The following is a 57,671-nucleotide window of genomic DNA, read 5'->3' as shown; positions in this document are numbered from 1 at the left end:
AATCCGAGAGAACAGATGGAGCAAATGCATTAGCAAGCTGCATGCCATCCTTAAGCCCCTGTAGATATAAAAGTTCATAAACAACAGATTACTTTAAAGAAACTTTATCCTCCCAATTTTCAAACTCTGGCTTACGTGCAATATCCATGGAGACAAATAACGCTTGGAAGGCCTTGCTCTTCTTCAAAAGAATGTCTATATAGAAAAACATTCAAATTTATAACGGCCAATATATTTTTCTTAACGGTATTAATGTCCGTGTCTCTGAATCAAATTGATCATAGTATTGTGTTACTAACTCCGCGAGCAGATCCAAGTCTATTAACGATAAAGGAATATTCGATCTTTCCGCTTCATATTTTGCTTCCTTTGTGAATCCACCACTAGATACATAAATCCCCCGATCTCCTACTCTTAATCCTCCGGTAAAACTACGTATTTGATTAGATCCCATACTGCCTGAACGGTGCTTTACTTCCACTATAATTCTGGGTTCTTCAAGCCCTAGACCATCTGGGGATGCAAAAATATCTCTTCCCCGGTCCGGCCCTTTGGGTGATATTCGTGTCTTGTAGCCCATTCCTCTAAGGATGCCCGCAACAAGTTCCTGCATTTGCTCCCAGTCTAACTTAGCAATCTTATCTTTGATAAATTCATTGGACTTCTCAATGACGTCTTCCTTAATTAGCTCTAATTCTTCGGCTTCTTCCTCCGTCTCAGCTTGCACAGACTCTATGGGTTGACTTGGTTGATTACCATCGGTCTGTCCGATTACCATTTGTTTGAGCAATTCCTTCTGAACATCATTCGGGATAGATATAATAGTCATTATGGAACCAAGAGTATTCCGGGCGCTTGCCGTCAAAACATCTCTAGATACAGTCCCCTCCCAATCTATTCTGCGAATATGAGGCTTATCCGTAATATAATTTGGCTTAAATTCATAATTCGACTTGATTCTTCCTATGTAATAGAGTCGCTCTTCAGGATTATATGTGATTACTTGGTCGTCTATTTTAAATTCACTTACAAAACGAAAAATCTGACCAGCAGTAATATTGATCTTACCCTCTTTATATCCAGGATACCGTACCTTCAAAAGCCTCTTCATCTCTTGCAGTGTATTTACCCCACCGATATCTCCCAATGGAGCCCAACCAATCGCTACAGCTTGCTTATCTTTAAATTCATTAATAAGATATGCCCTTTCTCCTGCTCGAACAAGCCACATACTTTTCATAGTGGACCTCCCTTTATTCTCTGTACATGAAGTTTGCGAATCTCGGAATCGGTAACATTAGCCTGAGCCAAACGATCATATATGGTTTGGACCTGCGCCGCAGATATAGGAGGTTCAGGGGTTCCCATTTTTAAACTAATCAGCTTCCTAGAGATAAACTCACTTAGTTCCACATCATAGACAACCAGTTCGTCCGAGTGGATTTTCCGAAGATCCGGATCAATACTGAACCGACATCTCATAGTGAATGAAATCATAGAGATAAATTTCACTGCAGCTATACCTTGTATCAGGTTCTCAATGGCCTTTATATGTCCATAGTTTTGCTTCAGCGGATTATACATCTTGTAACGGTTGCTCACTGACCATTGTTGATCCGTTCGCCCACCTTTAATTTCCCCATTGTAGTTTTTTGTCTCAATGACAAATAAGCAATACGGGGAAATAACGATATGGTCAATCTGGGTGTAACCTGTTCGAGACTTGGGATTAGGGAGCATTAGATCGCTTAACGATTTACACTCCTTAGGTAGCTGGTCAAGTTGGATATTGATTTTATGCTCACCTAACTCTCCAATTCGTGTGGAAACAACTTTCGGTTTCGACTTGGGAGTTTGTGTCTTACGCACTGCCTGTGGTGGCTTAGTTTCGGATTTTTTAAAGAAGGACTTTACCGCTTTAAGCATAGCAAAACCTCGTCTGATATAGATTTACAATATGTATGGTTATTCGACAATATGGGAAGATATCCCTTTATTCAAATCATGAATGGAGGTCTGCCCTCTTTTGGATGAACAGCATCTAAAAAAACAAAAATTCCAAATATATACGCAATAAAAAAGACTGTCGCATTGACAGTCTGAAGATAAGATATACATATATCCCCTTTGGTTCCGATACCTATGTGCTACTCCGCTACCCACAGGGCATGTCTTAGTCCGAGAGAACTGAAAGGGCAGTAAGGGCATTTGCAAGCTGCATGCCATCCTTTAGTCCTTGAAGATATAGACGTTCATAAAGAACGGCTTGCTTCGATTGAAGCTTATCCTCCCAGTGCTCAAACTCTGGCATACGTGCAATGTCCATGGAGTCAAACAACGCTTGAAAAGCTTTGCGCTCTTCTTCAAAAACATATCTAGGTTCGGATTGATGTTCAATCTGTGCGGTCACCTCATCCAATCGACCTTGAATCGTCTGTAAAAACCATGCCGGAAAGTCCACCATATCCCCTCCAAGATAGAAACTCAAACGAAACGACACTGTATGTCCGTTTTTTTCTTGGTACATCCGATTAATCAGTTCGTCAACCTTACGACTCTGGGCCTGAACCGCTTCATTGCTGCTTAACGGAATTCCCTGCTCCAGTGATTGCTGTCCGAGTTCATTCAGCTTGCGCTTTTCCTCCTCATATTTGTACATCAGATGTTGCATTGCACCCCCACCTTCCGGGAAAAGCTATATCTGTAGACGATGTATGGAAATTTTAATGCGTTTATCGGTTTATTTCATTTTAATTCGATATCCGCATTAAAACAATACTTACCTCGCATACAATTTGGTTAAATTGTGAGGTGACACCAAAATGAGGCATCGCAAAGAGCCCCCGGGTGACAAAAACATTATCGGGACCCGAGTTATAGCTATTCGAAAAGCTAAGCGAATGAAGCAAAAGGATTTCCTTGCCAAATTGCAAACCTTTGGCTTGGACATTAGCCCGACCAGTTTATCGCGATTGGAAGGTCAATATAGACTTGTGCAGGATTATGAGGTGGTTGCAATTGCGAAAGCATTGGAGGTTTCTGTTGGGGAGTTGTTGGGGGAGGGTTAGTGAAGTGATAGTGGGAGATAACTCTCTGTTCTTGGAAGAGATCGTTATTTCATTTAAATAGATACTACATAAATCTGCAAATTTTTATGCAGAATCCCTGAGGGGATTTATTATTCAGACTTAGGCACGTACCTACGACGTCCAATAAAATGGAGGACTGAGGCAATATCTGACCCTTAGCTTTTTATCCTTCGGTCCGCTTTCAGGTAACATTCATCGTGCTATGTATGTAGACATCAAATAATACATAGCTATAACAACGATATACCAACCTATCGCGTGGAATTCATACAAAAACCGAGAAAGGCACTTTATTTAAAAGTGTCTATTTCTCGGTTATAGTATATTCATCCGTTATTTTAATTAGTTAGGTTACCCTTCCATCGCTCTAATAGATTCATCCACCTTTACCATCATGGAACATTCGACTCTTTTGCGGAAGACGTCACAGCTGAAGTCATAGGTTCCGACCAGGGAACCCGTCGCGTGCAGCGCATTGGCAGGACAACCGCCGCTGCAGTAGAGTTTCGCCCAGCAGTCCTTACATTCCGGCTTCGAGTAGCAGTTACTCTCTTTAAATTGACATTGCAGCTCAGGTTGTGTGATGCCATCCCAGAGGTTTCCCATGCTGTACTCTTCATCCCCTACGAACTGGTGGCAAGGAAAAAGCTCTCCCCAGGGGGTGACAGCAAGATATTCTGTTCCTGAACCACAGCCAGTGATTCTCTTCTGGATGCAGGGTCCTTCCGAGAGGTCAAGCATGTAATGATAAAAGGTAAACCCCTTGCCTTCTTCGCCGCGCCCAATCATTTCTTTTGCGAGAATTTCGTACTGGTTATATATCTCCGGGAGGTCCTCCTCGGTAAGTGCATAGGGTTCCCTTGGATCACAGATAACCGGTTCCATCGAAATTTTGTCAAAACCAAGGTCTGCGATATGAAATATATCGTTGGTGAAATCGACATTGTTACGAGTGTAAGTTCCCCGTACATAGTACTCTTGGTCTCCGCGCTTACGAACGAATTCCTGGAACTTCGGAAGAATATGATCGTAGCTGCCTTTTCCGTTAACTGTTTGGCGAAGCCGGTCATGAACCTCTTTCCTTCCATCTAGGCTCAATACGACATTGTACATTTCCTGATTTAAAAACTCGGTGACCTCATCGTTCAGCAGCATCCCGTTCGTCGTGAAGGTGAAGCGGAACTTCTTTTTGTATTCTTGTTCTTTGCTTCTTGCATAAGCTACGATCTGTTTAACCACTTTCCAGGCTAAAAGTGGTTCCCCACCGAAAAAGTCAATGTCCAGGTTTCGATGATGACCTGAGTTTTCAAGCAGATAATCGATAGCTTTTTGTCCAACCTCATAGCTCATGATTGCTCGATCTCCGTTGTATTTCCCCTGACTAGCGAAGCAATAGTCACATGACAAATTACAGGTATGCGCAACATTGAGGCAGAGTGCCTTGACATAAGTTTTTCGTTTTTTTAAATCGAGCGAGAGGTTCTCATACTCATCTTTTGTAAAGAGCTGTCCATCATTTATAAGCTCCTCGATATCCACGATGGTTTCTCGAATGTCGCTCTCGGAAATGCTGGAATCATCTTTATATTTATCCAACATTGTTGTCACGATTTGATCGACAGAAGTTTTCTCATAATCCGCTATAATTTCATATGCTAGGTCATCAACAACATGCACCGAGCCACTATAGGTATCGAGCACGATATTGTATCCGTTTAGTTTATATTGATGAATCATACTTACTAATCAAGCTCCTTTTGCACACAAGTAGAAACGGCTTCGCCATCCTTTAGGGATAGTATCCATTTCTTAAAAATAGCCGCCCATCAGCAGAGCAATGGGCGGTAAAATTCCGAATCCTATCTGTTCATTGCATTTTCACACTTCTGGTTTGCAACGCCGCAGGAAGTTTTACAAGCGGACTGGCAAGAGGTCTGGCATGCGCCGCATCCGCCGTGTTTTGCGGTATCCATCAGTTTGCGGGTGCTCAGTGTTACGATTCTTTTCACGATAAATGACTCCTTCTGTAATTTCTTGTGATCACTTTCACTTAATTTCCATGGAACATCGTAGCAACATCACGCAGGTACGTCTATGATGCCTGTCACCTAGCAGAGCAGAGAGGGGTTAAACATAAGCATCAACACTAATTTTCGTGCAGTCTTTCATGCTTGTGATCGTAGGATGCGGCAGCGGGAACCAGAGTCAGAGCAATGCTAAAAAAGTGAAACAAAAAAGAGACAGCAATGATGCCATCTCTTTAACAACATTTTTTCTCATACTTGTCCGTAAAGTCCAATAAATATAAGGATTTCATAGCACTGTATCCTTCCTTACCAGTAGAGCGACACTCTCCACATGCGTGGGTGGACAATGTGAACAAACTTATATGAGGAGCCCTAAGACACTTCCAGACAGTTTATCTGCTCTTGACGCCTTAGTTCATAAAAATATTGCACAATTGGATGCTTTAACTTCATCTTCTCGCTCATGTTTAAAATCCAACCGTTTTGATAGAAGGCGGCTCCGAGCATAGCATCTATGGCGTGCTGCAGAGGGACGAGAATGGCCCTCCTATCCATAACCGAACGGATGCTTTTTGTACTCTAAGGGGCTTGAGCCGACTCTATTTTTGAACACACGACTAAAATAGTACTGGCTCTTATACCCTACCTTCACGGCCAGATCCCCGATTTTGATATTCGGCATTACGTCATCCAGAATCTCCTTCGCCTTCGATATCCGAAGCTCGGTGACATAGTCAAGGAATGAAGCACCGATTTCTTGCTTCATACGCTTACTAAGATAGGTTTGGTTGATATGAAATAGTGCTGCTACTCGAGTAATAGACAGCTCCGGATCCTGATAATGACTGTCAATATACTCGGTCACTTTTTGGATAAGCACTGTTCCATCCCCTGTATACCCGGGAAGCTCCGGCTCCTTATCCACCCTGCCTTCATGTGAATGCAAAGGATATTTTACCTGAAGATGCTCATCGATCCGATGAAGCAGCTTGTTCAGATCACTCTTCGGCACAGGTTTCAATACATAATCGAATGCTTGCAGTTGCACGGCTTGACGCGCATATTCAAAGTTATCGTACCCGCTGATGATGACAACCAGAACCGACGGGCAGCGTTCGCGCAATATATTCATCAGATCGAGCCCATTCATATTCGGCATGTTGATGTCCACAAGACATACATGTGGTAGGGCTTCCTCCACCATATTCAATGCTTCGTTTGCACTTTTCGCTTCTCCTTCAACCTCAAAAAGATACGGACTCTCCTCAATGTATTGTCGCAAGCCTTTGCGAATGATCGTTTCATCATCGACGATGACAATCTTCCACATCTTCATTCCACTCCCCGTCCAAAGGTATTCGAATGACCATAACGGTAATGCCATCTTCGCTCTTCACTGCAAGGCCATATGGCACTCCGTAAGCTAGTCGAATGCGATGGTTTACACTATATAGCCCAAAGCCTGTGGCAGAACGATCATATGTATCATCAAGAAGGGCTTGATTTATCTGCTCAAGCTTCTCTTCCGGAATCATAACCCCATTATTTTCAACCTTAATAACCAAATAATCGGCCTGTTTATATGCTGTAATCGAAATTTTGCACTTTTGATCCCCAAGTGGCTTAATCCCGTGATAAATCGCATTTTCCACCAAAGGCTGCAGTATGAAGCGAACAACTTGGCACTGAGCAAGCTTTTCATCATATCGAAGCTCGTAGTCCAGAATCTCCTCATATCGCACACCTTGAATATGAAGATAACTCTCGACATGGTACAACTCCTGATCAAGCAGAATGTAGGGACTGCCTGTGCCAAGCCCTAATCGGAAATACGCGCTAAGCGCTTCCACCATCTCCACCACATTGTCTGCTCCATGTTCCGTTGCCATCCACTGAATCGTATCCAATGTGTTGTATAAAAAGTGCGGCTTGATCTGCTCATGAATCAGTCTGAGTTCCATCTCCTTTCGGTCCTGCTCCACAGCGTATAATTGAACAAGCATGTCATTGAAGCTTCGTCCAAGATCGCCGATCTCATCCGAGCGCGTAACATCTGCTCGTATGGTTTGGTTGCCGTTCTGCACATTTTCCATTACCTGGCGAAGCGACTGAATTGGACGAATAATGGAAGAAGCAAGCAGCACCAGAAAGACGATAAACGCACTACCGATAAGAACGCCTACCAGCAATGCAGTCCGCTGGGTTTTGATCACCGCTAACGATAGACTTGAATTCGGTACTTTGAGTACTAACTTCCAGCCTTCCACATTTTGAATTGGAGCCTCAAATACACTCATGTTCTTCTTATCTGCTGTATCCTCCGCTCCATCTTCTTCACCCAGCTCTCTGCAATCGACGATAAGCTGGCCTGACTGGTCATATAGCATTACATCTTGAGCAATCTCCCTCATCTTCTTGACGGAGACGGCTGCGGCAATATAAGCTACCTCATCATTCACCGATGGATTCACGCGATAAAGAATGACGACGATTTCGGCTGCATTCGCTTTGGATACGATCGGATTGCTTACCACATAATTGGAATCTGAATTCAGCAGTTTTCGATAGTAGGGTCGGTTTAGTATCGAAAAAGGCTTGTCCCTTGCTGACCAGGAATTTCCGTGAATATCCACCACGCGTATGGATTCGTACTCTACTTTCTTCTTCGCCTCGAACTTATCGAACTCTTGCAGCAATTCATCTCGTGTCCACTGATGGTCCGAAGCTAGAGAAGCAAGCATGTCTATCTCTCCAATGCGCTGATTAAACCAATAATCAATCTGGTCGCTGCGTGCAGTAACCACTTGCTGCGTTAAGTTCTTATTCAAAGGGACAACCGTATGGTTCATCTCCAAATATATTGTTACAAGCAATGCAACGAACAGCAGCAAGAAGCAGCCTCCTGCGATTAACGTAATTTTTAAGTGAATTGATTTCATTGTAATCATAGCCCTTCACAATATCTGTTTCTTACATGCCCGAAAAAGACAAAAAAACACTAATCTGTGCAAATACATAATGCTGTACTAAATCTATAATAGGTCTTGTGCATATTTTCACATGAAATAACATTCATGTCTAGGCTAGAGATAAAGGATTTGCCTAGCAAATCTTCCTCTCCCTAGTGTATGTAACCAATCCACAACAGAATGAAGGAGATATTATGCGAACTCACACGAAAAAGCTGTTATCTATTCTACTAGTCCTCAGTCTTATGTTCACGCTTGCTGCTTGCGGCAGTAAAGATGCAGAGCCCGCTGCAGATGCAAACGGAGTTCAAGTCTTTGAAGGAGTTGGGCAAGGTAAACATGGCGATATTAAAGTACAAGTCTCCTTATTAGATAACAAGATCACTGACATTAAAGTGACAGAGCATAAGGAAAATGAAGTACTTGCAGAACCTGTTTATACGCAGCTCAAGCAAGAGGTCATGGCAACTAACAGCGCAAAAGTTGATGCCATTAGCGGATCTACAGTTACAAGCAAAGGATATCTCGAAGCCATTCAAGATGCAATTACGAAGTCTGGACTTACCCTTGTCGCTGGCGCTGCAGTCAGTGGAAGCAAAGACAAAGAAGAAGTCGAGCAAACCTATGATGTTGTCGTCATCGGTGCCGGGGGTGCTGGCTTTAGTGCGGCTATCGAAGCGAAGAGCGCTGGAGCTAATGTAGTTCTGCTCGAGAAAATGCCAGCTGTTGGCGGCAACACATTGATTTCCGGTGGTGAGATGAATGCGCCTGACAACTGGGTTGAACGTGCTCTTGGCATCACAGATGACACGGCTGACTTGTTCTATAATGATACGATGAAAGGCGGAGACAACCTCGGGGATCCAAAGATGGTTCGTATTCTTGCCGACAATGCTCTAGCATCTGCCGAATGGCTGCGCGATGATATCAAGGTAGAGTTCTTACCTGATCATCTGTTCCAATTTGGTGGCCATTCCAGAAAACGTGCGTTGATTCCTGTAGGTCATACAGGTGTTGAATTGATTACTAAGTTAAAAGCCAAAACAGACGCTGATCAAATCACGATCAAAACGAATATGAAAGCCGAAACCTTGCTGAAGGACGAAAGCGGCAAAGTAACAGGTGTAACTGCGACTTCGGGTACTGGCGACAAGATCACATTCCATGCGAACAAAGGCGTCATCATCGCTACCGGTGGTTTTGGATCCAATGTAGAGATGCGTAAGAAGTATAACCCTACAATGGATGAAAAATATATGACTACCGATACACCAGGATCTACAGGTGACGGTATCGTTATGGCAGAAACGATTGGCGCCAAACTGACAAACATGGAGAGTATTCAAACGTATCCAATCTGTAATCCTGAGACAGGTGTTATTTCCCTGGTTGCAGACTCCCGCTTCGATGGTGCGATCCTGATTAACCAAGAAGGCAAGCGCTTCGTTGAGGAATTAGAACGTCGTGACGTTATTTCTAAAGCAATTCTTGCCCAAACGGGTGGATATACGTATCAATTATGGAATCAAGGCATTGAGGATATCGGTAAAACGATAGAAGTTCATCAAGACGAATACGATCAACTCGTTAAACAAGGCTTGCTCTTTAAAGCCGATACGATTGAAGAGGCCGCTGATTTCTTTAAAATTGACGTGAACACTTTGAAAGAAACGATTAATAAAGTAAATGATTATGCGAAAACAGGTAAAGACCTTGATTTCAAACATCGCGGTGGATTGAAATCTCTTGAAAAAGGCCCTTACTACATCGAAAAAGCTGTACCCTCCGTTCACCATACAATGGGCGGCTTGGTGATCGACGAGAAGACTCGCGTTTTGAATGAAAAAGGCGAAGTCATCCCTGGGTTGTTCGCTGCAGGTGAAGTAACAGGGGTCATTCATGGTACAAACCGTCTTGGCGGTAATGCCATCGCTGATATCTTCACATTCGGCCGGATTGCAGGCAAACAAGTTGTAGCAGAGTAATCTTATTTTTTGTGTAACTGCTCTATTAATAAGTTAGCCTTAAAAACGTGCAAGATAGTTCGTAATGTGCAGGTTGACTCTAACTTTCAAGCTGCCCTCTATGACATAGCAAACCGCCCTGTCAGCAACATTGCGAATGAAGTGCCCCCTTAAAGTTAGACAGGTATATAATTAAGCGACTTGTTGGGCCTGAGTTCGGTACTGTACCGGACTCAGGCCTTTTAGTTTTGCCTTAATTCGCTTGTTGTTGTAATAATCGATGTATTTTGATAGCTCTTGTTTGAAATGTGTGATACTTTCGAATTCCTTTAAATATAGAAATTCAGATTTCATGATACCAAAGAAGTTCTCAATGACGGCGTTGTCGTAGCAATTACCTTTACGGGACATACTTTGCTTGATATCTCGTTCTTCAAGGGCATGACGATACTGCTTCATCTGATAGTGCCAGCCTTGGTCAGAATGAATAAGGAGGTTATCTTCATCGGTTAATCGACGGAATGCTTGATCTAACATCGTTGAAACAAGCGAGTAGACCGGCCTTGAACCGATTGTATACGTAATAATCTCACCATTATATAGATCTAGAATTGGAGATAAGTACAGCTTTTCTCCAAATAATTTAAACTCTGTAATATCCGTAACCCACTTCTCATTTGGATTCTCAGCGTGGAAGTTACGTTCTAATATGTTCGGTGCGAGTTTGCCAATCGTCCCTTTATAGGAACGATATTTCTTCATACGTACCACACACTTTAAACCCAATACCTTCATCAAGCGTTGTACCTTTTTATGATTCACATGGTGTCCTCGATTCACTAACTCGTCACGAATACGACGATAACCATAACGACCCTCATGCTCCTCGTAAATCGCTTGAATAACGTCTTTTAGCTCCTTATCTCTATCGGGCATACCAAACGTTTTTACCACGAAATAATACGTATTACGAGGGATATCTGCTAGCTGCAGGAGGGCTTTCACCGAAAATTCGTTCCTTAGTTCATAGACTACTCGTGCTTTGTCTTGTTTGGTGATTTTTCCTTGTTTTGAATTAAGGCATTCAACTTTTTTAAATATGCATTTTCCATTCTCAAACGCTCTACCTCTGCTTGTAATGCCTCAGCAGACCCTTCTTTTAACGTTTGAATCTTTCGTTTATTAGGTTCTTTTTTCATGGATGGACGCCCCTTCTTCTTTGGTTGTAGGGCGTCCATTCCATGTAACTCTAAGCTTCTATGCCAGCTTAAAATGGTACTATGACTCGCAATATTAAATATCGCAGCCGTTTCTCTAACAGACGTCCCGAATTCGTTCATATAATTAAGTACGTCTAGTTTAATCTGTGCAGGATATGATGTATAGCCCTTTTTAAAAGCTTCTTCACCATGATGCTCATATTGACTAATCCAGTTTGAAAAGACAGAATGGTGAATCCCGATTGATTTTGCAATGGTTTTCAAGCTCTCGGATCCCTTTTTATAACGCATAATAGCTTGGATTTTTTCGTCTGTACTGTACCTGGTCATAAAAAAACTGCACCTCCAAATGTTAGTTATGTCTAACAATTGGGGTGCAGTTCATAATTAGGCGGTCAATTTTGAACTATCGTGTCCCATTAGCGTAATAGTTCTTTTTAATTTGTGATTGAGCTATAAATTCTTTTGCCTAATTACTTTAAACTTAACTTATTTAATATCTCTATAAATTGACTTTTAGTTTCAGGCTTCTTATCATTTTTTGTGAAGTTTAACATATAAATAGCCTTTCCTTTTATAGGTAGTGATGCATAATAAATATCATGTGTTCCTGTAATACCTGAGGCAGCAGAACCATTATCGGAATCTAATGTAATTAATCTAGATTTACCCAAAGGTAGATCAATATATTCATCATTAGTTACACTACTATGATTAGGCATTTGTGTTAGAAAATTAAAGTTATCCATGTAGTTAATTGCACTAACTGTTCCTCTATTCTCGTCGTTTTCATCTAAAAAATTATATACAACAGTTTCACTTTTATCAAGCTTCCAATCTTTAGGTAACACAATATTTAACAATGTTAAACTATCTTGATTGTTTACAATCTCGTTAGAAGACTCTCCATTATTTTGTTTTGCTTGGTTGGTTGAGGTTGATATTCCTTCCCGCTGCAGAGCTTCGACATTAGAACAAGCCGAACAGATCAGCATAAAAATTAAAAGGCATGAGCTAATAGCTTTGTTTCTCATAAATACCTCCTGTATTTGTTATTATTGCTTTAGACTATATATACGCTTATAAAGTTGTAAGTTTGTGGAAGTAATATGAATAATCTACCAACTTTATTCAACAATCCTGCCAGTTAGCTTAACGTGAACATCTATAGGAGAACGCTAAGTTATCCGAACGTATAAAGTTGGGACTACAATCTAGTGCAAGACAGGGTACACGTCGAGTTTCAATTCCGCCATACGGATACACGTTCAACGAGACGACAAACGCCCTTGAAATTGACGAGAATACCGCCCCAATCGTGCGAGAAATATTCGAGTTATACTTACACAAAGGTCGGAGAATGTTCACGATAAGCAATGTCCTAATGCGTAGGAGTATTCCGACACCCAGGGCTAGCGCGGGTGTTTCAAATGCAGGCACCAAATGGCAACAGAGCACGATTAAGGGCATTTTATCCAATCCCGTATATCTAGGTAATCTTGTTTATCGGCGTGAAGAAACGACAGGAACACTTGCAGAATCGGAACTATATAAAATTCGCAGAAAAGTCGAAGCGGATAAGCAAATTATTACCGTAAACACTCATCCTGCATTAGTGTCTGACGAAGATTTAAGCGATTCAAGTACTCATGCGTAAGAAGGGTACGCATAAAAGCAACGGTAAAGAAAGCCTGTTTTCCTATATCGTTGTTTGTCCTGCTTGTGGTAGCGGAATGCACTTCAAGCCCGATAGACGTAAAGGGGCGTATGTTTGCGGCGGATACGTTAAATATACATCTAGTTACTGCTCGTCGCATATTATCGCAGAAAAAGAATTACTACAAGCAGTTAAGGACGACCTAGCGGCGTTGGTTAGGGATAACGTAAGTATGGATAGGCTATACGGTATTGCCGAGGAAAAAGCTAATTCGGTACACACTAATACCAAAAAGGAATTGGCGCGTATTGACAAAGAATTAGCCGAAATGGATAAACGCTTTGACAAGCTGTAAAGTCTACACGTTGATGATAAGATTACGTCAGAGCAATTCAAGCAACAAAACGAACGAATAGTAAAGCAACAACAAGAATTATCGAATAGAAAAGCTGAACTAATTGTATTGTTTGAAGCAAGGCAAGACCTCACCGAACAATTACAAGTTTTCAAAAAAGAAATAGAACGGTTCTCGACCCTCGACATTAGCGATGTACAGGTCGTGAAACACGTTCTAAAAAGGTTAATACAGAAAATTGAAGTATTCGAGGGCGAAAAGATTAAAATTCACTATAATCTCTCTAACCCTCTTCCACAGAACTAAGATACAGTTTAATCGGCTGTGTCTTTTCTTTCAAGTCTTACTGTACACTCCACATGTGTGGAATAACTAATAATGACAATAAGATGTGATAGTATTCGCTTAAATTTTTTATGAGCTACCGTTGTTCTATCTAGCTAAGATGCTGAGATTTTAATTGCGTTCATTTCGAATAGTTATTCAAGATTTTCCAGTACTTCATTTTCCATTCTTCTCATATAAGATTCTATAAAATCCCAATCTGGAATATTATTTTCATTTACGGGTAACATAATTTTTTGTCGAGCCATTCGGCTAGCATTAAATTTATATCCATAAGCATATTTTTCCTTTTGTTGTATAAGTATAACTTTTAAAAATAAATAGTGATACTTATTAGGTTTTTCTATCTTTAAATGAAATCTTTTTACATCATCAGAAAAGACAGCTTTATATGGATGATAGAAACTAACGACAACTCCACTACCGTTATAATTAACTCCTAATATATTGGAATCATAACTGTCATTTTTATTTAAAACATATCCTGTAACACCATTACTATTATCTAATGCACCAATAAAAGGGATTTCACCTATTTTCTTATCCTGATTAGTTAATCTAGTTCCACTTTTTATATCACAAACATCTGATATCAAAAATAATTTCCATTCTAAATCTTTCAGTTCTCTATAATCTGAAATATCATTTATAGAAAATTCAGGTCTCTCTATAATAATTTCTTTTTTTAAAATTTCAATATAATCATTCATATACCCCCAATTTAGAGCACCTTTATCTGTTACAGGTAAATTTATTTTTGAAGTTCTCATTCTTTTAGGTCGCCATTTATTGGCATATTTATATTTTTCTCCAACTTGCTCTATTAGAGGAATAAAAAATAATGCTATATTTTCTGTCAATTCATAATTTTTTAGGTATATCGGTGTAATATCATGACTACACGTAAATTCAGACTTTTGATAATATGCATGTCCTACTGAGCCATTATTTGTAATAGCAATACAATTACCTTTAAATATACGGCTCTCAATATTTTTATCTGTTCTATCCCCAACCTTATCCCAGTCTAAAATAGTTTCTTTAGAATAAAACTCAGTAATTCCATTATTACTATCCGTCGCACCAAGAAAAGGAATTCCATTATTATTTACTCCAATAGTTCTAGGAGGCTTTTTATTATAATAACCATCTTTAATTTCAAAAATATCTTTGAATTGAAACACACCCCAATTAGTTTCAGATAAATGATGTATCTTATTCATCATTTTCACCCTCTTTAAATAAATAGCCACGTCCATGACTATACATATCAAATTGAAATGTTAAATAGTCTGCAATAGCCTTTTTAAAGTTATCTTCAGGAGGAATTTCTTCATTGAAATAATAAAAAGCGTGTAACCACTCATCTTCGGCTGTAATTGTAGTACGTACAATAAATTTCGTGCTGTCATCAGCATTCCCATTAATAACATCTATTAAATGTTCTCGCTTACTGTCTTGTGTACCATTACCAACTAAACCAACGTGTTTCCTCAAAAAATAACCATCATCAGAAAAGTCAATAAATTTCACTAAATTTCTATTGAGATTATGAGGAACCCCAGCTTTGAAAATACAAATACAAGGATGAACACCAACTGGAGAAAAAGTATCTGTATTTAAAGTAATAACTGCCTCAAGTATATTATTTTCTAGAATTTGTTTTTTTAATTGTTTTTCTTCTTTTGTTTTGCCTACCATAGTACTTTGCGGAACAATTGCAGCCAATTTTCCTTCTGGCTTCATCATTTCCAGAGCTCTATTAATAAAACTGATTTCACTTAAATGTACTAAATCCTTTGTTTTCGCTTGGCTATATGGTGGATTTATTAAAACTTTTGTAATTTTATTTCCTTGTAAACTATCATCAGTAACATGGAACATATCACCTTTGATTAAGTTACTTTTTCCATCTCCGCGTAAAATCATGTTTGTTGTTGCAATTGTAAAAAGTTTTCCCTGTAGTTCAATTCCATATAAATGATTTTGTTTGATCTCTTGTTTTTGCTCTTCACTTTCTGCTAATGAAAGCATTCGCATCATTGCAGAAATTAGGAATGCACCTGAACCACAAGCAGGGTCTAGAACATAATCATGAGGTCTAACATCAATTAATTCTGTCATTAACGATGTAATATGACGTGGAGTCAGTACAATTCCTAAAGGGTTCCCATCGTTACCTCCATACTTCACAAACTCTCCATAAAAATTGCCTAAAATGTCAATATCATTTTCGGATTTCATTAAATCAACTAAGTCCGTTTCTAACTGTTCTGTATAATATTTTAATGGAGTCTTATCAAGTATTGCTTTATACGTATTCAAAACTGTATCTGTTTTAAAGAAGTTGAAACTATCCATAAGAACCCCATATTTCTCATAACGTTCATGGAAATTTATTCGTCTTAAATACGTTTCTATAGCGCCAAAAATTTTATCGCCGTCTCGTTGTCCATCAACATCAAAGCCTTTTAAGTCACTAACTGAGAATGTTGGCTCTTCTAAAGCTAGAAGAATCGCTGAAACAACGGTTGCTTTGCGTTCTCCTTCTAAGTTTCCATAATTCCGTAAATCCTCATGTAGTGTTGCAGCTATTTCTTTAACTGTTAGCAAGTCTCTCTCTTCTTTTGGTAACTCTCCGTTAATAGCTACTCTCCAATATTCTATTAAATTATCTTCTGAAAAATCTTCAAAAGACTTTAAACTATCTAGTCTTCGAATGTCATTATTCGTCACATAATAAGGTTGTATTTGATAATAATGTGAATTACCTGTAATTCCTATAGCAACAACTTCGTTATAACCAATAGCCTTTTCAACGATATGTTTAGCATAATGCACAGCACCATTAACTGCATATTCATTGCGTGCTGGGTAACTTGTATCCACTAAACCGTTTTCCAATAGTTCTAATTTTTCATTTGATTTTTTATTTTCTATTACAAATAAATGATTTCCTGACACAAAAATAAACTCTGGTTTCCCCTTCCCTTTACCACTTTCAGATTTACTAGCCCCAATAAGGGCTTTATCTATCACTTTTATATTCGTCCCCTGCTCTGAGTAGATTACATTTATTTCTTCGAGAAAACTACGAACAAGGTAATCTGTATCTCCTTCAAGACCTATTTCTTGTCTTCCTTTAATCATATAAACTCCCCCATTACTTTATTCAATAATTTCATTAACTTTTAGACTCACAAAATCATTATACATCACTTTAATTAATCTAAAATATTCGTATCGTCTTTATCAGTGGTATGTAAGTTTAATTTTAAAGATAACCTACTAAAATACTCAACACTAGTATCTATCTAATAAAGAAACTCTTAGAGATAATGCAATATAAAGCACTGATAATTCATTAAACCCTCGGCTATTGTGCGTAGTGCGTACATCGGAATTCCCAGAAAATATTATACAGAGCAAACGAGGGTGAACTTTTAACTCGCCTGCAAAAGAGATTCATTCGTCACTGGGTGGGTCTATAATGGTACATAAAAGTCCTATAAACCAGTGATAGAGCCACCTTAATCGTGTGGGCTTTCAAACTGAATCAATCCCTATATAGTCCTTCCACGGCTCTCAGCTTGTCTTCCTCTGTCGGCTTGGAATAGCGCAGTATCATATCTGCTGAACTGTGTCCGCTTAATGACTGAATAACAGATATGTCTTGATTAGCTCTGACAAGCCCTGTTATAAACGTGTGGCGGAGTTGGTGAGCGTGGAGATCATGTTGTTCTAAAAGGTATTGAACGCTTCTAACGCTAATACGCTTATCTCTATTACTAATAAACAGTGCTTCGTGACTATCTGCCCGTTCCTCTAAGTATTTCCTAATAGCCCACCGTGTATCAACATCTAAGGGCAACGCCCGCTCTTTGTTACCTTTACCTACCCTAACCCTCAACTCGCCTTTACGGTCGCTTATATCAACGTCAGATCTGTCTAGATTGACAAGTTCAGACACACGCAAGCCTGTGTAAAGCAGAGTCCTTACAATGGCGTAATTACGCTTGTTGCCGTTCCTGTCAACATTCCTTTCGAGTCGGCTTCGCTCAAGCTTATCTAGTGCCTTTGGTGCTGTCAGCTTGTAGTCAGGTGCTTTAATAATATGTACTTCTTCAATGCATTCCAATTTCATAGACCACCTACAGAACTTCTTAATAGCGTTGTAGACCTTGTTAATGGTAGCGGCGGACTTTTTCTTGCTTGCCAAGTATGTAACGTACTGTTGAACGTCTGTGCGGCTGAAACCTTCTAGGGTGGTGTCGTAACCCTCTAGCCATTGGTTGAACTGCTTTAGAGCGTGGCGGTATGTTTTTACCGTTGCTTCACTTTTACCTCGCAAACCCTCACTAATAAACAGGTCTAACATAGTCATCTCTCCCAGTAAAATTGGCTTATATAATTCCACGCAATTTTTTTTGCCCGTTAATTGATTGATTCGCCCCGATATGCGATAACACCCACCCAGACTATAGCATAGAATTACTATTCTACGCTATAATTCTACGCAATTAAAGAGCATAGAATCTATGCTCTGATGTATTACGCCCTATAGTATTATGAATGTCTTAATGCCTCTCCCCATAATTCAAGTGAAGTTTTAGATGAACTAATGTTCACTCTTTTATTAGCTTCGCACCATCCAACAAACGCCTTTAGTTCCTCAACAGTTAAACCATTAATAGTTGCAATATGGTTAATAATTAAATTTGCAGTATGTTTAAACGGAGTATGCTTCCTTCCAATGCTTTCAAAAGCCTGAAACGGATTTTGGTTGTGTTTCATCCTATTATAATGCCCTAAAAGAAAATATACGTTCCCAACATGACTTCACCATGCCCCCAACTCTTCGGAATAAAGTGTTCAAGATGATATTTACTAATTCCATCTTTAGTTATTCCGAATTGTTTTCTCAAGTTCTCGAAATCTGCGTAATTAAATGTGTTGGGGAATCCTTTTAAATGACCAATACGTGAACTAACATTAAAACAATATTTACATCTTTTATGACTCATGCTGAAAAATTCGGTGTAATCCTTCATTTCATTACAATCACTACATTTTCTCACTAAAATCTCTCCGTTCTATATAACTCTATTCAAAATCCAAGTCCCGAGTAACCCATACCGCTTTACCATTAAATTCCAAATCTAAATAACTTCTTTCGATACATTGATATAGTACTGCATCACTTCCATAAGTCGCTTTGCTCATACGCTCTAGCGGAGCATCTTCACCCTCTTCACTGTGTTCAGAAATTCTAGTATAAATGTAATAATTTCCGTCAATCGTCTCGTACAAATCTAGCCACCCATGAGACAAGCAGTGATAAATAGAATCAAACCCACTGAATTGTTCTCCGCTTTTTAAGATTTCAAGAACTTTTTGAGGCACTTCTTTGAAAGCTAACTTTTTTTCCATTCTTCTTTCCCCCTATAGAGTTCATTTTGTTCACTGTTGCCTTACACTCTTAATAGTCGCTTCATATAGGGGAAAAGATGCGAGTTGTTGTTCTACTTATAAAAAAAGAATTCGACCCCTTTTGAAGGTGAATTTCCTTAGTTACCAATTACATTAGTTTGTAGTTGCTTTAATCACTGACTTCCTTTTTTAAAAATTAATTCCCTATACCCTGCATAACTCATAAGCGTAAAGATAATTCCTACTACATAAAAAAACAAAATGTCCGTTTATAGTAATCACAATATTCTTACAAGAAACAGGACAATAAGTATAATATAAGTGTAAGGAACGGAAGCCCAAAAGCTCCTGTCCTTCACAGAGGGTGTTTTACGAGTCACTTCCTGTATCAGTAGGGGCGAAGAGCCGTTTCCTACCTCTACAGAGGCGGCTTTTTCTTTTGACTAGAAATAAATAGCGCTCTTTTCGGTGTTAGGGGTGAACTTTAGTTGGGGGAAAGGGGACAACTTCTTTTTTCAACCCCCATGCAATGTATTACTGTAAAGTTCAGGAAAACTGCTTATTCTAATCGCTCACCAACTTTACAGAAAAAGTTCTAATCTTTGAGGTTAAACCGCTGACCGCCGTAGGCGTGTCTGCCTATATCCTTACTCTTGATAAGGTCTTTTATGTTTTCATTATTTATCTTTAAAGTAATTATTATATATACAAGTGCAACTGTTGCATTTATAGAGGAAATCCAAGTGCAATAGTTGCACTTAAGTAAGAAGAAAAGTGCAACTACTGCACTCCATTAGGTGCAACTACTGCACTTTTATTATTGTAAATTATACACTTCATGGGTGTAGTACAACTAACTCCTACCATCACCCCACTTTAATATCCTTGACTTCCCTTTTATTGAGCACCTCTTGTAAAAGTTCATTTTGAAACTCCCTATTCATCTGTACATAGTCTTGATTGCAGGTGGCTACTATTGACTGTACGTACTTCATGAATACGACTTTATCGGTGACAATACCCTTAAAAACTTTTGCTAAGTGCTGTCTCCATGACGTAATACTCTGTTCTCCTTCAAGAATCCACTTTAATGATTGAGGACTATTTCCACTAGGTTCGTCACCTGTCCAATCCAATGAACGCAGGTTGCCTTTGTAGTAGTAATACTCGACAAAGCCATGTGCCATTTCTGATAGAATAATGTAAGGGTTGAAGTCAAGTTTTTGCACAATATAAACATTACTACGATTCCTCTTTGCGACTTCAATAAACCGTTTGGACTTTAGAGAGTTCCCCTTACCTGTCATCTTCTCTTTAACTGTCCTAAGCGGGATACCTGTCTTGAGAGAAATCAAACTTTGCTCAACTTTGGCAACCCCTTCCCCATCCATCCAAGAGAAGAGTTCAATAAGAATGTTAATTTCATCACTATCGAGGTAAACGCACCTCCTAAGCACCTGTGGGACGTTGACATAGTATGATGAGTTAGAGTAAGGAAGTGTAGGTGTAGTACCGAAAATAGCAACACCATCAATTGTTGAATGATGTTCCGCCAAGTTCTGTATGAATGCGTTTCTTTTCTTCATCAAGTCATCCTGTTTTGCCATTAACGCCGCCCCCTACGTTGAATGTAGCCTTCCAATGCCGTCTGACTAATGATGTAAGTTGATGTTTTAGCGTCACCGATTTTCTCAGCGACAAGTTGCTTGGAAGCAATAGCCCTCAGTATCGTTCGTTGGCTTACACCTGCATACTTTGCGGCTTCTTTACGATTGTAAATCCCTCTCATGTGTGTTCCTCCTTTGGATGGAATAAGTTGGTGACAATAACGTGCAAAAAAACACCTCGCATACCCTTAGTAGTTGGTTTATGTCGTTATAAAGTTGCGATTGAATAACCCGCCAATCATATGGCGGGCTTTCTACGGTTGACTCTAGCTAGTTAGGAAAGATTCCTTCAATATTAAAGCCCTTCATCTCTATGAACGCTCTCAGAGAATCCTCACGAATCCATATAGGCTTATAAGATACCCCTCTGACCCTATATGGGATTGATTCATACTGTAACCCTTCTTTTTGACACCAACCCCAAATGCGTTGCATAGTGTAGACTTTAGTAGGGCTTGCTTTAGTCAGTAAATTAGAGATTTCATTCAGCGTATACATTCTCATGTCTAACACCGTCCTGTAACATAGTCATGTAAAGATTGAGAATAGACAACATATGTCCCGCCCTCTAACCCTGCTTTCAGCTTGCCTGTCTGAATCAGTCGATGTACTGTGTCTTCGCTACGTAGTCCTAGCTTGGTCATTGCCTCTTGTATTGCAAGGCTTCCCGAACGCCCTACAGAGGTCTTAGAGGCTTCCTGAAGGACTATCCCGCTTCGATAAGCATACTTCTCAAGACTGCTCTGAATTATTCGTGTTTCACCGCCTTCAGGCTTACTTTGCTCCAAATACCCATGTTGGCTCAGTCGTAGAACTTCCCGTTCGGTCATTCCTAACATCGTGGTCGCTTCAGTGAGTGAGACCGCCTTACTGTTGATAATCATTGGCTTTACCTCCTACCGTATCTTCAAGAATAAAATTTCTAAGTGCCCAATGTGGAATGCGAATAGATCCACCGATTTTAACGGCATTGATAGTCCCGTTGTTTATCAGTCGGTACACGGTGTTGTATGATAGACTTAGCACCTCTTTTGCTTCCTTAATGGAGAACATTTTTTCCAACGTCTTCACCTTCCTTAATCATTTGCATTCATTATAAGTAAAGATTGGTAACGTCTAACAACAATAACGTAGAGATAGTAAAAAAATTTGACCGCACGAAGTGAATTGTCAGCGTAAAACACGGACAGAAGCAAGTTAAGGAAATCATATATTTTAATGGAGGTATCTGGGGATATTGTAGAATTTAATTCAAGTGGCTAAGATAAAAGTGGGTATACTTATTCAAGCATTTATAGCGTGCAGAGGACAGGAAGGGTGTTGCTTTAACAAACACCCTTTAAAATACTAACAATAAGAATGTCAATACTAGAAGTAGACGCTCCCTATTCTCTGCCCTACCGATTCGGTTGGGGCTTTCTTTATGTTCAAAAAATAAATTCGCAATTATTTCAATACATAGAACGACCACTATAGTAACAACACTGTAGGGGGCGCAACAAATGAAGATTATTACCAATTTCTCTTCTGAGGATAGCTTGCAGACTCTAATGCTTGACTTGCTTAAATCTCGTATTGACAGTTTGATAGAGCAGTCATACGATAATAAACAAGCGAATACTGTCACATCTCAAAAACAACTTTCCAAAGGGGGAGAATGTGCATGAGATGTGCCATTTATGCAAGGGTTAGTACAGGATTAGATAGTCAGAAGGATAGCCTTGAAAGTCAAGTATCGCACTTTGAAAACTCTATAAAACAAAAGGGTTGGGAACTGGTTGATATTTATGCCGATGAAGGAATTACTGGTACAAGTACCGCCCAACGTGAGGAATTGAAACGCCTAATGAGGGATGCTGAGAAAGGACGTTTTGATGTGGTTCTTATAAAAGCATTGTCTAGATTGTCCAGAGACACATCAGATACCTTAAACATCGTAAGAACCCTCAACAGTTACAACGTCAATCTCTATTCATCTAGAGAAGGCGAAATTAAAGATGAGTTACAACTGACTGTTATCTCAGCCGTAAACCAAAGACAAAGCGAGGATACGTCATACAATGTTAGTTGGGGTATATCCGTTAAGTCACTTAATGGTATTTTTCACGGAACGCCGCCCATTGGTTACGACAAAGTAAAGCCGGGGAAGTTAATTCCTAATGCTATTCACTCGCACACCGTCCAATTAATATTTGACCTATACCTGAATAAAGGAATGGGCGTTCAAGCGATAGCTAACTTTCTAGATGACAAAGGAATTCCTACCTCCAGAAAAAAGGGAAGTAAGTGGCACGATTCGTCTATACGATTAATTTTGAAAAATCGCCATTATACAGGTGAATTGGTTCAAGGACGTTCAAAAGTTGATAGCAAAGACAAACTACACCTTCAAAAGAAGGGCTATAAAAGAAGACAACTGATAGACGAAAGCGATTGGATTATAATACCTAATCATCATGAACCGTTAGTTACCCTTGAACTTTTTGAAGCTGTTCAAAATAAAATGAGGGAGAAAGCTAATCGAGTATTTAGAGGGCGGGGACAAAAGTCTTTATTTGCTAGGGTAGCATTCTGTGCAGATTGTGGAGGGGGAATGAATTACAAAAATGATCGTCATTCCTACGTATGCTCAACCTATCAGAAAAACGGGTCTAAAAAGTGTGCATCACACATCATCAAGCATGACGTTCTAAAGCAAGTTGTTTTAACCAACCTGAAAGACCTGATTGCTAACTCCCTTAATATGCAGTCTCTCGTTGACGTGACTATCCAACGAGCGGGGATTAAGAAAAACAACGCAGTAAAGGAACTCGAAAAGGTTCTGAACGAAATCAACAAACTGGATAAAGAAATCGTTCACCTTACAAGGAAATGGTCTAGCGGCGAGATTGATAATGAAATATTTAATGCTTGTTGCGGAGCGGTTAAAAAAGAACGTCAAACATTAGCGGAACGAGAAGCATTACTCGACTTGGAAATCGCCAATGAGCATGATACAGAGTCAAGAGTTACGGCATTCAAAACGGAACTAACGAAATTTGCAACCCTTGACGTAAGTAACGAGGAAATGCTTCGAGATATGATTCATAAGATGATTAACCGAATTGCTGTACAAGCTGATGGTTCTATCGAAATCAATTACAACTTCCAAAATCCATTAAAACAAGAGGCGTAGCCTATTTAGGCTCGCCCCTCCATTCCATCAATAATACGCACTCCACATGCACCGTATGCGGGAACATGTCCACCGGAGTTACCTCCACTGTCTTGTACCCGCCATCCTCCAACACACGCAAGTCCCTTGCTAATGTCGATGGATTACACGACACATACACCACACGCTCCGGCTTCATCGCCAGGATCGTCTCCAAAAGTCGCGGATCGCAGCCCTTACGCGGAGGATCGACCACGATAACATCCGCCGTAATCCCTTGCTCTTTCCAATTCGGAATGACATCCTCAGAGGCACCAACCTCGAACACTACATTCTTCATCTCATTTAACTTCGCATTCGCCCGGGCATCCTCAATTGCCTCAGGAACAATCTCTACTCCATATACCTTGGCTGCGTGCTGTGCCAGGAAGAGGGAGATCGTACCGATGCCGCAATAGGCATCGATAACCGTTTCATTGCCAGTCAGTCCGGCGTATTCTACGGTTTTTCCGTACAGCACCTCAGTCTGTGCCGGGTTCACTTGATAGAACGAACGCGCTGAGATAGCGAACTGTACATCGCCGATGTAGTCATAGATAACATCTCTGCCCCACAGGACGCGGGTTTCGCCACCGAAGATGACATTCGTGCGCTGAGTGTTGACGTTCTGGCAGATGCTGACTACATGCGGCAGCTGTTCGCGGATGCTGCCAATCCAGGCGTCCAGATGCGGGATGTCGCGGCCGTTGGTTACAAGAACGACCATCATTTCACCGGTGCGGAAAGCTTTCTTCACGACGACATGACGCAGCAGGCCACGGCCGGTTTCTTCACTATAAGCAGAGATGCCAAGTTCTCTGCCAATGTCTTTCACCTTGCGCACAACGTCATCATTATCTTCGTGCTGGATTAAGCACGTCTCCATATCGATGATACGGTGACTTCCCCGTGCGTAAAAACCGCCTACAAGGCCACCTTCGGTTACGCCAATTGGTACCTGAGCCTTGTTGCGGTAACGCCAAGGCTCGTCCATGCCGAGTGTAGGGCGAACAAGAATGCCATCTGTATGAGCTACTCCAGCGCCAACAGTCGCACCATCCACGATGCCACCATCGTTGGCACTGTCCGTCTGACTTCCACCAGCATTACTCTCTTTGCTCTTTCCGCTGTTCCCGCCACCATCCACCCGGAGCTTCCCAATCCGCTCCAGGTTGTCCACCACCAGCTGCCGTTTCCACGCCAGCTGAGCAGTGTAGTCCATATGCTGCAGTTGGCAGCCGCCGCATTGGTCATAGATCTCGCAAGGCGCTGCGATGCGGGCGCTGCTCGCTTCTACTATATTAAGCAGCTTGGCGTAGCCATACTGCTTTTTGGTCTTGAGCACCCTTGCCCGGACTTTCTCTCCGGGAAGGGCTCCCTGCACAAAAAGGGTAAAGCCTTCTACGCGGCCTACCCCTTCACCTTCATGGGTCATGCCGATAATATCGAGCATAACCTCATCATTTTTATTCACAGGCAGTCCGGCGACAGGCGCCTTGCCGGCTGGGCGGCTGGTGCTGCGTCCACTGCGGTGTTTACTCATTATTTATTGTTCACTTCTTTCATTATCATCGCTGTATAATCCCACTCTTACTTTCAAACAACCCTAATTATTCTGAGCAAAAATCCGCAGATGCTGCGGTAAAATCCGAAAACGACCCGGCAGCTCTCCGCCAAGTTCTCCATCCAAGTTCAATTGGACATGCCCTGGAGAGATTACATCCATTGCATCCGTACGGAAATACACAACCTTTTTATCCTGCAAATGCTCGCCACGAAGGGCCAATCTAACCAAACGGACAAACTCTGCCAGGTTGCATTTTTTAACCGCAATAACATCTAACAGACCGTCATCGATTCGAGCGCCGGGAGCAAGCTTTTCAAAGCCGCCAACAGAATTCGTATTTGCAATCAGGAACAGCATAAACTCATCATGAATAACCTCCTGCCCATTGGCACGAATGATTAGTTCCTGAGGAGATAGGCTGACCATTTTTTCAATACCTTTTAAATAGTACGCAAGCTGCCCTATCATGGTCTTCAGCTTACTTGGAACTTCATAGGTCAGTTCGGTTAGACTGCCACCGCCTGCTATATTAATGAAATAACGATCATTGGCTTTACCGATATCAATCGGACGCGACTCTTGACGAAGGATTAAATCAACGGAATCTTCCCAATTCTTCGGGATCCCCATCGCACGTGCAAAATCATTGGTAGTCCCAAGTGGCAATACGCCAAGCGGGGGGAGATTAGGTTTCTCCGCCATACCATTGATAACCTCATTTAAAGTGCCATCCCCACCGGCTGCTATGATTAGATCATAACCTCGCTCTACTGCATCCGCAGCAGCTAACATAGCATCGCCTTCTCCGGTCGTTGCATGGCAGGAGGCTTCAATGCCACCCGTATCCAGCCGGTCCAAAATGTCGGCGAGCCGCTTCTTCATTTCTTCCCGTCCAGAAGTGGGATTATAAATCAATCTCGCAGTTTTCATTACCGGAACGCCACCTGTTTTTTATAATAGAATAACCTAATTGATTATACCTAATTCGGACCACTACAATCAATGTCAGAGGACATTTATCGTAAATATTCCATTATACAACAATTCACGACACCTTATTAGGCAAAAACAACTATATATATGTGTATGCGGCAAATCCCGTATTATCCACGGAAATGGGCACTATTTTTCATGATTAAGTGGGCTAAAAAGGAAGCTTTTTAACTCTCTTTTCGAATCTGTTCGAGGAGTGTCTCTACCTGTCTCTCAATCCAATGCGGAAGAAGCGGGTGCGGCAAAAGCGTCTGGCCAGAATACTTATAGGTTAACCCTTTAAGTCTGTTCGGAACCACATGTTTAGTGAAATAACCTTCACTCAAAAAAAGCGGCGCCACCAATACCTCGTGACCCTGCTCCTGCCAATACTCCACTTTGCTTCTTACACTGTCCGGATTCAGCAGACCATAATCGGCCGCCGCTACGCCGCTCACCTCACGTACACGTCCTGCCAGTGAAGAGATGCCCTGCTGCCAACGCTGGCGGAAGCCATCATAAATGCTGCCATGACCCACTAGCAGAATTGTCTCACGTTCCGGTTTCGTAGACAGCTTACGGAGCTTGTCCCAGATCATCACAGCGATGTCCGGGTCATCGTCGACAGGATAACCATAGTGAACCTTAGCCTTCACGTGGAACGGCTCTAAATCGGTCTCACGTTCAGGTGCAGGTTTAGCCCCTAGTGCATATTCTATTTCATCGACATGTGTGCTTCCCGAGGAAACGAACAATGGGATCACAATTATATCTGTGACCCCTGCATGTTCCAGTTCATTTATTCCATCTTGAATCAGACGGCCCTCTACCAGCTCTAAAAAAGAGACCACCACTGGCATCTCTTCATCTAGCGATAATTCGCTTACGGCCTCTTCCACAATCGACACCCAAACCTCGTCGCGGGAGCCGTGACTGATAATAAGTACGCCCGGTACCATAAATTAGCGTCCCAAACGTTCCAGCGTTAATTTATAACCATCATTTCCGTAGTTCAGGCAACGTTTTACACGGGAAATAGTAGCTGTACTTGCTCCTGTCTCTGCTTCGATCTGATTGTAGGTCGAACCTTTGCCAAGCATACGCGCTACTTCCAGTCGTTGCGACAGCGATTGAATCTCGTTCACGGTGCACAAATCATCAAAGAAAACATAACATTCTTCCATATTCTTTAATGTTAAAATGGCTTCAAATAATTGGTCTATACTTTTATCATTTAACTTCTTAAGTTGCATCAATTTTTCATCCCCTAAAAGTTCTATCAGCATTAGTTTCTCTGATTAAGCTCCGTACAAAACTAGCTCCGGAAACATCAACCTAATGTCACTATCCTGCCTTTACTATATTGCACTGGAGCGCATTTTTCAAGCATTAACGATTTCACGCTGTAAAGAACGAAAATGATGGACAAACGTCCACCCCACGCGCACACCATTTATGTACCCCAATACAAGTATTTTTCTCTACATAAGAATTATCGCCTACACTATAGTACTACAAAAGCGCCGAAAATCAAGCTCGTACACGGTTTCTTCACTACTTTAACCTGTTTATAGGCATACGCCCTTTTCCGCTCCTATCCCTATTACCCGGGCATTCGTCTATACCGTATGTTCGCCCATGACATACAGTATAGCAGACCACTAACAAAGGAATGTGATATTATGCCTGATCATTACTATAATCATTCCCGCCGGAATCAGCGTTCACTGAGCGATTCGTATAATGCCTCTGCCTACCCCGGCCTCAGTTCATATGCGCCCTCAGCTCTCCCAGGTGAGACCGGAATCCTTCCTGCTTTAGGAGCAGAAGCTGCCACCGAAACTGCGCTAGCGCTCCCTGCAGCTGAAGCTGCAACAAAGGCAAGCGGCGGGCTTGCCGGACTGCTCAGCGGCTTAGGCGGCGGTGGCGGAATTGGTGGGAATATGGAGCAAATCAAAGGTATCATCGATCGTATGGGCGGCATTGACGGGATCGTAAACTCTATGGGTAAAGTACAAAAGGTGATGTCCGGCTTCCAGCAGATGGCTCCAATGGTTAAGCTGTTCATGGGTAGCTTCGGTAAAAACAAAGGCGCAGCAGGCGCACTAGCCGCCGAAGAGGATGCCGCCCTGTACAGTCCTAATCGCCGCAAAAAAAAGCGCTCCACCTCACCCCGTCGCAAATCTACTACAACTACTCGCCGGCGCTCTACTTCTTCCACCGGAAAACGTCGCCGCAAATAGCGGTGACGTTTTCTAGCTATGTATCAGAAAAACAGCAATTCTCGCGGGAAAGAGATTTGCTGTTGGCGCTTCTGCTCTATTTTCACTTAAACCAGCCACTCCGTCGGAACCATCGGAACATCCCAAAACCAACCACCACCATAAACAGCAGCACACCAAAATAACCATACTTCCACTCTAGTTCAGGCATCTTCACAAAGTTCATCCCGTAGATCCCGGCGATAAGCGTCAGCGGCATGAATACGGTGGTGATTACCGTTAGTGTTTTCATAATCGAATTCATCCGGTTGGAATTGAGTGAAATGTAGCTGTCACGCAAATCCGCTGTCATTTCCCGATCAGCCTCAATCATATCGGAGAGTTTTAGCAGATGGTCATAAATATCGCCAAAATAAATCCGTTCCTCGCCATTGCTCTGGACATGCTGTGAATTCACGATCCGGTACATCAAGTCGCGCATCGGCACAATCGTCCGCCGCATTTTGAGGAGTCTTCCGCGCACGCCAAACACCTGGCTCATCAATTCCTCCACCGACTCACTGCTGCCGCTGCTCTCCAGATCCGCAAGCTCGTCCTCTAAACTGTAGAGACATGGAAAATATTTATCCACCAGCTTGTCCATCACCGTATATGCAGCTGCCATCGGCCCACCCGACCAGCCTTTTCGACTATGTATTTCGCTCTTCACCTGTTCCCACGCTTCATTCATCTCTGCTTTTTCCTGATGGTGATAGGAGACAAGAAAGTTCGCGCTTAAAAATAGGTCAACCTCCTCAGCATCCAACGTCCGCTCATTCAGCGCATGCAGCACAAAAAACTGCACATTCTCATAATGATCCAGCTTCGGCCGCTGCAATACATGCATACAGTCCTCTATCGCCAAGGGGTGAAAATGAAAATATTCATCCAGCAAAAGCGTCTCTTCTGGCGTAGGCGTAGCAAAATCTGCCCATATCCAAGCATAATCCTCCAGCCGGATATTTTGCAGAGGGATCTCTGTCAGCACCTCACCTTTATGTGTGACAACAAGTGTACGTATCATAAATGTTCCTCCGCTTCATCTTCTTCCACGCCTCTATTGTACAGCAAGAAGACAACTCTTCCAAAAAGCAAAAAACATAGCCAGCAGCACCGCTCAAGCTAGACTAAGAAACATTTGGTGCTTCGTCGTTCGTTAATGCTCGATTCATTTGTGTAAGGTTGGTTGCGCTGGGGGCGAGCTGTCCTTATTCTCTGCTGTCGGTATCGGGTTTATGAGTGAGATGAATTCATAGCTGTGAATTACTATCGCTATTTTTACTAATTAGTTGGTGAAAAAGTGCTCATTAGGGATGGTAAACAACCCTTCGATCGTAAGCAGACTGACCTTGATTTCGCAAAAGTTTGAGTTCATCGCCTCGCGTTCATTTACCGTAAGTAACATATGTTTTACTTTGGGCTGGTAGTGATTTGTGGGATTGGGATGCAATCCTTGCCTGTAAAGTTGAGTGCAAGTGAGAATTATGAATATAGTGATGCTCATGGACGGCAGAAAAGCAGGGAGAAAGAGAATAGGGTTGGGTTGGGTTGGGTTGGGTTGGGTTGGGTTGGGTTGGGTTGGGTTGGGTTGGGTTGGGTTGGGTTGGGTTGGGTTGGGTTGGGTTGGGTTGGGTTGGGTTGGGTTGGGTTGGGTTGGGTTGGGTTGGGTTGGGTTGGACTAGTTACTTTGCGCAAGATTGGACTGGGTGCGGTGGATTCCGTTGAAATGTGTTACGTCGGACTGGGCTGAGTTAATTTGGGCTAGGCTTAGTTATTTTGGGCTGGTCCACCTTCATTCAAGTCAGGTTACGTCATTCTAAGACATTTATGCCTTTATTTCTGCTTCTTCGACGCTATTCCACGAATTGTAGGGCATTTATGCCTTATTTCTGCTTCTTCGACGCTATTCCACTAATTCTAAGGCATTTATGTCTTTCTTTTTGCTTCTTCGACGCTAGTTCACCCATTCTAAGGCATTTATGCCTTTATTTCCGCTTCTTCGACGAAGTGTCCCTAATTCTAGGGCAATTATGCTCTTCTTTTTGTCCCCACCCCGAATTTCGTAAATTCAGCGGGATTTATACTGTACATTCCCCCTCCGACGCCAAACTTCGTCACTTCTACGGGATTTATACCGTACATTCCCCCTCCAGCTCTAAACTCCGTCATTTCTACGGGATTTATACCGTACATTCCCCATCCATCGCCAAACTTCGTCATTTCTACGGGATTTATACCGTACATTCCCCCTCCAACGCCAAACTCCGTCATTTCTACGGGATTTATACCGTACATTCCCCCTCCAACGCCAAACTCCGTCATTTCTACGGGATTTATACCGTACATTCCCCCTCCAACGCCAAACTCCGTCACTTCTACGGGATTTATACCGTACATTTTCCCTCCATCGCCAAACTCCATCATTTCTACGGGATTTATACCGTACATTCCCCCTCCAGCGCCAAACTTCGTCATTTCTACGGGATTTGTACCGTACATTCCCCCTCCATCGCCAAACTCCGCCACTTCTGCGGGATTTATACCGTACGTTCTCCCTGCAACGCTAAACTCCGTCATTTCTACGGGATTTATACCGTACATTCTTCACTCTCCTCATGTCCAAACAACAAAAAAAGATGTCCGCAGCCCAATGGCTAACTGACATCTTTATTAAAGGGTGTTTAAAAAATGATTTTGAAAATCAGACCTGCTAATACCGCACTGATTGGAATCGTGATGAACCAAGTGACCACAATACGTCCGGCTACTCCCCATTTCACTGCAGAGAAACGTTTGGCAGAGCCTACCCCAAGGATCGCTGATGTGATCGCATGCGTTGAGCTTACTGGCAAATGCAGCAGCGTTGCTGAGAAAATAACAGATGCCGCGGAAATATCAGCCGCGAAACCGTTAATAGGTTCGATTTTAAAAATCTTCGTACCCATAGTCTTAATAATCTTCCAACCGCCGATGGAGGTACCGAGCGCCATAGCCGTAGCTGCAGCTATCTTAACCCACAAAGGGATAACATCCATAGTTTCTTGACGTCCTGAGGTAACGAGTGCAAAAGTAATGATCCCCATCGCTTTTTGCGCATCATTCGTACCATGTGTGAACGACTGTAACGCTGCCGTAAGGACCTGCATAGAGCGGAAGCCCTTGTTGACCGTATGTGGACTACGCTTAGCAAAGATCCATTTCAGGATGGTCATGATAATATAACCAATAACAAACGCAATGATTGGGGAGAAAATCAGTCCTTCGACAATTTCCACAAACCCGCCCCAATTGATGTGTGCTGAGCCTGCCCCCACGTATACTGCACCCGCTAAAGCGCCGATCAGTGCATGAGACGATGAGGATGGAATCCCGAGCCACCAAGTGATCAAATTCCAAATAATCGAAGCAATCAGCGTGGCTATTATGATATCCAACCCATTTTCAAGCAAGGTCGGGTCGGTGATACTTCCGCCGATTTTTTTGGCCACACCTGTAAACATCAAGGCCCCAACAAAGTTCATCAGTGCTGCCATAATAATTGCTGTTCGCGGTTTTAAGGCACGTGTTGAGACAGAGGTAGCAATTGCGTTGGCCGTATCATGGAATCCATTGATAAAGTCAAACGCAAGCGCGAGAAATATAACAATTCCAAGAATCCATATAGATGTTTCCATATTCTAGTACCCCTTATGAGTTGCGCATGATGATCGATTCCAACATGTTGGCTACATCTTCACATTTGTCTGTAGTGGTTTCGAGCCGCTCATACAGTTCCTTGCGTTTAATCAGCTCAATCGGGTCTTTTACAGTTTCGAACAGGACCTTAGTACAAATACGAAGCACTTCGTCCCCTTGATTCTCAAGGTCATTCAGACGGATTGTATATTCACGGATCGCCAACAATTTCTTCTGGGAGAGCAAATGAACCGCTTTTTGGATTTCATAAGCACACTGGCGAAGAATTTCGGCGAATTGCACAATGTATTCATCCGGGTCAAGAAGGTTGTACATATAGAAACGTGAGGCGGATGCCTCCAGACCATCGATGACATCATCCATGCTTGTGATCAAGTCCATAATGTCGTCACGTTCAAGCGGCGTAATAAACGTCTTGTTCAATTCTTTGATGACGGTGTGCGTGTAAGTATCACATTGGGATTCGTACTTTTTCATCTCTGCAGCGAAATTATCGACATTATTCCGGAGATCAGTGATATTCTGAGCAAAATAATCTGCAGCTTGGACAATAGTATCGGCCATATTTTCCAGCGTCTCAAAGAATATGTCCTTTTTCTCAACTTCATTGTTTTAAACCCCTTTACATAAAATTACCGTGAATACAGAGCCATTCATATGTAAAAAGCATGAAAATGAATGACAACCCTTGTTATCTTATCATATCCGTACAAGGTATAGAAGCTATAGAAATGAACTTTTTTACACTCTATTAACACATACCCATTATTCCGAACACAAATCTGTATAACACTGGATATTCCGACTTTCTTATGTTGTACCATCCGCCCCGCCATATACCACATGACTGCTAAATGAAGGCGCATTAGGGACCACCAAAATATGGGTAATTCCTGGATACATCAGCTCTTCTTTTCCATCCCTCACAAAGCGGATCACATCCCCTGGTTCACGCGACCATCTGCCTTTGGTGACCTGTCCCCGCTGAAAAAGCAACGCTTCCCCGCCAAGCTCCACATCAATCTGAAGTCTTCCGACATCATCAAGCACTTTATGATCGGCTCCTATAACCATCACATTGGCCGCTTCCACCGGATTATCGTTATTTAGATCCACATGAGGTTTGTCATTCACATAACGCTGATAGGTCTGACGTTTAGGATCATATTTATAGTCAACTTTATAACTTTTGAGCAGATAGTTTATGCTAAATTCAGCGGCTTTCTCTCCGTCCGCCGGTATGTAATCTGGATTGTTAAAAAGATACCCGGGTACCTTCACACTTTGCGCAAACCCAAGCTTCTCGGCACCTTCCCGCAGTTTGGCTGCGTTGCTATACAGGTTATGAGGTGCTTTTCGCGCTTTATCCCGCCAAAAATAAGCTCCGGCACGGCCGATCTCGTCCATATCTTCTTTTTTCTCTTTTTGCAAAATGGCGTAAGCTGCCGGACTTCCTCCTGCATGCACCGTCACACCACCGTAGCTCTCGCCAATATCCAGCAGATAGGGGCGGATGCTGCGAATCGGTCCGATTTTCACCACACCTGTATGGCTCTGAAAAATACCAATCAAACGCGTAATACCACCTTCGGCAAGAATCTCATACAAAATATCTGCTTCACTAACCCCCGATTGCGGCCGGGCGGCAGGAGCATTATTTATCATTACGGCCAAGGGACGTGGAAGACTGTCTTCAGAAACTGGAAGACCTGTTAATCCGGATACGAGCTCAGCAGCGGGATCAATAGTAGGTGAGGGTTGAATCGTTTCGATAGGCGTGGGCTCTGTGGTAGGCTGCTGTGTCGGGGTGATCTCATTATTTGCACTCTGTGTTCCGCAAGCGGAGAGCAATAGGGTGGTCAATACAATGGCAGATAACAGACGGGAAGAAGAGCAATTTACTTTCATAAGCTTGTAGTTCCTCCTAAACGTTTTATGAAACTCACTGATTCCTTCCATTTAATCACAGTCAGTCCCATTTGTCTTGATCACCTTCTCCCTTTTTTCATAGCAAGCATAAGGAAATTTTATAGCATGGAATAGATAAATTCTTATATTAAAAAAAGGGTACAGCCATTGCGGCTGCACCCTGCGGGTCTCTTATTCATTCAGTTAGTCTAGCTTCCAGCAATTAAGACTTAATGTCCCATACTGATAAGCCTGAAAAATCCGCTCTGCCTTCCTGCTGCCATCCGCTGTTCCCATCGCGTAAAAGAGAGGTGCAAAATGCTCTCTTCCATAAGAAGGAACCGCATCGCGTACATGTGGAGCTTTTTTCTCATACGCAAAAAGTGAAGGCAAATCCCAGGCTTCTAGTCCCTTGGCAATCCAGGCATCGAATTCAAGTGCCCAATCCTCAGGCTGCTCACTTTCACTTAGCATCCGCAAGTTGTGAACAAGTCCACCGCTTCCAATCAGCAGTATGCCTTCGTCACGAAGCGGTGCTAACATCCGCCCGATATTGTACTGCTCCTTGGGAGAGCGCAGGGAGTCGACGGATAAAGCAACTACCGGAATGTCGGCGTTCGGGAACATTTTTTTCAGTATCACCCAGACTCCATGATCGAGTCCTCGCCCCAGAACGGGCTGATGTGATAGATTGTTATCCTTGAAGAGCTCAGAAATCCGTCTTGTTAGGGCCGGATCGCCCGGGGCCGGATAGGTCAGCGTGTAAACTTCTTCAGGGAATCCGTAGAAGTCATGCTGTGTCTCGTGCAGTTCATCAACGGTAAGTAGCTGTTCAGGGCTATCCCAATGCGCTGAGAAAACTACTATACCGCGTGGCGCTTCAAGTTCTTGACCAAGCCGCTCCAGAAAACGGGTATACTCGTTATCCTCCAGTGCGAGGAGCGGAGAACCGTGCGCAATAAAAAATGACGGTAATTTCATAGGATGCCAACCTCCATAACCCAGTATATGGTGTGCATCTTTATTTTACCGCTTATTGCAAGTTAATGCGAATAAAAACCTTCTCCTAAATCATCCAATTCTGCCACTCTGTCTGCAGATGCTCTTGTTCGTTCATCCATTCTATAGTCCGCTTAAGCAGCTGCTGCTGCGCCGGTCCAGAAGAAAAGGTGTGATCCCCTTGAAAAATGATCTCTTTATCGCAACGTCCTTCGGGACGTGTCCAGAACAGCTTCTGATAAAGAAAAGCGTAATCCACCGGAATGACATCATCAGAGGTGCCATGAATGACCAGTACATCGCCGCTAAATTTGCTCGCTTCTTGGAAGGGCTGAAAAGCCGCCAAAGAATTAAAATATACCGGCGTAAACGAGTAGCCCACATAATCGGCTGATCCATTCTTCACAGCACGATCATACGCCTCCCGCCCTACAATTTTCACAATATCATTGAAAGGATAACCAACAGAGGCCCATAACACGAGATTCTTCACGCGGCGATCGCGAATACTTGTCAGCAGCGCCACCGCGCCACCCAGGCTATGGCCAATCAGCGTCACGCGCTGTGGGTCCACATCAGCAGAGCTAATTCCGTAATCAAGCACCGCTCTAGTCTGAGCGATCATCGATTCCATATCTTCGCCGCCATAATTCCCGCTGCTCTCGCCGCAGCCCACATAATCAAAACGAATAACCATATATCCCTCTTGTGCCAGCTCACGAGCCGCCTTCACAAAAATCCGGTCTACGCCAATACGATTCCCCACAAATCCGTGGCAGATCACGGCTAATGGCAGTCTATCCTTGCAACGCGAAGAGGTTCCCTTCTCTTTGTTCGGGTAATGTATGCTCGCCGTCAATTCTTCTCCGTTATGCCGGATTACAATATTCCGTTCCATTGCCGCATCCTCCTATAATTATATTTATAATTTAATTTATTTTAATTTATTAGAATTCCGATTAACTTAGTATGAATTATAATCTAATTATAAAGATTTCGTTCATATTGTCAACAGCAAGGGGACAATTCTTAATAAACGCACGGAGTATTTGGGCATTAGAGTCTGCGCGACAAACAGGGTGTCCCGTAAGATATGAACATGACTCTAGGGCTCCCACGTCGAGTGGATTGAAACCGCCAATCCGGGATTCAGCAGCTCTATCGGATTCAGTAGCTCCAGCAGACTCGGCTGCTCTATCGGACTCAGTAGCTTCATCGGACTCAGCAGTTCCTTCGGACTCAGTAGCTTCAGCGGACTCAGTAGCTCCTTCGGACTCACCGGCTCTATCGGATTCACCTGCTCCAGCGGACTCAGTAGCTTCAGCGGACTCAGAAGACCCTATTCGCAGATTTAGCACACTTTTTGAATTCTATCGGACCCCATAGTCGCTATCACCCTGTAAAACAGCAAATAAGAGCTACTTTTCGAGCAATAGCGTCACTGGGGTCCGAAACTGTGCTGAAAAGGCGATATAATTTGGCTAATAACGTCATCTGAGTCCGAAAGATGGATGCTACGACAACCGGGGGTCTGGGGGTGCTTGAGGTTTGGGTTTGGGTTTGGGTTTGGGTTTGGGTTTGGGTTTGGGTTTGGGTTTGGGTTTGGGTTTGGGTTTGGGTTTGGGTTTGGGTTTGGGTTTGGGTTTGGGTTTGGGTTTGGGTTTGGGTTTGGGTTTGGGTTCGGGTTCGGGTTTGAGAACCCCACCAAAAAACACACAGCAGCGATCCCCAGTATCGGAGGATCGCTGCTCTATTGTTTTTTCGAGATGAATGACCAGGGTTGTTAATCAATCGTAGCTGTCGTTAAACATCTCATGGGTTTCATGGGTTTCATGGGTTTCATGGCTGCCTTGCCAATTCTTAAGCAGGCCCTCGGGGGGATCTTCCGCGGAAATCCCGCTGCTGAATCCATCGGATTCAGCAGGCTCTATAGGACTCAGAAGACCCTATTCGCAGATTTAGCACACTTTTTGAATTCTATCGGACCCCATAGTCGCTATCACCCTGTAAAACAGCAAATAAGAGCTACTTTTCGAGCAATAGCGTCACTGGGGTCCGAAACTGTGCTGAAAAGGCGATAATTTGGCTAATAACGTCATCTGAGTCCGAAAGATGGTGGATGCTACGACAACCGGGGGTCTGGGAGCTCTGGGGTTCCCGGGGTTCCCGGGTTCTGGGGTTCCGGGGTTCCGGGGTTCCGGGGTTCCGGGGTTCCCGGGGTTCCGGGGTTCCGGGGTTCCGGGGTTCCGGGGTTCCCGGGGTTCCGGGGTTCCGGGGTTCCGGGGTTCCCGGGGTTCCGGGGTTTCAGAACCCCACCAAAAAACAAAGAGCAGCGATCCCAGTATCGGAGGATCGCTGCTCTGTTGTTTTTTCGAGATGAATGACCAGGGTTGTTAATCAATCGTAGCTGTCGTTAAACATCTCATGGGTTTCATGGCTGCCTTCCCAATCCTTAAGCAAGCCCTCGGGAGCATCTTCTGCGGAATCCCACATGCTGAATCCATCGGAGCCGCCCCAATCCCCCATTGAATTATTGGGCGTAGGCTCGAAACCGTTGCCCATGGATCTTCCCTGTTCTTTCTTATTCTCATGTTCCATAAAGCTCCCAACCTTTCCCAATGCTATATTGATCAAGCAACAACATTATCAGTGTTCACTCTTCTAAAAGGATTATGCATATCGCCATAGAAATGGTTGTCCTTGCGTAGACCTGTCATGCAAACGTATACTCTAGGTTAAAGACTATACCGATTAACAACACTGGAGGTTTACATCCAAATTATGAAAGTGAAAGATATGATTAAGGAAAATAACACCCTGCGTGAGCAGTTGACGCCCTTCAATCGCTCCTATTTAGAAGATATGATCCTTGCGGTGCGAGCCAGTCGAATTGACCCTCTGCGCGGAGAGGAACTTTTGCTGGATGCGGCCAAGCTGCTGTTGAAGGAACAACGTAAAGGGAAAAATGCCAAGCAGGTATTTGGCGAGAATCCGCACGATTATTTTAAAGAAATCATAGACAGTGTTCCCGGGCGCCCGGTGCGCAGTAAATGGAACTATTACTTGATGATTCCCTGCGCAGCTCTGACCTGTCTTTTTGGGATATTGGCAATCGGTGGACTCTTCTTCCAATGGACTGACGATTCACCTGGAATGTTCGGACAGATCAGCCTTTTCACCCTGCTCGCTGTGGGAGTAGGCTCCATTATCTTAATTGAACTCATTATGAAATGGATGTCTTCCTTGTCGGAAAGCGATGCCCCCAGTGCCAAACCTTTTGATATAAAAAGCCTTGGCATCTATATTGGCATCGCAGTAGCTGCTGTATTTATCGGCATGTTCCTCGATCGGTTATTTCCGGTCATTACAATATCCCCGTGGGTAAGCTTAATTCTGTGCATCATTGGGGGGTTGGGACTGAAATTTATATTTTTCAAAAAATAAATACCTAGGCTGAAAACTTTATTCCATCCGATAGATAGGGGGAAACTTCCATGATTAAGAAGCATTATATTCTCTACTCCGTTCTAGCTATAGCCTTAGGGCTAGGCATAGTGCCCAGTGCTATTCACGCCGAAGGTGCTACCAGCCCTCCTGGGGAAGGCGCTAAGGCAATAACCCAAGCAGCTAGCAATAATCATGCAGAGGCTGTCTATAAAGCTGCGTTACCGCTGTTATCTACCTCTGACAAGTTACCCGAAGCCATAAAATATTTGAACTCCAATATGTATGCGGTAGGTTCGTATCGTGCAACAATGATGACGCTGAAGCTTGAGAATCTGCATAAAGCTGCGCTGCAAGCCTGGGAGAGTAAATTCAGTACCAGCACTGTCCAGCGGAAGCTCACCGCCATTTATAAAGCAGGCGCCAGCATGTCTTCTCTTGCCGCTATTACCGATGATCTCCAGCTGCGTACACTGCTGAAAAGTGCCAGCGAAAGCGGATATAAGCTGGAGACAGCAGAGGGTACTTTTTTCCCGGTGATCGATTATGGGGCTTACCGCAAGTACAAGCTATACGTCACCAATGATATCAGCGCTTATATTACCATTATGGCCACCGAATCGGACCTGCCCTCTTCCAAGGACAATGGGCTAGTTATCGCCTGGACTGAGGTAGCAGCCAGAGCTTTATCTCAAGAGCAATTCATTCAAAATCATCCGAAATCAAACCGAATTTCTGCTGTAAAAGCCTTGTATACTATGTATGTGAATAATACGTTTTACGGCCAGAATAACACTCCTCTCTTCCATTATGACAATCTGGAAATGGATTTGGAGGCGCAAAAGGCTTACTCCAGTATTCTGACCAAAAATAATGATAACAGCCCATTTCTACAAAAGCTGGATAGCTTCATGAAATTAATGAAAGACAATAGCTATAAATTGACCGATGAGGTCGAGCAATATCGTAAGACTTCGTTACCTCTCTAATAAAGAAATCACAAAAGCCCGTCCCTGAAATGAATAGGGACGGGCTTGTTTATGTTCATTAACGTGATTATGAAGTGGATGCGAGCCTTAAATAAGGATGTTAAAGAGATTAGAATCCTTATTGATCTCTACATAATCGACGCCCTTCTGCTGCATCCGTTCGATGAGAGGTTCGTAGGCATCCGTTGACAATAATTCAATGCCCACAAGCGCGGGACCATTTTCTTTATCATGCTTCTTGATATACTCGAAACGGGTAATATCATCGTGAGGTCCAAGGATTTCGCCCAAGAACTCACGCAGCGCACCTGCACGTTGCGGGAAGTTCACCATGAAATAGTGTTTTAAGCCTTCGTAAATCAATGAACGCTCTTTGATCTCCTGCATCCGGTCAATATCGTTGTTGCCGCCGCTTATGATACAGACAACTGTTTTGCCGCGGATTTGATCACGATATTGATCAAGCGCTGCGATAGGCAGCGAACCTGCTGGCTCAACCACTATGGCATTCTCGTTATATAGTTCCAGAATCGTGGTACAAGCTTTACCTTCAGGCACCATCACGATGTCATCCAGATGACGGGAACAAATATCGTACGTCAATCCGCCAACACGTTTTACAGCCGCTCCGTCCACGAACTTATTAATTTCCTTTAGAGTCACCACTTCTCCCAGCTTGATCGCTTCCGTCATAGAAGCTGCTCCGAGTGGCTCCACACCAATCAACTTGGTAGAAGGACTAACTGTCTTCACATAGGTGGCTATGCCCGCTGCCAGGCCGCCTCCACCAATGGTTACGAACATAAAGTCTGCAGGGTTGTCCAGACTCTCCATCACTTCCATTGCAATGGTGCCGTTGCCCGCAATGATTCGTGGCTCATCAAAGGGATGGATCAACGTCATCCCATGATCTATACAAGCTTGCAGTGCTTCATCATAAGCGTCATCAAAGGTATCGCCCTTCAGAATGACCTCAACAAACTCACCGCCGAACCGCCGAACCTGCTTAACCTTCTGGTTAGGCGTAGTGCTTGGCATATAGACCTTGCCTTTAATTCCAAGCGCTTTACAGGAATAGGCTACGCCTTGTGCATGGTTGCCCGCACTCGCACAGACAATCCCTTTTGCTCTATCTTCTGCTGACAAACTACGAATCATATTATAAGCTCCGCGGATTTTGAAAGAACGTACAATCTGCAAATCCTCGCGCTTCAAATACACATCACAATCATACTTGGCTGACAGCACAGCATCACGTTGTAGGGGTGTCCGGATTATGACTTCACGCAGTACGTGATGAGCCCGCACAATATCTTCCATTCCTACGATTCGGTCTTCCTCTTCTCTCATAACCCTCTCGCCTCACTATCTATCTGTTATTCTACTTCTTGTAACATACTCTCCCGAGGACATTTTTTCAAGCATCCTAATCAGTGATAAAGAAAAAGAGACTAAAGGAACCCTATAGTCTCTTACTAATATTTGCTATCCCTACGCTATGAAACCTACTAGTCCTGTTGCTTCAGCATCCACTTCACCAGGTCTGGTAAGCTTGTCCACAAACGTGAATGTACAATAACATATTCGATAGCCTCGTTAGCGTCACCCACGCCTACAAAATCAGGCAGGTTATGCGGCAATCTTTTGATACCTAACAGATAATCTGGCACATGCTTGTTCACATTCTTCGCCACGCGGTATAGCATTTTGAGCTGGGAAGTAATCCCGTTCTTCTTATATTCTAAAACCATACGGTCATATGCTACTGTTGCTGCTGCATCCTTGCCGAACTTCTCCAGTACCTTCTCGGTCTTCTTAAGCTTATTAGTGTAAAGGTACGTTGCCGTTAGAAGGTAACGTGCACCTGTGTTATCTTCTGGGTTCAATTCTAGAATGTGCTCCAGCGTCTTTTGTGCTTCTTCTGCATTTCCGCTAAACCAGCAGGAGTCAGCGTAGCTTTTGCAAATTCGAATGTACGAACGTGTCTCGTAAAGACCCCAGAAATGTCCTTTGTTCTCAGTGAAAAAGGCTTCTCCAAGCTCACGCGCACCCGCTTCCATCCCTGCTTTCAGATAAGCACGGGCATCTGCTTCATTCTCAGCTTCCTCTGCCAAAATGAGATAGGCATCCGGACTGTCCGGATAAACTTCCAATGCCGCTTCTGCTAGCTGGATCCGGCGATTGGATGCTTTAGTTTCCATTGCTTTTTGCAGCAAAGCCTGTTCCTGATCCTTCGGAGTGCCTGAAGCGTTGAGCAAAAGTAATTCTTCCTCTGCCCCGCCCATGCCATACTGTTCGATATAATTAAGCATCTCTTTAACTTTTCTGGAGATGGTAGGTGCAGTAACCTCATGTTTGATCGCTAGATCAGCTTGAGTTTGAAGGAATCCATATTCCTCAGACAAGATAAACTCGATAGCTGCACAGAAGGAGCCCATTTTCTTCACTGCAGGCTTGATGTGACGGGAATAACCATTCCATAGAACCAGACCTTCCCAGATTAGCTCCCGGTCATAGCTGTCTCTCATGGTCTCAATAAGATGCAGAGCCAATTGTTCATGCGCCGGATGCACCCATTTCAGATCACGTGACACCTTTTTTTTGAGCGTAGTTAGGGTAAGCTTAGCTTCAGGAATTGCTGCCGCTTCTGGTTTCTCGGCCACAGCCACAGTAGCAGCGGATTCTTCCGTTGTTACCAATCGCATGATGGATTCCACTGCAGAAGTTTCTTTCCCTAGGCAGCATTTCTTATATTTTTTCCCGCTTCCGCAAGGACACATATCATTTCTTCCAATCTTACTCAAAACGAATTCCCCCTTAAATCTGTGAGTAGCCATTCGCCATAAGCGTATCGCTAGTATGCACTATAAGTATCAACATTTTCAGGCACGAGGCATCCTTTATAAGGTTACTGCACAAAGTCTGAAGGACTCCGATTTAAAAGGGCCTTCCCATGATCGGAAAGGCCCTTATCTGTATATATCCGCACATTTTCCCCCGTACGTGTAGTATTATAGCACTTCTTCTATCACTTGTCAGTCCTTTTTTAGGACTTAAAGCGCAAAAAATTGCTAGATACAGTGCTTTATCCTTATACCAGAGCCTTCATAGCGATATCGCTGCGATTCTGTTTCCCGGAAAAAGAGATTCCTTCAGCCCTAGCATAGGCTGCTGAACGAGCTTGGGCAATCGTAGCACCCAGGCCTACCACGCCTAAGACCCGTCCGCCGTTCGTTACCCAGCTGCCATCTGCCCCCCGTGCTGTACCGGCATGGAAGATCAGCCCTCCTTGGCTGTCCTCAAGCCCTTCGATCGGCACTCCCTTAGGATAAGAGCCTGGATATCCTCCAGAAGCGAGAACCACGCACACCGCTGCTTCGTCGCTCCATTCAATGTCGATATCCGCAAGTCTACCCTCGGTTACTGCCAAAAAGATTTCTAACAAGTCGCTCTTCAATCTAGGCAGCACGACCTGTGTCTCCGGATCCCCAAACCGGGCATTAAATTCGATGGTCTTTGGTTTACCTTCTGGAGAAATCATCAGCCCTGCGAACAAAACGCCGCTGAAAGAACGGCCTTCAGCTACCATAGCCTTGGCTGTTGGCTTAATGATGGTCTCAATCGCTTCTTGGATAATCGCCTCGTCGATATGCGGCAGAGGCGAATAGGTACCCATTCCACCGGTATTAGGACCTTTATCTCCATCGTAAGCGGGCTTATGATCCTGAGCGGCAGCCATCGGACGAACTGTCTCTCCATCAACAAAAGCCAAAATCGACATTTCCTGACCCGCTAGGAACTCTTCAATGACAACCTGAGCACCAGCCTCACCAAACACTTTGGTTACCATAATATCAGCTAGTGCCTGCTCTGCCTCTTCCCGTGAATAGGCAACGGTCACGCCTTTTCCTGCGGCAAGCCCATCTGCCTTGATTACGATCGGCAGCGGTTGCTCGCGTAAGTAAGCCAGTGCAGCTTCATAGCCATCAAATTTTTCATAGGCTGCTGTCGGAATATTATATTTGTGCAAAAGATCCTTCATAAAGGTTTTGCTGCCTTCGATCTCAGCTGCATTCTTACGTGGACCAAACACTGGAATAGCCTGTGCTTCAAAAGCATCCACAATGCCCCCTGCTAACGGATCATCCGGTCCGATTACGACAAGGCCAACTTCCTTCTCTTTTGCAAAAGCCGTCAGACGATCGAACTCGAACACACCGATAGGCACACATTCTGCTAGCTGCGCGATTCCGGCGTTGCCGGGTGCGCAATAGATTTTACCAACCTTGGGGCTTTGGGACAGGCTCCAAATAATCGCATGCTCCCGGCCGCCGCCGCCAACCACTAAAATATCCATTAGAATAAAATCCTCCCAGCGTTCTAGTGTTTGAAATGACGGACGCCTGTGAAGACCATAGCAATTCCATACTCATTCGCGACCTTGATCGATTCTTCGTCTTTAATGGAGCCGCCTGGCTGAATAACTGCGGTAATGCCTGCTTTAGCTGCCATTTCAAGTGTATCTCCCATTGGGAAGAAGGCGTCAGAGGCAAGGACTGATCCTTTGGACTTCTCGCCAGCTTGTTCAATCGCAATTTTTGCCGCGCCAACGCGGTTCATTTGCCCTGCACCTACGCCAACTGTCATATCATCCGCCGCTAATACAATCGCATTAGATTTCACATGCTTAACTACCTTCCAGCCGAACAACAGCTGTTTCAATTCTTCTTCGGTTGGCTTACGGTCCGTAACAACTTGCAGATCATCCGGGTTCACAGAATGCACATCGCTCTCCTGTACAACCATTCCTCCATCAATAGAGGTGACTACGAAGCTGCTCTTACGCGCGCTAGCCGTGCTAAGATTGCCGATTTTGAGCAAACGCAGGTTCTTTTTCTTCGTAAGGATTTCCAGTGCTTCATCCGTAAACCCTGGCGCCAATACGATTTCGAGGAAAATCTCTTTCAGCAGATTAGCAGTGTCTGCATCGATAATCCGGTTAGCGGCTACAATTCCGCCAAAGATAGAGGTTGGGTCTGCGTTGTAAGCTTTTTGATAAGCTTCGTATACACTTTCACCGACACCTACACCACAAGGATTCATATGTTTAATGGCTACGACAGCAGGTTCTTCAAATTCTTTCACGATTTGCAGCGCTGCGTTAGCATCGTTGATATTGTTGTAGGATAATTCTTTGCCATGCAATTGCTCAGCTGCTGTAAGAGTATCCCCCGCAGCCAAAGGCTTGCGATAGAAAGCCGCTTTTTGATGCGGATTCTCGCCATAGCGCAGATCCTGAATTTTCTCATAAGTCACGGTGTAGCGCTCAGGAAGCGGTTCGCCAGTAACATTAGCCAAATAATCGGAAATTAAGGCATCGTAAGCCGCCGTATGACGGAACACTTTTGCCGCAAGACGTTTGCGTGTTTCCAGCGTTGTATCTCCACCTGCGCGAACCTCTTCAAGCACTGTAGCATAGTCGTTAGCATCTACCACTACACTTACAAAAGCATGGTTCTTCGCCGCAGAACGCAGCATCGTCGGTCCGCCGATATCGATATTCTCGATGGCTTCTTCATACGATACATCCGGTTTAGCAATGGTTTCCGCGAACGGATACAGATTTACTACTACCAGATCAATGTAGTCCAGACCAAGCTCTTTCATTTGACGCGTGTGTTCCTCATTGTCACGAACCGCTAGCAATCCGCTGTGTACAGCCGGGTGCAAGGTTTTGACACGTCCATCCATGATTTCCGGGAATCCTGTAACATCGGAAATACCGATGACTGGAACACCTTCCTTAGCCAAAAGCGTGCTTGTTCCACCTGTGGAAATAATCTCTACGCCTAATGCAGACAACTCGCGGCAAAAATCCACGATACCTTGTTTATCCGATACGCTAACTAGCGCTCTTTTGATACTCACTTTGAATAGTCCTCCTTCGGGTTGTACGTGCGATTTAATGTGATGACATCTAAAAGCTTGGGAAATTACTATAAGAAAGAATCTGACTCTATTACCTACTACACGACACATAATGCCGCTTATGCAATATTTCCCGAGAAATACCCTGAAATCTCTCCGCCTGTCACCAAATGTCGATCCAAAACTTCGAATGGCTACAGTGTGGCTTACTTTTCGCGGATAATCGTCTTTCTTCCACTCAGTTCCACTTTCCCGCTGGCAAAAGCGCCAACCACTTCAGGATACAACTCATACTCAACCTTATGAATCCGTTCCGCCAATGAATCTGCCGTGTCGTTATCCAACACAACTACGCTACGCTGAGCAATAACCGGCCCGGTATCCATACCTCCATCGACAAAATGCACAGTGACTCCCGTCAGCTTCACGCCATAATCCAGCGCTTGTCCGATCGCATCCTTTCCAGCAAAAGCAGGCAGCAGCGATGGGTGAATGTTAATAATCCGACCCGCATACGGCGTTAAAAGCACTGGTGTAATGAGGCGCATATACCCTGCCAGCACAACCAGCCCGATTTCCCGCCGCTGAAGCTCTGCTACAATCTCTGCTTCGTAGAGTTCACGGCTGGCGAAGTCTTTTGGCCGCAGCAGGAGGGCGGGAATTCCCGCATCCTCCGCACGTTGTGCTACAGGCGCTTCCGGCTTGTCCGAGACAAGCAATTCAATCCTGCCGTCTCCAAGCAAACCTGCTTTCTGTGCCTCGATCAGTGCTGCAAAATTGCTGCCCTGCCCCGAAGCAAAAACAGCGATTCGACTTGATTGCATCACACTTCAGCTCCAGTAAAGGTTACTTTGCGTTCCCCTTCTGTTACTTTACCAATGATATACGCCTCTTCTCCGCTAGCTTTAAGCAGTTCAAGAGCGCGTTCTCCATCAGCAGCGCTAACTACGAGAACAAGACCAATTCCCATATTAAAAGTAGTGAACATATCACGGTTGCTTACGTTACCTTTGTTCTGCATCAACCCGAAGATTGGCAGAATCGGCCACGATCCGTAATTGATCTCCACATCTACATTATCAGGCAATACGCGTGGGATATTCTCGATGAATCCGCCACCCGTAATGTGAGCCATACCTTTTACCGGAAGCTGTTCCAGCAGTGCCAGCAAAGGCTTCACATAAATCTTAGTTGGTGCAAGGAGTACATCCGCCAGCGGAGCGCCAAGCTCAGGAAGCACGTCATTCAGACCATAACCCTCTTGCTCAAGCAAAAGCTTACGCACCAGCGAGAAGCCATTGCTGTGCACACCACTGGAAGCCAGACCAATCACTGTGTCGCCAGCAGCGATGTTAGCGCCTGTTACCAGCTTCGCTTTGTCAGCTACGCCCACTGTGAATCCAGCGATATCATATTCACCTGCTGAATACATACCCGGCATCTCAGCCGTTTCGCCGCCAATCAGTGCACAACCCGCTTGGTGACAGCCTTCAGCGATTCCAGCTACGATAGCCTCGATTTTCTCCGGCACCACTTTGTCGCAAGCCAGATAGTCGAGGAAAAAGAGTGGCTCTGCGCCTTGCACTACAATGTCGTTCACGCACATAGCTACAGCGTCGATGCCAATCGTGTCATGGCGATCCGCCGCGAACGCGATTTTGAGCTTTGTGCCTACACCATCGGTTCCCGATACAAGCACTGGCTCTTCATATTTATCTTTATTGAGGCCAAACAGCGCTCCGAACCCACCAAGATCCGTCATTACTTCTGGACGGTAAGTACGTTTTACGTGCTTTTTCATGCGTTCTACCGCTTCATTACCAGCCGCAATATCCACTCCGGCGTTTTTATAAGCTTCCGACACTATTGGACACCTCATCTTTTAATAGTTTAGAGCGCGTTTGGGCGCATTCGGCTTTTGGGTGGTTGTAGGGGAGTTACTGCGAGGAATGTTTGGACTTCCGATCGCTGTTATGGTTGGATTTCCTGATTCGAACCGCTCTTCGCGGTAGAAATCCAACCATAAAGGCGAACGCTACGCTTCTACAGTTCCAAACTTCCTCTCCATAACTCCCTCCAACCACCGCTTTGTCCCTACTGCAAGCCGCAGTGCGCGCCTTGCACACGGACCTCAAGACCTCGGTGCATGAGCTGCGCCATGCACCTTCTTAAGCGAAACAAGCGAGTACCGTATTTGCGAAGCAAACAGAGGGAAGCTTGGCGAGCCAGTCCCGGCGGCGGATGCAGCCGGGGGGCGGAGCGCCGTAAAGCGTGTCCCGTCCGTGCGCAGCACACAGGGACAAAGCGAGCACTCGTACCCAAGTCTAATTAGCAAGTTATAACCTAACTCCTACCGCCGAGCTTTCGGGTGCCGGAGGGCAGAGCCCTTCGGAATCCCCCTTTGAAAGGGGGACTTAGGGGGATGTCAACACGAGCAGCCATCTTTCTCTGCCCCGCCAAAATCCACCTGCGTCGGGTAATCATTATCAAAGCAAGAAAGGCAAAGTCCGCCTTTGTAGTCATCTTTGTTGTGTCCACCAATGGAAGAGATTAAGCCTTCCGGCGACAAAAATGCCAGGGAATCGGCGTTGATCTCTTCGCACATTTCCTCAATGGTCTTGTAGGACGCGATGAGGTCGCGGCGGTCTGGTGTATCAATGCCGTAGAAGCAAGGATTCTTGAACGGCGGCGAAGTAATCCGCACATGCACTTCAACAGCTCCCGCTTCCCGAAGCAGATTGACGATTCGGCGTGAGGTCGTGCCACGAACGATGGAATCATCGATCATAACGACACGTTTGCCATCAACTACACTGCGCACGGCGCTCAGCTTCATCTTCACACCTTGCTCACGCAGTTCTTGGCTCGGCTGGATGAAGGTCCGTCCAGTGTACTTATTCTTAATGAGCCCAAGCTCATAAGGAATTCCCGTTTGCTCGGCATACCCGATAGCTGCTGAAATACTGGAATCCGGCACACCGGTTACGAGATCAGCATCGACAAAAGCTTCCAGTGCCATGCGGCTACCCATCCGCTTACGGGCGGAGTGCAGGTTAGAGCCGTTCATATCACTGTCTGGGCGTGAGAAGTAAATATACTCCATCGCGCACAGCGCTTTACGTTTGGGTTCGGTAAAACGGTCCTCCAAGAGACCGTTTTTGTCGAGGACTAGCAGTTCGCCCGGCTCAATATCACGAACCAGCTGTGCCCCAATGACCTCTAATGCGCAGGACTCGGAAGCAAAAATATACGCTTCACCAATCCGTCCCATCACTAGCGGACGCAAGCCATGGGAATCTGAAGCGACAATTAACTTATCATTTGTCATAAGCAGAAAAGCAAACCCGCCAACGAGCTGCTGCAGCGCATCTTTTGCCGCCTCAACAAAATCCTTTGGCGAACGGGCAATCAGATGCGCCAGCACTTCTGTATCACTCGTAGTTTGAAAGATCGACCCGCTTTGCTCCAGCTGTTTGCGGATCAACGGTTCATTTACTATGTTGCCGTTCGTAGCAATTGCCAAATCGCCGTCACGATATTTAAATACCAGCGGCTGCGCATTGGTTAAACGGCTGTCTCCACTAGTGGAATAACGTACATGCCCAATGGACATGTCTCCAACCAATGAGGCAATTTTGTCCTTGTCGAATACTTCTTTTACTAACCCCATCCCGCGGTGATAGTTGAAATCGCGGCCGTCTGCTACGCAGATTCCCGCACTTTCTTCTCCACGGTGTTGTAAGGCGTGTAAGCCGTAATAAGACATGGACGCCGCTTCCGGGTGTCCGAAGACCCCGAAAACGCCGCATTCTTCTTTTAATGTGTCAAAAATATCTCCCGAGCCCGTTCCTTCATTGTAAAAGTCACCAGTCCACAGGATAGGAGTCTCCTGCTCTTTCCCGGTCTTTATTTCATAAGACATGGAATAGCATCCTCCCAAACGAATTTCAATTCTGCTACAGCTTCATCTAGTGCGGACACGCCGTCCAGATTTACGCGCAGTCTGTCTCCACCTACAGTTCCGATGATTTCCACGGGAACACCGCTGGCTGCAATCGCTGCTTTCAGCTCTTCCGCACGTTCAGGAGCGGCTGTCAGCACAATGCGTGATTGGCTTTCGCTAAACAATGCTACATCAGATCTAAGACCGTTAGCTGAAAGTTCAACGTTCGCTCCGATTCCGCCGCTGATACAGCTCTCTGCAAGCGCTACGGCAAGTCCACCTTCGGACAAGTCATGTGCGGAACGCACCAGACCGCCACGAATTGAGGTAAGGACTGCGTTCAGCAGTTTTTTCTCAGTAGCCAAATCCAAAGCCGGAGGACGACCTTCGGTCACACCATGAACAGCATATTGGAATTCACTGCCGCCCAGCTCAGCCTTGGTCACTCCCAGCAGAAGAATGGAATCGCCTTCTTGCTTGAACCCTTGAGTCGTAATATGATCCGTGTCCGCTACTAAACCAACCATGCCGACAACCGGCGTTGGATAGATGGAACCCGTAGTATTTTCGTTATAAAGACTGACATTACCACCGATAACCGGAGTATCCAGCACACGACATGCTTCAGCCATACCATCAACCGCACGCTCCATTTGCCAGAACACATCAGGCTTCTCAGGATTTCCAAAGTTCAGATTATCCGTAATAGCCAGCGGTTCAGCACCGGAACAAACGATGTTACGTGCCGCTTCGCTGACTGCAATACGTCCACCCACTTCAGGATCAAGATGAACATAACGGCCATTACAGTCTGTAGTCATCGCAAGTCCTTTACGAGTACCATGAATGGTAACTACAGCCGCGTCAGATCCAGGACGTACAGCTGTGCTCGTCCGCACCATGTAATCGTATTGATTGTATACCCATGCTTTACTTGCTACGGTTGGTGATCCAAGTACTGTACGCAATGCACCGCCCAGATCCGTAACTTCCTCGTAACGAAGGGTATCTACCTTTTCATTCGCAATATAATAAGCAGGAACCTCAGAAGGTTTGTTATATACTGGGCACTCATCCACGAGCGCCGTTACTGGCATGTCACCAACAACCTCGCCGTGATGATACAATTTCAAGCGGCCATCATCCGTAACTTTACCGACTTTACAGCAGATAACACCCCAGCGGTCAAAAATCTCTTGTGCCTGGGCCTCATCCTTCGGCTCAACGACGAACAACATCCGTTCTTGTGATTCTGAAAGCATCATTTCGTAAGGCGTCATGCCCTCTTCACGTTGTGGCACCTGATCAAGATACAGCTCCAGACCATTGCCTGCTTTACTTGCCATCTCCGCACTAGAGCATGTAAGGCCAGCTGCACCCATATCCTGAATCCCGATAACGATGCCGCTGTCGATCAGTTCTAGACAAGATTCCATTACGAGCTTTTCCATAAATGGATCGCCGACCTGTACAGCGGTACGTTTAGCTTCTGATTCCTCACTAAGCTCTACCGATGCAAAAGTAGCACCATGAATTCCATCACGTCCTGTAGGAGGGCCTACATAGAAGACAGGGTTGCCTACACCCTTAGCTACACCACGTTGGATTTTGTCATGATCGATCAGACCCACACACATTGCGTTAACTAGCGGATTGCCGTCATAGCTATCATCAAACATGATTTCGCCGCCAACCGTTGGAATCCCGATACAGTTACCATAACCAGCAATACCAGACACTACATGTTCGAACAAATACTTCACTCGATCACTTTCCAGCTTCCCGAAACGTAGTGAATTGAGGATTGCGATAGGTCTGGAGCCCATGGAGAAAATATCACGAATGATCCCGCCCACACCCGTTGCCGCACCTTGGAAAGGTTCTACCGCTGAAGGGTGGTTATGACTTTCGATTTTGAAAACAACCGCTTGGTTGTCACCGATATCTACAATCCCTGCGCCCTCGCCAGGTCCCATCAGGACACGTGGTCCGGAAATTGGGAAACGTTTCAGGAGGGGTTTGGAGTTCTTATAGGCACAGTGCTCGGACCACATTACGCTGAATACGCCGATTTCAGTGTAGTTCGGCAAACGTCCCATAAAAGACTTGATCAGCTCATATTCGCTGTCCGACACACCGAACTGGCTGTAAATTTTCTGCTCCGCAATCTGTTCTGCGGTCGGTTCCTTAACGGATACTTGCTGCGTCATGACGATCCCTCCAAGTCTTCAGTATGGATGTAAACATTCTTTTGCCGTCTTCTGAACCAAGTAAACTATTAGCCGCGCGCTCAGGGTGAGGCATCATGCCAACCACATTCCCTTGTACGTTACTAACACCCGCAATATCGGCTACGGAGCCATTAGGATTATCGCTATAGGTAAAAATAATCTGATTGTTAGCTTTCAGCTCTGCCAAAGTCTCGTCATCACAGTAGTAGTTGCCTTCACCGTGTGCGATTGGGATGATGATTTCTTCATCTTTAGCATAGTCAATAGTAAATGGGGTTTCATTATTAACAACCTTAAGCACTGTATCGTGACAGCGGAACTTCATCGACATGTTGCGGCGAAGCGCACCTGGCAGCAAACCAGCCTCAGTAAGAATTTGGAACCCATTGCAAATGCCTAGCACGTATTTCCCTTGCTCTGCTGCTTTAGCAACTTCCGCCATAACAGGAGCAAATCTCGAAATCGCGCCACAGCGCAGGTAATCACCATATGAGAATCCGCCTGGAACCAAAATGCAATCATACGCCGACAAATCCGTCGCTGTATGCCACACATAATCGACTGGTTCGCCGAGACTGTCCTCTACCGCCTTGTAGCAATCAATATCACAGTTGGAGCCTGGGAAGACAAGTACAGCAAATTTCATGTCGTTTAGTCCTCCAATTCGTAGCGGTAATCCTCGATCACCGTGTTGGCAAGTAGCTTTTCGCACATTTCCTTGAGACGAACTTCCGCTTCAGCACGGTTATCCGTATCCAAAGTCAGCTCCATATATTTCCCGATACGCAAGCTTTCAACTTCTTGGAAGCCTACCGAATGAAGTGCTCCTTGTACTGCTACCCCTTGTGGATCAAGAACGCTTTTCTTTATGGTGACATATACCGTCGCTTTTAACATATGCTTGTAGTTCCTCCTAAATTTTAATGAGCATACCCTCTGAAACTGAAATTCTACAATGAGTACATTTAGCTTCAAAAATATATACTGAATTTATTCCCATGAGTGCACACACTATGTTGAACTATAAAGACTTGCCAGTAAGACGATGATAAATGTCCAGATAACGCCGTGTAGTTTCTTCTACTACTTCCAGTGGGAGCGGATCAGGTTTACTATTCTTGTCCCAGGAAGATGCAGATAGATACGTACGAACAGGCTCTTTATCCATACTATCAATTTCAATATCAAGCGCGTATTTATCCTTAGCCCAGAAGCGGGAAGCATCCGGTGTAAAAATCTCATCGATCAGAATCACCTTACCGTCCAACAAGCCGAATTCGAATTTGCAGTCCGCAAGAATGATCCCACGCTCAGCACAATACTCTCTAGCAAAAGCGAACAGCTTTAAGCTCTTTTCCTGCAGCTCAAGCGCCAGATCAGCTCCGATTAATTCCTGCATTTTCTCAAACGGAATATCCTCATCGTGACCTACATCATTTTTAGCCGCAGGAGTAAAAATCGGTTCTGCCAGCAGCGCGTTTTTGCGGAGGTTAGCAGGAAGTTCAATACCATTTACCTTGCCGGTTTCTTGATACTGTCTCCAGCCGCCGCCAGTGATGCATCCACGCACTACGCATTCGATATCAATACGCTCAGCTTTACGTACCACCATGACACGGTTTCTGAGAGCCTCTTTGTCCTTAACTACGTCGCCGAGCAGATCCACATCGATATGAACGACATGATTCTCCATCAGCTCTTTAGTCTGTCCGAACCAGAACGCGCTCAGACGGTTAAGCACATTGCCCTTTTCAGGGACTGCCGGGTCCAGCACATAGTCAAAAGCAGATATCCGATCTGTAACTACGATCAGTACATTTTCCCCTAAATCGTATAGCTCACGAACCTTCCCTTTGTAGAGCAGCGGCGCATTGATGAGTTCCACGGCTGTGGATACGGCCGATGATGTCATGACCTTTCCTCCCTTGAACTAATGATCTTCCTAAGTTGGGCTGGTCTAGGAGGAAGCACTTCCGAGGAATGTTTGGACTTCCGATCGCTGTTATCCTCAGATTTCCTGATTGAACCACTGCCAGTGGTAGAAATCCGAGAATAAAGGCGAACGCTACGCTTCTACAGTTCCAAACTTCCTCTACAGTGCTCCCCCATCCAGATTTGCATTTATTACAGCGTTCCTTAGTTCACCACTAACTTATCTTTTTTAGAGTCTCAAAGGCGTAACTCCGAGGAATGTTTGGACTTCCGATCGCTGTTATCCTCAGATTTCCTGATTGAACCGCTGCTGCGGTAGAAATCCGAGGATAAAGGCGAACGCTAACGCTTCTACAGTTCCAAAATTTCTCTCCGTTCCTTATCGACCAGTTGCATTTCAATTCTGCACAACCTTAACCGCTCGTACTATTCCTAGCTCCTTAGTTCACCACTAACTTATCTTTTCTTAGATAAGTTCTAGCTTGCGGAAGATGGTATCCACATGCTTAAGGTGCCAAGAAGGGTTAAATGCATCTTCAATCTCTTCTGGGGTGAGGACATTAGTGATTTCAGGTGTAGCTTCCACGATATCACGGAACTGCTTTTGCTCTTCCCAAGCTTGCATCGCACGTGGTTGGACGGTATCGTACGCTTGCTCGCGGCTGAAGCCTTTATCAATCAGCTTGGTTAAGATCCGGCCAGAGAAAGGAACGCCGAAGGTACGGTTCATGTTACGCTTCATATTCTCTGGGAATACAGTCAGGTTCTTCACGATGTTTCCGAAACGGTTCAGCATGTAGTTCAGCAGCATCGTTGCATCCGGAAGGATGATACGCTCCACTGAAGAGTGCGAGATATCGCGTTCATGCCAGAGCGGCACGTTCTCGTAAGCTGTAACCATATGTCCGCGAATCACGCGGGACAGACCGGAAATATTCTCGCAGCCAATAGGATTCCGTTTATGCGGCATAGCAGATGAACCCTTTTGACCTTTGGCAAAAGCTTCTTCTACTTCGCGAATCTCACTCTTTTGCAGAGCGCGGATTTCGGTAGCGAATTTGTCTAGCGAGGTTGCTACCAGAGCAAGAGCTGCCATATATTCAGCGTGACGGTCGCGCTGTAGAGTTTGTGTCGAGATCGGTGCAGGGCTTGTACCCAGCTTACGGCAGACAAATTCTTCTACGAATGGATCGATGTTGGCATACGTACCAACGGCTCCGGAGATTTTGCCAAATTGCACACCGTTCGCAGCATGGCGGAAACGCTCCAGGTTACGTTTCATTTCTTCGTACCACAATGCCATTTTCAGACCAAAAGTAGTTGGCTCAGCATGAACCCCATGTGTACGGCCCATCATCGGTGTATCTTTATAAGCAATAGCTTTATCTTTAAGGATCTCAATGAAGTTAATAATATCCTTCTCTAGAATCTCATTCGCTTGACGCAACAAGTAACCCAGTGCTGTATCCACCACATCTGTGGAAGTAAGGCCGTAGTGTACCCATTTGCGTTCTGCGCCAAGGCTTTCGGAAACCGCACGAGTAAAGGCGATTACGTCATGACGTGTTTCCTGTTCGATTTCATCAATACGTGCGATGTCGAATTTAGCATCCTTACGCAGCTTAGCAGCGTCTTCATGTGGGATGACTCCCAGCTCCGCCCATGCTTCACAAGCGCATATTTCCACTTCCAGCCACGCTTTGAATTTATTCTCCTCAGTCCAAATGGCCCGCATCTCGGGTCTGCTGTAACGTTCGATCATATTCTTTAGTTCCTCCAAAGTTTAGATTGCTCCACCCAGGATAGGCCGTCTCCGGTATCCTTGCACAGCAGATTGATATGACCCATCTTACGACCAGTCTTACTCTCAGTCTTGCCATATATATGAAGCTTAGGTACAATACCCAGCTTATTATCTTTTTCCTCATGTGTACAGGTCGCTTTAATCGCACCATCCAAATGCTGACCTAATACATTTACCATAACTACAGGTGTCAAAAGCGTTGTATCGCCCAGCGGCAGATTACAAATCGCCCGGACATGCTGCTCGAACTGTGAGGTCACGCAAGCATCCATGGTGTAATGGCCGGAATTATGCGGTCTTGGTGCCAGCTCATTGACGAACAATTCACCGTCCGCTGTGACGAACAATTCCACGGCAAGCAGTCCAACCGCATTCAGGCCTGCGATTAAAGTCTCAGCCAGCTCGCAAGCTCTGCGCTGAATGTCCGCTGACACTCTTGCAGGCACAATGGACAGATGCAAAATATTGTTTACATGAATGTTCTCAGAAGGCGGGAAGCTTTTGACCTCCCCAGATGCACTACGTGCAGCAACAACGGATATTTCGCATTGAAAAGCTACAAACTTCTCAAGCACCAGCTCCGGAATCACCTTACCGGGTGCAACCTGCCGAAAAGCTTCTTCCAGCTCTTCTTCCTGACGAATCACAGCTTGACCCTTGCCGTCATAACCGCCTGTGGCTGTCTTGAGCACACAAGGTAGTCCAAGTTCAGCCGCCACCTCTTTTAGCTCCGCAAGGCTGTCCACCTTCCGGTACGGGGCGACCGGAACGCCCGCCGCCTCGATGGCGGCTTTTTCGCGCAGCCGATGCTGCGTGGTATACAGCAACGCGCTGCCCTGCGGCACGTACGATTCTTCCGCCAGCAGCGCTGCTACGCCCGCGTCGACGTTCTCGAACTCGTACGTGATGACGTCCGAGCGGCGGGCCAGCTCCCGCGCCGCGTCCCGGTCGTTATACGCCGCCGTAATCTGCGGCGTAACTTGACCGCTAGGCGCATCCGGCGCAGGATCCAGCGCCACGAAGCGGTACCCCATGGCGCTGCCGGCCAGCGCCATCATGCGCCCGAGCTGCCCGCCGCCGAGCACGCCGACGGTCGAGCCGGGCAGCAGCGTCCGGACGGTGTCTGCACCGGACGCTTGTGCAGCTGGCGAAGCTGCGCCGCCAGCCTCCTGCAGCTTCAGCTCCTCCGGCCTCATAAGCTGTCGCTGCTTTCCAATACTTCATCGCGGATCGCATCCCGACGCAGCTGCACACGCTGCTGCACTTCGGGGTCGAACGCTCCGATGATCTGTGCGGCCAGCAGGCCTGCATTTACAGCGCCTGCCTTACCAATAGCTACCGTTGCTACCGGTATGCCTCCAGGCATCTGCACGATGGAGAGCAGCGAGTCCAGCCCATTAAGTGCTTTCGACTGCACGGGCACTCCAATCACTGGCAGGATCGTCTTTGCAGCCACCATACCCGGCAAATGCGCGGCGCCGCCTGCTCCTGCAATAATCACGCGAATGCCGCGGCCAGCGGCTTCCTCCGCATAGCGGAACATCAAGTCCGGTGTACGGTGCGCGGATACTACCTTCTTCTCATAAGACAAACCCAGCTCTTCCAGCACCCCACAAGCGTGCTCCATCGTATCCCAATCCGACTTACTACCCATGATGACAGCTACCTGCACAGACATGATTCGACCTACCTTCCAATCACTAGTATGAGATATCTTTATCTTGTAAATCCGAACAAGCAGAGACTACATTCTCGTCCTTCAGGGATGACTATCGTTTTCCTTAATAATATAAGGTTGATGTATTACGTGTAACTTATTCCTTATATTAAAAAAGCCCGATGTCCAGACGCATTTTGCTGCGGGAGGATCGGACTAGTAAAGGAATTAGGAAAAAACACTCCCGCTTGCCTCTCACCAAACTGGCATTAAGCGCGGAAAGCTGCACAATGCATCACTCCATTATCTGGACTGCATTATCGCATTCTAGCATCCTATTTCCTCGTAGTCCGGTAATTTACGGTTCCCGGGTAGAAACTTCCGGGCCATATTCCCGGTTTTATACGAGCTCTTCATGACATCA

Annotated in this window: 55 protein-coding genes and 1 riboswitch (1 of these 56 only partly in view); of the genes, 10 read left to right on the top strand and 45 right to left on the bottom strand. The window is 44.7% G+C overall.

The window, feature by feature from the left end; translation table 11 throughout:
* Nucleotides 1-217: 217 nt before the first annotated feature.
* From MHB37_RS03540 to MHB37_RS03530, 3 genes are all read right to left on the bottom strand, one after another.
* The gene (locus MHB37_RS03540) at nucleotides 218-1,240 is read right to left on the bottom strand and encodes a restriction endonuclease (RefSeq protein ID WP_076098730.1); all 1,023 of its coding nucleotides are present in this window, start codon (nucleotides 1,238-1,240) and stop codon (nucleotides 218-220) included.
* Nucleotides 1,237-1,926, bottom strand: coding sequence for a nuclease-related domain-containing protein (locus MHB37_RS03535; protein ID WP_405168945.1), 690 nt, complete (start codon nucleotides 1,924-1,926; stop codon nucleotides 1,237-1,239). Before MHB37_RS03535 ends, MHB37_RS03540 begins: the two co-directional genes overlap by 4 nt.
* Nucleotides 1,927-2,173: 247 nt before the next feature.
* Complete coding sequence (locus MHB37_RS03530; RefSeq protein ID WP_339246368.1) at nucleotides 2,174-2,671, bottom strand: hypothetical protein; 498 nt, start codon at nucleotides 2,669-2,671, stop codon at nucleotides 2,174-2,176.
* Between the two features lie 151 nt (nucleotides 2,672-2,822).
* On the opposite strand from MHB37_RS03530, the gene MHB37_RS03525 reads away from it, so the two are divergent.
* Nucleotides 2,823-3,068: a helix-turn-helix domain-containing protein gene (locus tag MHB37_RS03525; RefSeq protein WP_076276950.1), complete on the top strand. Its 246-nt coding sequence runs from the start codon at nucleotides 2,823-2,825 to the stop codon at nucleotides 3,066-3,068.
* A gap of 372 nt (nucleotides 3,069-3,440) precedes the next feature.
* Here the strand turns inward: MHB37_RS03525 and scfB are convergent, their stop codons facing one another.
* The 4 genes from scfB to MHB37_RS03505 form a co-directional block, all read right to left on the bottom strand.
* Nucleotides 3,441-4,826, bottom strand: a complete 1,386-nt coding sequence (gene scfB, locus MHB37_RS03520) for a thioether cross-link-forming SCIFF peptide maturase (protein ID WP_405168944.1) — start codon at nucleotides 4,824-4,826, stop codon at nucleotides 3,441-3,443.
* A gap of 122 nt (nucleotides 4,827-4,948) precedes the next feature.
* Nucleotides 4,949-5,098, bottom strand: coding sequence for a six-cysteine ranthipeptide SCIFF (scfA, locus tag MHB37_RS03515; protein ID WP_076098734.1), 150 nt, complete (start codon nucleotides 5,096-5,098; stop codon nucleotides 4,949-4,951).
* 565 nt (nucleotides 5,099-5,663) lie between these two features.
* Nucleotides 5,664-6,446: a response regulator gene (locus MHB37_RS03510; RefSeq protein ID WP_405168943.1), complete on the bottom strand. Its 783-nt coding sequence runs from the start codon at nucleotides 6,444-6,446 to the stop codon at nucleotides 5,664-5,666.
* A complete protein-coding gene (locus MHB37_RS03505; protein ID WP_076128489.1) occupies nucleotides 6,421-8,007 on the bottom strand; it encodes a histidine kinase in 1,587 nt (528 codons plus the stop codon). The genes MHB37_RS03510 and MHB37_RS03505 overlap by 26 nt, the downstream gene beginning before the upstream one ends.
* A 272-nt stretch (nucleotides 8,008-8,279) precedes the next feature.
* Here MHB37_RS03505 and MHB37_RS03500 point away from each other — a divergent pair, with 272 nt between their 5' ends.
* Nucleotides 8,280-10,070 (top strand): flavocytochrome c, encoded by a 1,791-nt coding sequence (locus MHB37_RS03500; protein WP_076276947.1) that lies wholly within the window; start codon nucleotides 8,280-8,282, stop codon nucleotides 10,068-10,070.
* A 171-nt stretch (nucleotides 10,071-10,241) separates the two neighbouring features.
* On the opposite strand, the gene MHB37_RS03495 is transcribed toward MHB37_RS03500, so the two are convergent.
* Nucleotides 10,242-11,599, bottom strand: a protein-coding gene (locus tag MHB37_RS03495) for an IS3 family transposase (RefSeq protein WP_405168942.1) whose coding sequence is annotated in 2 segments (ribosomal slippage) — nucleotides 10,242-11,146 and nucleotides 11,146-11,599 — 1,359 coding nt in all. Because the reading frame shifts where the segments join, the coding sequence is not laid out codon by codon here.
* 143 nt (nucleotides 11,600-11,742) lie between these two features.
* Nucleotides 11,743-12,303: a hypothetical protein gene (locus tag MHB37_RS03490; protein ID WP_076282538.1), complete on the bottom strand. Its 561-nt coding sequence runs from the start codon at nucleotides 12,301-12,303 to the stop codon at nucleotides 11,743-11,745.
* Between the two features lie 167 nt (nucleotides 12,304-12,470).
* Here MHB37_RS03490 and MHB37_RS03485 point away from each other — a divergent pair, with 167 nt between their 5' ends.
* Together MHB37_RS03485 and MHB37_RS03480 are read left to right on the top strand one after the other, a co-directional pair.
* Nucleotides 12,471-12,926, top strand: coding sequence for a recombinase family protein (locus MHB37_RS03485; protein WP_405168941.1), 456 nt, complete (start codon nucleotides 12,471-12,473; stop codon nucleotides 12,924-12,926).
* A complete protein-coding gene (locus tag MHB37_RS03480; RefSeq protein ID WP_405168940.1) occupies nucleotides 12,919-13,281 on the top strand; it encodes a zinc ribbon domain-containing protein in 363 nt (120 codons plus the stop codon). Before MHB37_RS03485 ends, MHB37_RS03480 begins: the two co-directional genes overlap by 8 nt.
* A 479-nt stretch (nucleotides 13,282-13,760) precedes the next feature.
* Here the strand turns inward: MHB37_RS03480 and MHB37_RS03475 are convergent, their stop codons facing one another.
* From MHB37_RS03475 to MHB37_RS03435, 9 genes are all read right to left on the bottom strand, one after another.
* Nucleotides 13,761-14,852 carry a restriction endonuclease subunit S gene (locus MHB37_RS03475; RefSeq protein WP_405168939.1) on the bottom strand — a complete coding sequence of 364 codons (1,092 nt, stop codon included), beginning with the start codon at nucleotides 14,850-14,852 and terminating at the stop codon, nucleotides 13,761-13,763.
* A complete protein-coding gene (locus MHB37_RS03470; RefSeq protein WP_405168938.1) occupies nucleotides 14,842-16,776 on the bottom strand; it encodes a class I SAM-dependent DNA methyltransferase in 1,935 nt (644 codons plus the stop codon). Before MHB37_RS03470 ends, MHB37_RS03475 begins: the two co-directional genes overlap by 11 nt.
* Nucleotides 16,777-17,182: 406 nt before the next feature.
* Entirely contained in the window at nucleotides 17,183-18,004 is an 822-nt protein-coding gene (locus tag MHB37_RS03465) for a tyrosine-type recombinase/integrase (RefSeq protein ID WP_405168937.1), read from the bottom strand.
* A gap of 188 nt (nucleotides 18,005-18,192) precedes the next feature.
* A complete protein-coding gene (locus tag MHB37_RS03460) occupies nucleotides 18,193-18,420 on the bottom strand; it encodes a hypothetical protein (RefSeq protein WP_405168936.1) in 228 nt (75 codons plus the stop codon).
* Nucleotides 18,421-18,729: 309 nt separating this feature from the next.
* Nucleotides 18,730-19,056 carry a hypothetical protein gene (locus MHB37_RS03455; RefSeq protein WP_405168935.1) on the bottom strand — a complete coding sequence of 109 codons (327 nt, stop codon included), beginning with the start codon at nucleotides 19,054-19,056 and terminating at the stop codon, nucleotides 18,730-18,732.
* A gap of 866 nt (nucleotides 19,057-19,922) precedes the next feature.
* Nucleotides 19,923-20,663 carry a hypothetical protein gene (locus MHB37_RS03450; protein ID WP_405168934.1) on the bottom strand — a complete coding sequence of 247 codons (741 nt, stop codon included), beginning with the start codon at nucleotides 20,661-20,663 and terminating at the stop codon, nucleotides 19,923-19,925.
* Nucleotides 20,663-20,845: a helix-turn-helix domain-containing protein gene (locus MHB37_RS03445; protein ID WP_405168933.1), complete on the bottom strand. Its 183-nt coding sequence runs from the start codon at nucleotides 20,843-20,845 to the stop codon at nucleotides 20,663-20,665. The genes MHB37_RS03450 and MHB37_RS03445 overlap by 1 nt, the downstream gene beginning before the upstream one ends.
* A gap of 384 nt (nucleotides 20,846-21,229) precedes the next feature.
* Complete coding sequence (locus tag MHB37_RS03440; protein WP_405168932.1) at nucleotides 21,230-21,607, bottom strand: hypothetical protein; 378 nt, start codon at nucleotides 21,605-21,607, stop codon at nucleotides 21,230-21,232.
* Nucleotides 21,591-21,794 carry a helix-turn-helix domain-containing protein gene (locus MHB37_RS03435; RefSeq protein WP_405168931.1) on the bottom strand — a complete coding sequence of 68 codons (204 nt, stop codon included), beginning with the start codon at nucleotides 21,792-21,794 and terminating at the stop codon, nucleotides 21,591-21,593. Before MHB37_RS03435 ends, MHB37_RS03440 begins: the two co-directional genes overlap by 17 nt.
* A gap of 431 nt (nucleotides 21,795-22,225) precedes the next feature.
* Between MHB37_RS03435 and MHB37_RS03430 the strand changes: the two genes are divergently transcribed.
* Nucleotides 22,226-22,390 (top strand): hypothetical protein, encoded by a 165-nt coding sequence (locus MHB37_RS03430; protein ID WP_405168930.1) that lies wholly within the window; start codon nucleotides 22,226-22,228, stop codon nucleotides 22,388-22,390.
* Nucleotides 22,387-23,898, top strand: a complete 1,512-nt coding sequence (locus MHB37_RS03425) for a recombinase family protein (protein WP_405168929.1) — start codon at nucleotides 22,387-22,389, stop codon at nucleotides 23,896-23,898. Before MHB37_RS03430 ends, MHB37_RS03425 begins: the two co-directional genes overlap by 4 nt.
* A gap of 1 nt (nucleotide 23,899) precedes the next feature.
* On the opposite strand, the gene rlmD is transcribed toward MHB37_RS03425, so the two are convergent.
* The 4 genes from rlmD to MHB37_RS03405 all read right to left on the bottom strand — a co-directional run bounded on the left by rlmD (nucleotide 23,900) and on the right by MHB37_RS03405 (nucleotide 27,708).
* Nucleotides 23,900-25,459: a 23S rRNA (uracil(1939)-C(5))-methyltransferase RlmD gene (gene rlmD, locus MHB37_RS03420; protein WP_405168928.1), complete on the bottom strand. Its 1,560-nt coding sequence runs from the start codon at nucleotides 25,457-25,459 to the stop codon at nucleotides 23,900-23,902.
* A 63-nt stretch (nucleotides 25,460-25,522) separates the two neighbouring features.
* Nucleotides 25,523-26,413, bottom strand: a complete 891-nt coding sequence (locus tag MHB37_RS03415) for a diacylglycerol kinase (RefSeq protein ID WP_036680719.1) — start codon at nucleotides 26,411-26,413, stop codon at nucleotides 25,523-25,525.
* A gap of 230 nt (nucleotides 26,414-26,643) precedes the next feature.
* Nucleotides 26,644-27,414: a sirohydrochlorin chelatase gene (locus MHB37_RS03410; protein ID WP_405168927.1), complete on the bottom strand. Its 771-nt coding sequence runs from the start codon at nucleotides 27,412-27,414 to the stop codon at nucleotides 26,644-26,646.
* A 3-nt stretch (nucleotides 27,415-27,417) separates the two neighbouring features.
* On the bottom strand, nucleotides 27,418-27,708 hold the full coding sequence (locus MHB37_RS03405; protein ID WP_019913624.1) for a YerC/YecD family TrpR-related protein: 291 nt from the start codon (nucleotides 27,706-27,708) through the stop codon (nucleotides 27,418-27,420).
* Between the two features lie 429 nt (nucleotides 27,709-28,137).
* On the opposite strand from MHB37_RS03405, the gene MHB37_RS03400 reads away from it, so the two are divergent.
* Nucleotides 28,138-28,698 (top strand): hypothetical protein, encoded by a 561-nt coding sequence (locus tag MHB37_RS03400; RefSeq protein ID WP_038568686.1) that lies wholly within the window; start codon nucleotides 28,138-28,140, stop codon nucleotides 28,696-28,698.
* Between the two features lie 82 nt (nucleotides 28,699-28,780).
* On the opposite strand, the gene corA is transcribed toward MHB37_RS03400, so the two are convergent.
* The gene (gene corA / locus MHB37_RS03395; protein ID WP_405168926.1) at nucleotides 28,781-29,740 is read right to left on the bottom strand and encodes a magnesium/cobalt transporter CorA; all 960 of its coding nucleotides are present in this window, start codon (nucleotides 29,738-29,740) and stop codon (nucleotides 28,781-28,783) included.
* Nucleotides 29,741-30,169: 429 nt separating this feature from the next.
* Between corA and MHB37_RS03390 the strand changes: the two genes are divergently transcribed.
* Nucleotides 30,170-30,466 (top strand): hypothetical protein, encoded by a 297-nt coding sequence (locus MHB37_RS03390; RefSeq protein ID WP_405168925.1) that lies wholly within the window; start codon nucleotides 30,170-30,172, stop codon nucleotides 30,464-30,466.
* Between the two features lie 278 nt (nucleotides 30,467-30,744).
* Here the strand turns inward: MHB37_RS03390 and MHB37_RS03385 are convergent, their stop codons facing one another.
* From MHB37_RS03385 to MHB37_RS03350, 8 genes are all read right to left on the bottom strand, one after another.
* A complete protein-coding gene (locus MHB37_RS03385) occupies nucleotides 30,745-31,317 on the bottom strand; it encodes a hypothetical protein (protein ID WP_405168924.1) in 573 nt (190 codons plus the stop codon).
* Between the two features lie 80 nt (nucleotides 31,318-31,397).
* Nucleotides 31,398-32,390 (bottom strand): inorganic phosphate transporter, encoded by a 993-nt coding sequence (locus MHB37_RS03380; protein ID WP_036686873.1) that lies wholly within the window; start codon nucleotides 32,388-32,390, stop codon nucleotides 31,398-31,400.
* A gap of 13 nt (nucleotides 32,391-32,403) precedes the next feature.
* Nucleotides 32,404-33,000, bottom strand: a complete 597-nt coding sequence (locus tag MHB37_RS03375) for a DUF47 domain-containing protein (RefSeq protein WP_405169579.1) — start codon at nucleotides 32,998-33,000, stop codon at nucleotides 32,404-32,406.
* A gap of 222 nt (nucleotides 33,001-33,222) precedes the next feature.
* Nucleotides 33,223-34,320, bottom strand: coding sequence for a DUF3048 domain-containing protein (locus MHB37_RS03370; protein ID WP_405168923.1), 1,098 nt, complete (start codon nucleotides 34,318-34,320; stop codon nucleotides 33,223-33,225).
* Nucleotides 34,321-34,524: 204 nt separating this feature from the next.
* Entirely contained in the window at nucleotides 34,525-35,301 is a 777-nt protein-coding gene (locus MHB37_RS03365; RefSeq protein WP_038568677.1) for a class III extradiol ring-cleavage dioxygenase, read from the bottom strand.
* 85 nt (nucleotides 35,302-35,386) lie between these two features.
* Complete coding sequence (locus MHB37_RS03360; protein WP_076195105.1) at nucleotides 35,387-36,217, bottom strand: S9 family peptidase; 831 nt, start codon at nucleotides 36,215-36,217, stop codon at nucleotides 35,387-35,389.
* A gap of 207 nt (nucleotides 36,218-36,424) precedes the next feature.
* Nucleotides 36,425-36,616, bottom strand: coding sequence for a hypothetical protein (locus tag MHB37_RS03355; RefSeq protein WP_405168922.1), 192 nt, complete (start codon nucleotides 36,614-36,616; stop codon nucleotides 36,425-36,427).
* Between the two features lie 1,100 nt (nucleotides 36,617-37,716).
* Complete coding sequence (locus tag MHB37_RS03350; RefSeq protein ID WP_036680885.1) at nucleotides 37,717-37,917, bottom strand: hypothetical protein; 201 nt, start codon at nucleotides 37,915-37,917, stop codon at nucleotides 37,717-37,719.
* A 183-nt stretch (nucleotides 37,918-38,100) separates the two neighbouring features.
* Here MHB37_RS03350 and MHB37_RS03345 point away from each other — a divergent pair, with 183 nt between their 5' ends.
* Nucleotides 38,101-38,763: a DUF1129 family protein gene (locus tag MHB37_RS03345; protein ID WP_076220699.1), complete on the top strand. Its 663-nt coding sequence runs from the start codon at nucleotides 38,101-38,103 to the stop codon at nucleotides 38,761-38,763.
* 50 nt (nucleotides 38,764-38,813) lie between these two features.
* Entirely contained in the window at nucleotides 38,814-39,752 is a 939-nt protein-coding gene (locus MHB37_RS03340; protein WP_081387998.1) for a hypothetical protein, read from the top strand.
* Between the two features lie 87 nt (nucleotides 39,753-39,839).
* On the opposite strand, the gene ilvA is transcribed toward MHB37_RS03340, so the two are convergent.
* From ilvA to purE, 14 genes are all read right to left on the bottom strand, one after another.
* On the bottom strand, nucleotides 39,840-41,102 hold the full coding sequence (gene ilvA / locus MHB37_RS03335) for a threonine ammonia-lyase IlvA (RefSeq protein ID WP_076104158.1): 1,263 nt from the start codon (nucleotides 41,100-41,102) through the stop codon (nucleotides 39,840-39,842).
* Between the two features lie 158 nt (nucleotides 41,103-41,260).
* Nucleotides 41,261-42,556: an SEC-C metal-binding domain-containing protein gene (locus tag MHB37_RS03330; protein WP_405168921.1), complete on the bottom strand. Its 1,296-nt coding sequence runs from the start codon at nucleotides 42,554-42,556 to the stop codon at nucleotides 41,261-41,263.
* Nucleotides 42,557-42,843: 287 nt separating this feature from the next.
* On the bottom strand, nucleotides 42,844-44,109 hold the full coding sequence (purD, locus tag MHB37_RS03325; protein ID WP_405168920.1) for a phosphoribosylamine--glycine ligase: 1,266 nt from the start codon (nucleotides 44,107-44,109) through the stop codon (nucleotides 42,844-42,846).
* A 23-nt stretch (nucleotides 44,110-44,132) separates the two neighbouring features.
* Complete coding sequence (gene purH, locus MHB37_RS03320; protein ID WP_076279485.1) at nucleotides 44,133-45,680, bottom strand: bifunctional phosphoribosylaminoimidazolecarboxamide formyltransferase/IMP cyclohydrolase; 1,548 nt, start codon at nucleotides 45,678-45,680, stop codon at nucleotides 44,133-44,135.
* 206 nt (nucleotides 45,681-45,886) lie between these two features.
* Nucleotides 45,887-46,504, bottom strand: coding sequence for a phosphoribosylglycinamide formyltransferase (purN, locus tag MHB37_RS03315; RefSeq protein ID WP_076128467.1), 618 nt, complete (start codon nucleotides 46,502-46,504; stop codon nucleotides 45,887-45,889).
* The gene (purM, locus tag MHB37_RS03310; protein WP_076128465.1) at nucleotides 46,504-47,544 is read right to left on the bottom strand and encodes a phosphoribosylformylglycinamidine cyclo-ligase; all 1,041 of its coding nucleotides are present in this window, start codon (nucleotides 47,542-47,544) and stop codon (nucleotides 46,504-46,506) included. The genes purN and purM overlap by 1 nt, the downstream gene beginning before the upstream one ends.
* Before the next feature lie 561 nt (nucleotides 47,545-48,105).
* Nucleotides 48,106-49,602 carry an amidophosphoribosyltransferase gene (gene purF / locus MHB37_RS03305; RefSeq protein ID WP_036680905.1) on the bottom strand — a complete coding sequence of 499 codons (1,497 nt, stop codon included), beginning with the start codon at nucleotides 49,600-49,602 and terminating at the stop codon, nucleotides 48,106-48,108.
* Entirely contained in the window at nucleotides 49,587-51,833 is a 2,247-nt protein-coding gene (purL, locus tag MHB37_RS03300) for a phosphoribosylformylglycinamidine synthase subunit PurL (protein ID WP_038568661.1), read from the bottom strand. The genes purF and purL overlap by 16 nt, the downstream gene beginning before the upstream one ends.
* Nucleotides 51,811-52,500: a phosphoribosylformylglycinamidine synthase subunit PurQ gene (purQ, locus tag MHB37_RS03295; protein WP_340394985.1), complete on the bottom strand. Its 690-nt coding sequence runs from the start codon at nucleotides 52,498-52,500 to the stop codon at nucleotides 51,811-51,813. The genes purL and purQ overlap by 23 nt, the downstream gene beginning before the upstream one ends.
* A gap of 5 nt (nucleotides 52,501-52,505) precedes the next feature.
* The gene (gene purS / locus MHB37_RS03290) at nucleotides 52,506-52,751 is read right to left on the bottom strand and encodes a phosphoribosylformylglycinamidine synthase subunit PurS (protein WP_036680912.1); all 246 of its coding nucleotides are present in this window, start codon (nucleotides 52,749-52,751) and stop codon (nucleotides 52,506-52,508) included.
* 124 nt (nucleotides 52,752-52,875) lie between these two features.
* On the bottom strand, nucleotides 52,876-53,766 hold the full coding sequence (locus MHB37_RS03285) for a phosphoribosylaminoimidazolesuccinocarboxamide synthase (protein ID WP_076279486.1): 891 nt from the start codon (nucleotides 53,764-53,766) through the stop codon (nucleotides 52,876-52,878).
* A 486-nt stretch (nucleotides 53,767-54,252) separates the two neighbouring features.
* A complete protein-coding gene (gene purB / locus MHB37_RS03280) occupies nucleotides 54,253-55,548 on the bottom strand; it encodes an adenylosuccinate lyase (protein WP_036680917.1) in 1,296 nt (431 codons plus the stop codon).
* A gap of 5 nt (nucleotides 55,549-55,553) precedes the next feature.
* Nucleotides 55,554-56,786 carry a 5-(carboxyamino)imidazole ribonucleotide synthase gene (gene purK / locus MHB37_RS03275; RefSeq protein ID WP_076307455.1) on the bottom strand — a complete coding sequence of 411 codons (1,233 nt, stop codon included), beginning with the start codon at nucleotides 56,784-56,786 and terminating at the stop codon, nucleotides 55,554-55,556.
* Entirely contained in the window at nucleotides 56,783-57,268 is a 486-nt protein-coding gene (purE, locus tag MHB37_RS03270) for a 5-(carboxyamino)imidazole ribonucleotide mutase (RefSeq protein ID WP_036680920.1), read from the bottom strand. The genes purK and purE overlap by 4 nt, the downstream gene beginning before the upstream one ends.
* Before the next feature lie 305 nt (nucleotides 57,269-57,573).
* A riboswitch (purine riboswitch) is annotated at nucleotides 57,574-57,671 on the bottom strand; it runs 4 nt beyond the window's last position.

This window comes from Paenibacillus sp. FSL H3-0286, from assembly GCF_045040705.1.
Lineage (GTDB): Bacteria > Bacillota > Bacilli > Paenibacillales > Paenibacillaceae > Paenibacillus_AQ > Paenibacillus_AQ odorifer.
The sequence above is the reverse complement of the archived record's forward strand: the minus strand, read 5'-3'. Positions and strand labels throughout refer to the sequence as shown.

What these genes read in the sequence shown, in the direction of transcription:
- MHB37_RS03540 (WP_076098730.1), bottom strand. Translation starts at nt 1,240, where the DNA reads ATGAAAAGTATGTGGCTTGTTCGAGCAGGAGAAAGGGCATATCTTATT.
- MHB37_RS03535 (WP_405168945.1), bottom strand. Translation starts at nt 1,926, where the DNA reads ATGCTTAAAGCGGTAAAGTCCTTCTTTAAAAAATCCGAAACTAAGCCA.
- MHB37_RS03530 (WP_339246368.1), bottom strand. Translation starts at nt 2,671, where the DNA reads ATGCAACATCTGATGTACAAATATGAGGAGGAAAAGCGCAAGCTGAAT.
- MHB37_RS03525 (WP_076276950.1), top strand. Translation starts at nt 2,823, where the DNA reads ATGAGGCATCGCAAAGAGCCCCCGGGTGACAAAAACATTATCGGGACC.
- scfB (WP_405168944.1), bottom strand. Translation starts at nt 4,826, where the DNA reads ATGATTCATCAATATAAACTAAACGGATACAATATCGTGCTCGATACC.
- MHB37_RS03510 (WP_405168943.1), bottom strand. Translation starts at nt 6,446, where the DNA reads ATGTGGAAGATTGTCATCGTCGATGATGAAACGATCATTCGCAAAGGC.
- MHB37_RS03500 (WP_076276947.1), top strand. Translation starts at nt 8,280, where the DNA reads ATGCGAACTCACACGAAAAAGCTGTTATCTATTCTACTAGTCCTCAGT.
- MHB37_RS03490 (WP_076282538.1), bottom strand. Translation starts at nt 12,303, where the DNA reads ATGAGAAACAAAGCTATTAGCTCATGCCTTTTAATTTTTATGCTGATC.
- MHB37_RS03480 (WP_405168940.1), top strand. Translation starts at nt 12,919, where the DNA reads ATGCGTAAGAAGGGTACGCATAAAAGCAACGGTAAAGAAAGCCTGTTT.
- MHB37_RS03475 (WP_405168939.1), bottom strand. Translation starts at nt 14,852, where the DNA reads ATGATGAATAAGATACATCATTTATCTGAAACTAATTGGGGTGTGTTT.
- MHB37_RS03470 (WP_405168938.1), bottom strand. Translation starts at nt 16,776, where the DNA reads ATGATTAAAGGAAGACAAGAAATAGGTCTTGAAGGAGATACAGATTAC.
- MHB37_RS03465 (WP_405168937.1), bottom strand. Translation starts at nt 18,004, where the DNA reads ATGTTAGACCTGTTTATTAGTGAGGGTTTGCGAGGTAAAAGTGAAGCA.
- MHB37_RS03460 (WP_405168936.1), bottom strand. Translation starts at nt 18,420, where the DNA reads ATGAAACACAACCAAAATCCGTTTCAGGCTTTTGAAAGCATTGGAAGG.
- MHB37_RS03455 (WP_405168935.1), bottom strand. Translation starts at nt 19,056, where the DNA reads ATGGAAAAAAAGTTAGCTTTCAAAGAAGTGCCTCAAAAAGTTCTTGAA.
- MHB37_RS03450 (WP_405168934.1), bottom strand. Translation starts at nt 20,663, where the DNA reads ATGGCAAAACAGGATGACTTGATGAAGAAAAGAAACGCATTCATACAG.
- MHB37_RS03445 (WP_405168933.1), bottom strand. Translation starts at nt 20,845, where the DNA reads ATGAGAGGGATTTACAATCGTAAAGAAGCCGCAAAGTATGCAGGTGTA.
- MHB37_RS03440 (WP_405168932.1), bottom strand. Translation starts at nt 21,607, where the DNA reads ATGATTATCAACAGTAAGGCGGTCTCACTCACTGAAGCGACCACGATG.
- MHB37_RS03430 (WP_405168930.1), top strand. Translation starts at nt 22,226, where the DNA reads ATGAAGATTATTACCAATTTCTCTTCTGAGGATAGCTTGCAGACTCTA.
- MHB37_RS03425 (WP_405168929.1), top strand. Translation starts at nt 22,387, where the DNA reads ATGAGATGTGCCATTTATGCAAGGGTTAGTACAGGATTAGATAGTCAG.
- rlmD (WP_405168928.1), bottom strand. Translation starts at nt 25,459, where the DNA reads ATGAGTAAACACCGCAGTGGACGCAGCACCAGCCGCCCAGCCGGCAAG.
- MHB37_RS03415 (WP_036680719.1), bottom strand. Translation starts at nt 26,413, where the DNA reads ATGAAAACTGCGAGATTGATTTATAATCCCACTTCTGGACGGGAAGAA.
- MHB37_RS03410 (WP_405168927.1), bottom strand. Translation starts at nt 27,414, where the DNA reads ATGGTACCGGGCGTACTTATTATCAGTCACGGCTCCCGCGACGAGGTT.
- MHB37_RS03405 (WP_019913624.1), bottom strand. Translation starts at nt 27,708, where the DNA reads ATGCAACTTAAGAAGTTAAATGATAAAAGTATAGACCAATTATTTGAA.
- MHB37_RS03400 (WP_038568686.1), top strand. Translation starts at nt 28,138, where the DNA reads ATGCCTGATCATTACTATAATCATTCCCGCCGGAATCAGCGTTCACTG.
- corA (WP_405168926.1), bottom strand. Translation starts at nt 29,740, where the DNA reads ATGATACGTACACTTGTTGTCACACATAAAGGTGAGGTGCTGACAGAG.
- MHB37_RS03385 (WP_405168924.1), bottom strand. Translation starts at nt 31,317, where the DNA reads ATGTACGGTATAAATCCCGTAGAAATGACGGAGTTTAGCGTTGCAGGG.
- MHB37_RS03380 (WP_036686873.1), bottom strand. Translation starts at nt 32,390, where the DNA reads ATGGAAACATCTATATGGATTCTTGGAATTGTTATATTTCTCGCGCTT.
- MHB37_RS03370 (WP_405168923.1), bottom strand. Translation starts at nt 34,320, where the DNA reads ATGAAAGTAAATTGCTCTTCTTCCCGTCTGTTATCTGCCATTGTATTG.
- MHB37_RS03365 (WP_038568677.1), bottom strand. Translation starts at nt 35,301, where the DNA reads ATGAAATTACCGTCATTTTTTATTGCGCACGGTTCTCCGCTCCTCGCA.
- MHB37_RS03360 (WP_076195105.1), bottom strand. Translation starts at nt 36,217, where the DNA reads ATGGAACGGAATATTGTAATCCGGCATAACGGAGAAGAATTGACGGCG.
- MHB37_RS03350 (WP_036680885.1), bottom strand. Translation starts at nt 37,917, where the DNA reads ATGGAACATGAGAATAAGAAAGAACAGGGAAGATCCATGGGCAACGGT.
- MHB37_RS03345 (WP_076220699.1), top strand. Translation starts at nt 38,101, where the DNA reads ATGAAAGTGAAAGATATGATTAAGGAAAATAACACCCTGCGTGAGCAG.
- MHB37_RS03340 (WP_081387998.1), top strand. Translation starts at nt 38,814, where the DNA reads ATGATTAAGAAGCATTATATTCTCTACTCCGTTCTAGCTATAGCCTTA.
- ilvA (WP_076104158.1), bottom strand. Translation starts at nt 41,102, where the DNA reads ATGAGAGAAGAGGAAGACCGAATCGTAGGAATGGAAGATATTGTGCGG.
- purD (WP_405168920.1), bottom strand. Translation starts at nt 44,109, where the DNA reads ATGGATATTTTAGTGGTTGGCGGCGGCGGCCGGGAGCATGCGATTATT.
- purN (WP_076128467.1), bottom strand. Translation starts at nt 46,504, where the DNA reads ATGCAATCAAGTCGAATCGCTGTTTTTGCTTCGGGGCAGGGCAGCAAT.
- purF (WP_036680905.1), bottom strand. Translation starts at nt 49,602, where the DNA reads ATGTCTTATGAAATAAAGACCGGGAAAGAGCAGGAGACTCCTATCCTG.
- purL (WP_038568661.1), bottom strand. Translation starts at nt 51,833, where the DNA reads ATGACGCAGCAAGTATCCGTTAAGGAACCGACCGCAGAACAGATTGCG.
- purQ (WP_340394985.1), bottom strand. Translation starts at nt 52,500, where the DNA reads ATGAAATTTGCTGTACTTGTCTTCCCAGGCTCCAACTGTGATATTGAT.
- purS (WP_036680912.1), bottom strand. Translation starts at nt 52,751, where the DNA reads ATGTTAAAAGCGACGGTATATGTCACCATAAAGAAAAGCGTTCTTGAT.
- MHB37_RS03285 (WP_076279486.1), bottom strand. Translation starts at nt 53,766, where the DNA reads ATGACATCATCGGCCGTATCCACAGCCGTGGAACTCATCAATGCGCCG.
- purB (WP_036680917.1), bottom strand. Translation starts at nt 55,548, where the DNA reads ATGATCGAACGTTACAGCAGACCCGAGATGCGGGCCATTTGGACTGAG.
- purK (WP_076307455.1), bottom strand. Translation starts at nt 56,786, where the DNA reads ATGAGGCCGGAGGAGCTGAAGCTGCAGGAGGCTGGCGGCGCAGCTTCG.
- purE (WP_036680920.1), bottom strand. Translation starts at nt 57,268, where the DNA reads ATGTCTGTGCAGGTAGCTGTCATCATGGGTAGTAAGTCGGATTGGGAT.